Genomic DNA, 50,056 nt, shown 5'->3' with positions numbered 1-50,056 from the left:
GCGTTCAGGCGATCCACATGCGCAGGATCAGGGCGACGGTGCCGACCGCCGCGACACCGGCCAGCCACAGCAGGCCGAACCAGCCCAGCCGGCGGAGCCAGGTCTTGGGCCGCTTCGCCATCAGTGATAGCCGGTGTCGGCGTCGATCTTGCCGCGGAACACCCAATAGGCATAGGCGGTGTAGGCCAGGATGATCGGGATCAGGATCGAGGCGCCGATCAGCATGAAGACCTGTGCGTTGCGGGGGGCCGCGGCCTCCCAGATCGTGACCTCGACGGGGACGATATAGGGGAACATCGACACGCCCAGGCCCACGAAGCACAGCGCGAACATCGCCAGCGCCAGGAAGAATGGCCAGTAATCGTGGCGGTGGACATGCAGCGCGCGGAACATCAACAGCGCCAGCGCGATGACCGACAGCCCGACCAGCCCCGCCAGCGGGATGCCCCAGCCCGAGAACCAGCGCGCGTAATATCCTTCCTGCAGGAACGGCGTCCACAGGCTGACCACGATGATGAACCCGACCGTGGCGATGCCATAGAACCAGGCGCGCGTGCGCATCCGGTCCTGCAACTCTCCCCCGGTCTTCATCACCAGCCACGTCGCGCCAAGCAGCATATAGCCCACCACGACGCCGAGACCGACGGTGATCGAGAACGGCGTCAGCCAGTCCCACCAGCCGCCGGCATAGGCGCGGCCGGTCTGGTCGATCTCGATCCCCTGCAGCAGCGCACCAAGCGCCACGCCCTGCGCGAAGGACGCCATCGTCGAGCCGCCGATGAACGCGATGTCCCAGACCCCGCGCCAGCGCGTCGTGCGCCAGCGGAACTCGAACGCGACACCGCGGAAGATCAGCGCCAGCAGCATCGCGATCAGCGGCGCGTAGAGTGCGGGCAGGATCAGCGCATAGGCCAGCGGAAAGGCGGCCAGCAAGCCGCCGCCGCCCAGGACCAGCCAGGTCTCGTTGCCGTCCCAGACCGGCGCCACCGTGTTCATGATGATGTCGCGGTCGCCCCGCTCGCGTTCCGTCGCGAAGAGGATCCCGAGCCCGAGGTCGAAACCGTCGAGGATGACGTAGACCAGCACCGCGAAGGCGATCAGGAACGCCCAGATGAAGGTCAGGTCGAACGAGATGTTGTCCACGATCGGCATGTCACTCTCCGGGCTGAACGTGTTCGGGATGCTGGCGGGCGTGCTGCGGGGCGGGCGTGATCCCCGCCGCGCGGGTCGGCCCGCCGGTCGCGTCCTTCAGCCGCGGCTCCTGCGAGGATGGCGCGCGCGACATCAGCCGCATGATGTAGAAGGTGCCGGCCCCGAAGACCGCGAAATAGATCACGATGAACGCGATGAGCGAGGCCGCGACTGCCGGTGCGGCCAGCGGTGCCGCGCTGTCGATCGTGCGCAGGTGGCCATAGACCGTGAAGGGCTGGCGTCCGACCTCTGTCGTGATCCAGCCGGCCAGCACCGCGATCAGGCCGGACGGGCCCATCACGACGGCCGCGCGATGCAGCGCAGGCCAGTCGTAAAGCCTGCCGCGCCAGCGCGCCCACAGCGACCAGGCGCCCAGGCCCAGCATGGCGAAGCCGATCGCGACCATCACCCGGAACGCCCAGAAGACGATGAAGACCGGCGGCTGATCCTCGTCCGGGATCGTGTCGAGCCCGGCAAGCGGCGCGTTCAGATCGTGCTTGAGGATCAGCGAGGACAGTTTCGGAATGCCGACGGCATAATCCAGCCGCTGTTCGGCATCGTTGGGGATGCCGAACAGATACAGCGGCGCACCGTCTTCGTGGCTTTCGTAATGGCCTTCCATCGCCATGACCTTGGCCGGCTGGTGTTCCAGCGTGTTCAGCCCGTGAAGATCGCCCAGATAGATCTGGACCGGCGCCACGCAGACCGCCATCCACATCGCCATGGAAAACATCGTGCGGGTCGCGGGCGTGATCTCGTCGCCGCGATGGCGCTGGCGCAGCAGGTGCCAGGCCCCGACGCCGCCGACGATGAAGGCGGTGGTGAGGTAGGCCGCGGTGACGGTGTGCATCAGCCGGTAGGGGAAGGACGGGTTGAAGATGACCTGCCAGAAATCCTCGGGCAGGAACTGACCGGTCTCGGGGTCGATGGAAAAGCCCGCGGGCGTGTGCATCCAGCTGTTCACGCTGAGAATCCAGAAGGCCGACAGGCACGTTCCCCCGGCCACGGCGGCGCAGGCGATCATGTGCAGCGTCGGGCCGACGCGGTCGCGCCCGAACAACATCACGCCGAGGAAGCCGGCTTCCAGGAAGAAGGCCGACAGCACCTCGTAGGCCATCGGCGCGCCGATCACGGGACCGGCCTTGTCGGAAAAGACCGACCAGTTGGTGCCGAACTGGTAGGACATGACGATGCCGGAAACGACGCCCATGGCAAAGGCCAGCGCGAAGATCTTGACCCAGTAGCGGAAGAGATCGAGGTAGCGATGCTCTTTCGTCCAGAGCCACAGCGCGTTCAGGACCGCCAGATAGCTCGCCAAACCGATGGTGAAGGCCGGAAACAGGAAGTGGAAGCTGACCGTGAAGGCAAACTGGATCCGCGCCAGCAGCACCGCGTCAAAGGATTCCAGCATGGGTCAACTCCCGGGGAAGGTTGCGGAACAGGCGACACAGCCGTCTGTCCGGTTTGGCTCGGAAGAACAAAATGTGCGATCTGCGTTCAACGGTGCGCCAGCAATGGATCATCGATGTGAGTTATCCGCCGATAGGGGCAATGCATTGCCAGACTCCTCGAGAGCAAGTTTTTCGGCGTGTCGTCGTCGATCGGGGCGGCATGATGACCTCATCGCTGGGTCGCTACTCTGCAGGCAGGGCCAATTTGGTGGCTATCCCACGCTGAAGTGCATTCAGCGGAAATCGGCCAGAGGGCCGTGTCGGCGGTGAAGTCCAGAACGATGTCACCAAAGAGCGAAGGCATGATGTTTCCTTTCAGCGGCTTGATCGCCGGCTACTGCGTCGCGGTGAGCGCTTCAGTGACATTGTCACTCAGCTTGTGAAAAAGATATATCGCGACTAGAACTTTAACCGGGAGGCATCGATGAAGCTCACGGCATACTCGAACTACGCGCTCCGATCGCTGCAGCTTGCCGCGCTCAGGTCTCCCGAGCTTGTCCGGGTGGATGACGTAGTCAGGGTGCATGGGCTTGCCCGGCCACATATCGTGAAGATCGTGCACGAACTGGGACAGGCAGGGCTGTTGGAAACAAGGCGGGGAAGAGGCGGCGGATTTAAGCTGGCACGTCCTGCCGATGAAATCGTCGTGGGACACGTCATCCGGCTGACCGAGGGGTCGCTTGAGGTCGTCGAGTGCTTCAATCCTGAAAAGAACACTTGTCCGCTGATTGGCATTTGCAAGCTATCGCGTGCGTTACAGCAGGCGACCAAAGCATTCATGGCGGTCTTAGATGACCTGACGCTGGCCGATATTGCCTCAAACAAGGGCGATCTTTTGGCGCGCATCACGCCGATCGAAGAAAGTATCGCTTCCTCCCTGGGGAGGGAAGGATGAATATCGGCGACTGGACGGAACAATTTCAGGGGACCAGAGCCTTGCCGCGCGCCGTGAGAGATCGGCTGCTCAAGGTCGCGCAGATCCGCACATACCGCAAAGGCCAAGAGGTTTTCGGCCCGAGCAACATCCCGGACAGCTTGCTGTTCCTCCTTGAAGGCACGATTCGCGTTTCGCAGTCATCAGAGAACGGCCGGGACATCGTTCTTTACCGCGTTGATGCTGGAGAAAGCTGTGTTCTGACGACGGCCTGCATGCTGGCGGAAGAGGCCTATAATGCCGAAGGTCTGGCAGAAACCGACATCAGCGTCGTCGTTCTTCCAAGGCCGGCATTCGACGCCCTGGTCGCCGACGAGGCGGCTTTTCGTAACTTCGTCTTCGCGGCTTATTCGCGGCGGTTGATCGACCTTCTGCGCGTGGTTGACGATGTCGCGTTCGGCCGGATCGATGTCCGGCTTGCCGAGCGTCTTCTGAGCCTGGTGGGTGGCGACAGGGAGATCGCCGCGACCCATGCGCAGATCGCGAGCGAATTAGGAACGGCGCGCGAAGTCATCTCGCGCGTGCTGCACGATTTCCAGAAGCGCGGCTACATCGCACAGTCGCGCGGACGGATCGAGATCATAGACAAACCGGCGTTGCGGGCGCTTGCCGACAGCGACTAGCGACACCCGGAAAAAACGCAGTTGGGTGACAATATCACTGAACCTGCGTCGCCGAAGCGATACGCCATGGTCAGGTTTCAAGTCCGGAGGACGCCATGACGACCAATGTTGGAACTCTCGATCGTATCCTGCGCGCGGCGCTTGGGCTTATCCTGCTCTCCCTTGCGCTTTTCAGCGCATCGCCGCTTTTCGCCGGGCCGCTGTTCAAGTATGGCGCCGCCGCGATCGGCGTCGTGATGCTGGCGACCTCGGTCCTGAGGATGTGCCCGCTTTATGCCATCCTCGGGATCAAGACCTGCCGCGAGTGCTGACATGGAGACCGCGTTCACACCTTTTTCATCCTTCGGCGGCGGTCTGCTGATCGGTCTTGGTGCGGTCCTTCTGATGCTTGCCCTTGGCCGGATCTTTGGCGCGACCGGCATCCTGTCGGGCGCGATCTTTCCGGAAAGCCGCGAGGAGTTGAGCTGGCGGCTCGCGCTGATCGCCGGCATGGTCCTTTCGCCGATCGCGATCTTCGCGGTCATCGGCACGATGCCCGCGCTGACGGTGCCGGTGAGCCCGGCGTCTATCGCCGTGGGCGGCGTCATCGTGGGTCTTGGCGCCAGTCTCGGCTCAGGCTGCACGTCGGGACATGGGGTTTGCGGGCTGTCGCGCCTGTCAGTCCGGTCGCTGGTCGCTGTGCCCACCTTCATGGCCACCGCCGCGATCACGGTCTTCCTGATCCGACACGTCTTCGGAGGCTGATCCATGAAGCTTCTCTTCGCCCTTCTGACCGGCCTCGTCTTTGGCACGGGGATCGCCCTGTCGGGCATGATGGACCCGGCAAAGGTTCTGAACTTCTTCGACCTCGCGGGCAGTTGGGACCCGAGCCTGGCCTTCGTCATGAGCGGCGCGCTGGTCGCGGCCTCCGTCGGTTATCGCCTTGTCTGGAAGCGCAAGGCCCCACTGTTCGAAGGGCGCTTCCAGGTTCCGACCGGCACCCAGATCGACATGAAGCTGGTCGGTGGATCGGCGCTGTTCGGGATCGGCTGGGGCATCGCGGGCTTCTGCCCAGGCGCGGCGATCCCGGCCCTTGGCACCGGACGCTGGGAAGTCGCCCTGTTCCTCGGCGCCGTGATCCTCGGCTTCTGGCTGCGCCGCATCGTGGCGCCGCTGCATCAGCCGCGCGCTGCCGCCTGAACCACCGCATTCCTTCAGGAGATCACCCGATGACCTATCCCGTCGACATGACGATCAAACCAGACGTCCAGGCCTTCTTCGACGAGGCCACGAACACGATCAGCTACATCGTGAAGGATCCGTCTTCGGACGCCTGCGCCATCATCGACAGCGTGATGGACATCGACTACGCGGCGGGTCGCATCACCTACGACCATGCCGATGAATTGATCCGTCAGGTGCAGTCCCAGGCGCTAAAGCTGGAGTGGATCATCGAGACCCACGTCCACGCCGATCACCTGTCGGCCGCGCCCTACATTCAGCAGAAGCTGGGCGGAAAGATCGGCATCGGTAGCAAGATCATGGTCGTGCAGGAGACCTTCGGCAAGGTCTTCAACGAGGGCACCGAATTCCAGCGTGATGGCAGCCAGTTCGACCGGCTGTTCGAGGACGGCGACACCTACATGATCGGCGCCATGCGCGCCTTCGCGATCTACACGCCGGGCCACACCCCGGCCTGCATGGTCCATGTGATCGGCGATGCGGCCTTTGTCGGCGACACGCTGTTCATGCCCGACGGTGGCTCGGCGCGGGCCGATTTCCCCGGTGGCGATGCCGCGACGCTTTACGATTCGATCCAGAAGGTGCTGTCCCTGCCAGACGAGATGCGACTGTTCATGTGCCACGATTACGGGCCGAACGGGCGCAACATCCAGTGGGAAACCACGGTAGGCGAGGAGAAGGCGCAAAACATCCATGTCGGCGGCGGCAAGTCCAAGGCGGACTTCGTCAAGTTCCGGACCGAACGCGACGCCACCCTCGCGATGCCCCGGCTCATCATCCCCTCTTTGCAGGTGAACATGCGCGCAGGCGAGGTGCCGACCGACAAGGACGGCAAGCCTATGCTGAAGGTGCCGCTGAACGGTCTTTAAGCACGATCAAAGGGAGGAATCAGTCATGGAACTGAGCAGAATGTCACCGCAAGTCACGGTATCCCCGCAGATTGCAGTCACCGATATGGCCGCGATCAGGGCGGCCGGTCACCGCGCGATCATCTGCAATCGCCCCGACGGGGAAGGTGCGGATCAGCCGAGCTTCCAAGAGATCGAAGCCGCTGCCAAGGCCGAGGGGATCGAGGCGCGCTACGTCCCGGTTCAGTCTGGCATGGTGACGGACTCGGATGTGACGGCCTTTGGCGAGGCGATAGCCTCGATGCAGCGCCCGGTTCTGGCCTATTGCCGTAGCGGTATGCGCTCGGCGACACTCTGGTCGCTGAATGAGGCGAAGACGCGGCCCCTTCCCGAAATCCTCGCGATGGCGAAGGAGGCCGGCTATGACATGAACGGCGTCGCGCGCCGTGTCGCCAACGGCGGCAAGACCCCGACCGACAACGCTGATGTCCATTACAAGCTGGTGATTGTCGGGGCGGGTGCCGGTGGCATCGCGGTCGCGGCTAGCCTGAAGGCGCGCGAGCCGGGCCTTGAGATCGCGATCATCGACCCTGCCGACATTCACTATTATCAGCCCGGCTGGACGATGGTCGGCGCCGGCATCTTCGAGCCGCAGGACACCGCCAAGACGATGGGCAGCGTGATCCCGAAAGGGGTCAAGTGGATCAAGGGCGCGGTCGCGGCGTTCGAGCCGCAGAACAACGCCGTCATTCTAGATGGCTGTCGCGTGGTGACCTACGACAGGCTCGTCGTTTGTCCCGGACTCAAACTCGACTGGGGCAGGGTCGAAGGTCTTGTTGAGACGCTGGGCCGAAATGGCGTGACCTCGAATTATCGCTACGACCTCGCGCCTTACACCTGGCAGCTTGTGCAGCAGATGCGCGGTGGGACAGCGCTGTTCACGCAGCCTCCGATGCCGATCAAATGCGCCGGCGCGCCGCAGAAGGCGATGTATCTTTCGGCCGATCACTGGCACCGCTCCGGTCGGCTGAAGGATATCGACATCCACTTCTGCAATGCGGGAGGCGTGCTTTTCGGCGTGAAGGATTACGTGCCCGCGCTGATGGAATACGTTGAGAAGTACGATGCGACGCTCGATTTCTTCCACAATCTTGTGGCGGTGGACGGACCGGGGAAAATTGCAACCTTCGAGGTTAAGGAGCCCGAGCAGGAACCGCGGCGCATCGAAATGGCATTTGACATGCTGCATGTGTGCCCGCCGCAGACCGCGCCTGACTTCATCCGCGTCTCTCCGCTGGCTGACCAGGCGGGCTGGGTCGACGTGGATCAGGCGACCCTGCGCCATAAGAGCTTTGATAATATCTGGGCACTTGGCGACGTGATGAACGCGCCCAACGCCAAGACGGCGGCTGCGGCGCGCAAGCAGGCGCCCACGGTGGCCGAGAACCTCGTTGCTGACATCGCCGGACGCTCCGCGGTTGCACAATATGACGGCTACGGCTCGTGCCCACTGACGGTCGAGCGCGGCAAGATCGTGCTGGCAGAGTTCGGCTATGGCGGCGTGGTGAAACCCAGCTTTCCCTCGTTCCTGATCGACGGCACGAAGCCAAGCCGCGCTGCCTGGTTTCTGAAAGAAAAGTTACTACCGCCGATCTACTGGCAGGCGATGCTGAAGGGTCGTGAGTGGATGGCGAAGCCCGATAGGCTAGAATTCGTACCTGAATAACCGAACAGCGCGCCGGCATCCCTCCCGCTGGCTGCGCCACGGCGAGCGGGGCGCACGATTGGCGCCCCGTTCGTCCAGTTCCCGAGAGCATGTGATGAAGCCAAGACTTGCCCGTTATCTGCCGATTCTCACGTGGGGCCGGCATTATGATCGATCTGCACTGACGAATGACCTTGTCGCGGCGGTAATCGTGACGATCATGCTGATCCCGCAGTCGCTGGCCTATGCACTTCTTGCGGGATTGCCAGCAGAGGCCGGCATCTACGCTTCTATCGCACCGATTCTTCTTTATGCCATTTTTGGCACCTCACGCGCTCTCGCAGTAGGACCCGTCGCGGTGGTCTCGCTTCTGACCGCGACTGCGGTGGGGCAGGTGGCCGAACAGGGCACAGCGGGATACGCCATCGCCGCACTGACGCTCGCAGGACTTTCAGGCAGCTTCCTGCTGCTGCTTGGCGTCTTCAGACTTGGGTTCTTGGCCAACTTCCTCAGCCATCCCGTGATTGCTGGGTTCATCACCGCGTCCGGCATCCTGATCGCCACAAGCCAGCTTGGGCACATCTTCGGGATCGAAGCGGGCGGTCATACGCTGATCGAGATGATCGTGGCGCTGCTGTCGCATCTTGGGGAGACCAACCCGATCACGCTTGTCATCGGCATCGCGGCGACGGCATTTCTCTTCTGGGTTAGAAAGGGGCTGAAACCTCTTTTGCGCAGTTTCGGCGCGGGGCCTCTTCTGGCTGACATCGTCACCAAGGCCGGGCCTGTGGCGGCGGTCTTGGTCACCACGCTCGCGGTCTGGGCCTTCGGTCTTCAAGCCCGCGGCGTCTCTGTCGTCGGCGAAGTGCCGCAGGCACTGCCGCCGCTGACCCTACCGAGCGTCGCGCCAGACCTGCTTCGCCAACTCGTGATACCGGCAATCCTGATTTCCATCATCGGCTTCGTGGAGTCAATTTCCGTCGCGCAGACATTGGCCGCAAAGAAGCGGCAGCGCATCGACCCGAATCAGGAATTGATCGGCCTCGGCGCCGCAAATCTCGGCGCAGCCTTCACCGGCGGCTATCCTGTCACAGGCGGCTTCGCCCGGTCGGTGGTAAACTTCGATGCCGGGGCCGAGACGCCTGCAGCGGGTGCCTTCACGGCGATCGGTCTTGCGATCGCCGCGCTGGTCCTGACACCGCTTATCTATTATCTGCCAATCGCGACGCTGGCTGCGACCATCGTCGTCGCCGTCCTCAGCCTCGTCGACTTTTCCATCCTGAAAAAGACGTGGTCCTATTCGCACACCGACTTCGCGGCGGTCGCCGTAACAATCCTTCTAACGCTGGGCCTAGGGGTGGAGATCGGCGTCGCTTGCGGTGTCATCCTTTCCGTCGCGCTGCATCTCTACAAGACGTCAAAGCCGCACGTCGCCGAGGTTGGTCTCGTTCCAGGAACGAACCACTTCCGCAATATCAGCCGCCACGCGGTGCAGACCGATCCCCATGTCCTGACGTTACGTGTGGACGAGAGCCTCTACTTCGTGAACGCCCGCTTTCTCGAGGATCTGATTCAGGATCGTGTGACTGAAAAGGGGGCCCTCCGCCACGTGGTGCTCATGTGTTCGGCGGTGAACGAGATCGATTATTCGGCGCTCGAGAGTCTGGAGGCAATCAATCACAGGCTCAGGGATATGGGTGTCGGGCTGCATCTCTCGGAGGTGAAGGGCCCGGTGATGGACCGTCTCAAGACCACTCACCTGCTGCACGAGCTCAACGGCCAGATCTTCCTGTCACAATACGACGCATGGAAGGCGCTCACCGAGCCGGGCAAGATTGTGGCTTAGGTAACCACAAGTATCAAAGAACGCTTTGGATCCGGGTTTATATCAGACAGCGCCGGCGCGAGTTTAGCTTTGAGCCTTGAACGGCGCTGGTGGTTGTTGCCTTGATCTCGGCTTGCACTAGATCTTTCGGAGAACTCTCATGGCGACGCGGCGAGAGCTTATGATCATTGGCGGAGCTACTGCGCTCTGGCTCGGCGGGATCAGAGCGCTCCCTCATCTTCGCGATCGACTGGCCGGCTTTACATTCGTTGACCTCGTCCAGCCTGAAGGTTTCCGGGCACTATCGTCCGGCCGCGGTACGCCGGCTACGGGAGGTTACTTCGACATCACGACGGGTCTTGACCCTGCAGATCCCTTTCCCCCCGGCCTGCTTGAAAGCATCGAATCCGAGCCAGCGACCTTTCTTTTTAATGATTTGTCAGCCAAAGCGACTCCGGTCGCCTATTTTTTTGATTATTATTGCCCCTACTGCCGGATTGTCTCGGACCATCTCGACAATCTTGTCTCGACCTCCGAGATATCCCTTACCCACCATCATTGGCCCATTTTCGGAGAGGCCTCGGTATTGGCTGCCCGTGCTGTCCTTGCTGCAGGGATTTGGGGCGACGCTGAGCCTCTCCACAATCGTTTGAAGGAAGCGAGGGTTCGCGTGACCCTGCCTTATCTCGAGACGTTAGCCGACAGTCTTGAGTTGCCTTGGCCGGATATTGCTCGATCCATGCACACACCGGCCGTCACGGCCGTTCTTGATCGAACACGCGCACTTGCTCGACTTTTCGGAATCGTTGGAACACCGGCGCTTGTGGTCGGCCGAACACTCGTCGAAGGCCAAATAGCTGAAGCGCGCCTCAAGGCATTGGTGAGGCTTGAAAAACGCGAGACATAGTCTCACTCGGCAGTAAGCTTGTTCCAAGATCGTGACGCTATCGGAGAACTGTCGGTCGGCGAACCATCAGTCTTGCTCGAGCACACTGCGTCGAGCCTCGTCTGTAGCAATTCTTGTAGCAGAATTTGTAGCGTTATGCGAACGCTGCGCGCCTAACGATCATCTAAGTTTCTGAAACTTAGATAAAAATAAGCGATCGAATAAAGTTGAACTGGTGGAGCCAAGGGGAGTCGAACCCCTGACCTCTTGAATGCCATTCAAGCGCTCTACCAACTGAGCTATGGCCCCACCGGAGGTCGCGCATCGGGCCTGACCGGCCGTCGCGTCGGGGTCGTATAGGGGGCGTCGCTGCAAGGCGCAAGCGGAAAACTTGGCGCGGACGCGACGACGGTCCCAGACGAGAAATCGCAGCGGCGAAACGCAAAACGGGGCCTGAATGGCCCCGCTTTCCGGATCAGTCACGACAGGGCGACCAGATCAGTCCTCGTCGTCGTCGGACACATCCGCGATGTCGTCCAGCGACACGTCGCCGTCATCGTCATCCTCTTCAAGCAGATCGTCGTCCAGATCGCCGCTGTCGTCGTCGTCCAGATCATCGCTGTCGTCGTCGCTGTCGTTCTGGTCGTCACGCCGATTGGTCGTCTTCTCGGCCGCCAGAACCTTGCCGCGTCCGCTGACGAGGCTTTCGACGGTCATCTGCGCCCCGCAGGCCGGGCAGGTCATCGGGTCATTCTGCAGATCGTAGAATCGCGTCCCGCATTGCGGGCACAGGCGCTTGGTGCCCCATTCCTCTTTGGGCATGGCAATCTCCTTCAGCCGCGGTTAGGAAAATCGCGTCCCCGTGCCACAGGGGAGGGCGATAGTCAAAGGCTTTCCGCTTGCCCGATCAGATCACGCTTCGCAACGGGATTCCGGTTTCTCTGCGTCGCTCGGCGCGGGCGCGCAGGATGGTGTTGCGGGTGGCGCGCACCGATGGCGCGGTGATGCTGACGCTTCCGGGCCGGGCTTCGCTGGCCGAAGCGCAGGCTTTCGTCGAAACGAAGGCCGGCTGGGTCGAACGGGTCCGCGCGAACCTTCCGGCTGCGCAGGTCGTGGCCCCCGGCGCGGTCCTGCCGGTCGAGGGGCGGGACCTGATCCTGACCCCGGCCTCGGTCCGAAGCGCGGCGATCGACGGCCCGAATCTTCTCATTCCCCACGGACGGCCTGCCGGACCCGTCGTGGCGGCGTTTCTGAAGCATCTGGCGCAGGCGCGGCTCGCCCCGGCCTGTGACCGCCACGCGGAGGCGCTGGGACGTGGTTTCAGCGCGATTGCGTTGCGCGACACGCGGTCTCGCTGGGGCTCTTGCACCAGCGCCGGGCGGTTGATGTTTTCCTGGCGGCTGGCAATGGCACCGCACCCGGTGCTGGACTACGTCGCAGCGCACGAAGTTGCGCATCTGGCCCATATGGACCATTCGCCCCGCTTCTGGGCGACCGTCGCGCGGCTTTGCCCGGATCACGCCCGTCAGCGGGGCTGGCTGCGTCAGCACGGCCCGTCGGTGCAGGCGTGGCGATTCCGGGATTGACCGACGCGCATCCTGTGATCACAAACCGACCATGACGCCACCCCGCCCAACCGAGATCGCAGCCCATGAGCGGCTTTACCGCACGTTGCGATCGCGCATCATGCTGGGCGAGATCCCGCCCGGCCGTGCGATGACGCTGCGCGGATTGGCGGCTGAATATCACGTCTCGATGACGCCTGCGCGTGATGCAGTCCGGCGGCTGGTGGCCGAAGGCGCGCTGTCGCTGTCTGGTTCTGGCCGTGTTTCGACCACTGCGCTTTCCGAAGAGCGGATCGAGGAACTGGCCGCGATGCGCGCACTGATCGAGCCGGAACTGGCCGCTCGTGCGCTGCCGCGCGCCCACCACGCGCTGATCGACCGGCTGTCGGTGATGAACGGCCAGATCGCCGATGCGGTCGAGCGTCATGACGCCACCGGCTATATCCGCTGCAACCTCGATTTCCACCGCACGCTTTACCTGCGCGCGCAGGCGCCGCTGATGCTGGCCATGCTGGAAACGGTCTGGCTGCAACTTGGCCCGACGATGCACGCGGTCTATCTGCGCCTGCGGGGCCAGCAGGAACCGCCGCGCCATCACCGCATGATCCTGTCGGCGCTGCGAGCCGGCGACGAGCCTGCGCTGCGCCTTGCCGTTCGTGCCGATGTGACCCACGGGCTTCGCCACATCGCGCAGGCGTGATCTTATCGTTGGGCCGTAGTTTGCCTGGCGCATGCTACACCGGGTGCGCGATGAGCAAGGGGGATGCCATGACCGACCGACGTGACCTGTTGCGGATGCTCGCTGCTGCCGCGCCTGCCACGCTGGGTTCTGGCTTCTGGCCTGCCATCGCGCTGGCGCAGGCGCGGGGCGCAGGATTGATCGCGGCGAATGTGTGCCGTCTGACGCCAGCATCGACTGAAGGTCCCTATTACCTCGACCCGGTGCTGAACCGCGCGGATATCCGCGAAGACCGCGAAGGCGCGGCAATGGATCTCGCGCTTCAGGTCGTGACTGAGGATTGCCGCCCGATCAGCGGCGCACGGGTCGATGTCTGGCACTGTGACGCGCAGGGTCGCTATTCCGGCGTTGCGGGGGTCGGCGGGCAATTCCTGCGCGGTAGCCAGTTCAGCGATCGGACCGGCGCGGTCCGGTTCCGCACGATCTTTCCGGGCTGGTATCCCGGTCGAACGACGCATGTCCACTTCAAGGTCTGGCTCGGACAGCGCGAGGCGCTGACCGGACAGGCATTCTTCGCCGACGATGTCGCGGATGCCATCGAACGCGCTGATCCGGCCTACCGCCGTGACACCAATGCGGGACGGATCGGCAATGCCGCAGACGGCATTGCGCGGCGGGCGGGCGAGGGGGCCTACGCGCGCGTCAGGCAACTGCCCGACGGGATCGATGCGGCGATGGTGATCGGTGTCGCGCTCTAGGCGCCGTTGCCGAACCACGGCAGCCGGAAGCCACCGGGACTGCCCCCGACCGTCACGCCGGTTCCTGCGCCCCCGAACGATGGTGCGGTGATCGCGGACGGCACGATACGCGAATATTTCGTGCCCTCGATGGTGGCACCTGCCATCAGGCCGGTCTGACCGAAGATCATCGCGACAACCGGATGCTGCGCGGTGATCGTGTCCGCACCGATCGCGGCGCCGCCCATGGTCGGAACCGCATAATAGGCATCCGCACCTGCGACCCAGCCCGGTGCAGCACGGAACGCGGCCAGGGCAGCCTCGGACTGGAACACCAGGACATGCGCGTATTGCTGCGCACCGGCCTGAAAGCCGACGCTGGCCTGCGTGGCCGAATAGTAATCGACCGTCGCCCCGCCGATGCGCAGCGCGCCCTGACCATAGGCGCCACCGACACCCAGACCCGCTTCGGTCATCAGCGGCATGTAGAGCACGCCGCGCGCGTTCTGCAAAAGCGCCGCCGAGGACGGATAGGACTGGATCAGATACTGATGGGTCGCATCGACCCGCGCATCCAGCTGCGCGCTGGCATTCGATCCGATCGCATTGGTGCATCCCGACAGCGCAAAGGCCGCCGCCGCACCGCCGCCGGCCAGCATCATGCCGCGCCGGGTCATCCCGCCTGTTCTGCTCATGTCCCTCGCCTCTCGTCAGTCCGGGCGACTGTCGGCCCGGTTCGGTGCTGATTCTAGGGGAAAGTCAGGGGCATGTCATCCACTGTGCGCATGATCCGGGCGCGGGTCGGCGGCACTCAGCCGGCAAGCGCCTCGGCGACTTGGGGCGCGAAATAGCTCAACACCCCGTCGCAGCCCGCGCGGCGGAATGACAGCAGGCTTTCGATCACCACGTCGCGCGACAGCCAACCATTGCGAATCGCGCCCTCGAGCATCGCGTATTCACCGCTGACCTGATAGGCGAAGGTCGGTGCGCCGAACTGGTCCTTCACCGCGCGGCAGATGTCGAGATAGGGCATCCCCGGCTTGACCATCACCATGTCCGCGCCCTCGGCCAGATCGCGGGCGACGCAGCGGATCGCCTCGCCGCGGTTGGCCGGGTTGATCTGGTAGGTCTTCTTATCGCCGACCAGCCGCCCCGACGCGCCGACCGCGTCGCGGAACGGTCCGTAGAATCCGCTGGCGAACTTCGCCGCGTAGGACAGGATCGCCACGTCCTTGTGGCCCGCCTGTTCCAGCGCGCCGCGCAAGGCCCCGATGCGCCCGTCCATCATGTCGCTGGGGCCAAGGATGTCCGCGCCGGCCTCGGCCTGCGCCAGCGCCATCTTGACCAGCGCTTCGACCGTCTCGTCGTTCAGGATCTTGCCATCCACGACGAAGCCGTCATGGCCGTTGATGTTGTAGGGGTCGAGCGCGATGTCGGTCATCACCGCCAGATCGGGCGCCGTCTCCTTGATCGCGCGGATCGCGCGGTTGCCGATATTCTCGGGGTCCCATGCCCGTTCGCAGCTCTCGTCCTTCAGATCGGGGTCGGAATGCGGAAAGATGCAGATTGCGGGGATGCCCAGTTCCATCGCGCGCTCGGCCGCACGCCGGGCGCCGTCCAGCGTCAGCCGGTCCACACCGGGCATCGAGGGAATGGGACCCTCGCCCCCCGCGATCTCGGTCACGAAGATCGGCCAGATCAGGTTCGCGGCGGTTAGGTTCACCTCTGACACCATGTCGCGCAGGGCGGACGTGCGGCGCAGGCGGCGCAACCGACCGGCGGGGAAGGGGGCGATGATAGGGCTTGCCATTTCGGGGCCTTTCCTTGGCTTGGGCCCCGTTCTAAGGTCGCGCGCGACCGACGACAAGGAAGGCGACTTGCCACAATTCAACGGATTCCTGTCGTTGCTCGACAGCGCCAGTTTCATGACGATCTGGTATTGGGTCGTCCTGATCGGCCTCTGGTCGGTGCTGGGCCGCTCGACCCTGGGCGTGCCGGGGGACGTCATCGCGCGCGCCCGCCGCGATCCGACGGGCGAGGCCGGGCTGATCCTGCTCGACTGGCTTTCGCTCTGCCTGCCGCGCTGGCAGCTTGGACCGCGGGAGGGCGCCGTGGTGCTCGGACTGTCGCTCTTTGCAGTCACCTCGCTCGGCATCCTCGGCTTTGGCTATGGGCTTGAGATGGCGCAGGCGGCGGTGCTGCTGATCGTGCCGCTATGCGTCCTGTTCGCGATGCGCGTCCGTCTTGCGCGCAAGCTGTGGCCGCTGGTCGAGGCCGCGCGCAGGGGCGACGCGACCCCGGCGGACACGGTGACGGCCGCGCTGCGTCGGATCGTGCTGCACCGTCGGCTGTTCACGGTGCTCTCGATCCTGTCGGTCACGATCACCGCCATGTGGGGCACGCTGTGGGGCTTGATGCACCCCAACGGGCTATGAGCCGCCCCGACCGACTTGACTCCGCCCGCGCGCGGGTTACCTGACCGCGCATGGCCGAACGCATTACCCTTTCCGGCGCCCCCGAGGGCTATGACGCCGCGCTGATCGCGCGTGAACTGGAACGCGGACAGCCGGTGATTCACATCGCCCGCGACGATCGCCGGATGGAATCGATGCGCGCGGCCCTGGCCTTCTTCGCACCGGGCACGGCGGTGCTGGATTTCCCGGCCTGGGACACCACGCCCTACGACCGCGTCTCGCCGTCGGGCGCGGTCCAGGCGGCGCGGATGGCGACGCTTGCGGCGCTGGCGCAAGGTGCGGTCAAGGGGCCGTTCGTTCTGCTGACCACGCTCAACGCGGCAATGCAGCGCCTGCCTGCGCGTGAGGTTCTGAAGGACGCAAGCTTCGCGGCCAAGGTCGGGCAGCGTCTGGATGAAAAGGCGTTGCGGGCCTTTCTGGTGCGCATGGGCTTTTCGCAAAGCCCCACGGTCGCCGAACCGGGCGACTATGCCATTCGCGGCGGCATCATCGACATCTATCCGCCGGGCGAGGGCGGTCCGATCCGTCTCGATCTGTTCGGGGACGTGCTCGATGGTGCGCGCCGTTTCGATGCCGCGACGCAACGCAGCACCGAGACGCTGGACCGCGTCGAGATCGCGCCCATGTCCGAGGTGATCCTGGACGAAGACGCGATCAGCCGCTTCCGCACCACCTATCGTCAGGAATTCGGCGGCGGCACCGGCGATCCGCTGTACGAGGCGATCAGCGCCGGCCAGAAGGTCGCGGGCATGGAACACTGGCTGCCGTGGTTTCATGAACGGCTGGAAAGCCTGTTCGATTACCTTCCCGACGCGACGGTCGCGCTGGACGACCGCGTCGGACAGGTCCGTGACGCCCGCTGGGGCACGATCACAGAGCAATATGACGCAAGGCGAGAGGCGCTGGGCCGCAAGGGCGCCGACAGCCCCTACCGACCGGTCGCGCCCGCGCAGATGTTCCCCGAAGCGGATGAATGGGCCGAATGGCTTGGCAGCCACCGCACCATCCAGCTTGTCGCGCTGCCGCAGCCGACCGGGCCGGGCGTGCTCGACGCCGGCGGTCGCGTCGGCCGCAACTTCGCGCCCGAGCGTCAGGCCGAGAAGGCGAACCTTTTCGGCGCGCTGGCGGCGCATGTGAAGGCGCTGCGCAAGGACGCCCGCGTCGTCATCGCAAGCTTTTCCGAAGGTGCGCGCGACCGTCTGTCGGGTCTGATCGCGGACGAAGGTCTGGCCGACGCCAAACCCATCGACGACATCCGTGACCTGCCGGACCGTTCGGGCGCGGTCGGTCTGGCGATCTGGCCGCTGGAGGAGGGCTTCACCGCCAAGGGCCTTGCCGTCATTTCCGAACAGGACGTGCTGGGCGATCGGCTGATCCGTGGTGCCAAGAAGCGCCGCCGGGCCGAGAATTTCCTGCAGGACACCCAGACCCTCAGCCCCGGCGATCTGGTGGTTCACGTCGAACACGGGATCGGGCGCTATACCGGGCTGGAGACGATCACCGCCGCCGGTGTGCCACACGACTGCGTAGCGCTGGAATATGCGGGCGGGGACCGGCTGTACTTGCCGGTCGAGAATATCGAGCTTCTCAGCCGCTACGGGCACGAGGAAGGGCTGCTCGACAAGCTGGGCGGCGGCGCATGGCAGGCGCGCAAGGCGCGTCTGAAGGAACGCATCAAGCTGGTCGCCGACAAGCTGATGCGCGTCGCGGCCGAACGCGCACTGCGCAATGCCCCGGTGATGGAGCCCGAGGATCACGACTGGCAGGCTTTCGCCGCCCGCTTCCCCTATACCGAGACCGACGATCAGGCGGCGGCGATCGAGGATGTGCTGGAAGACCTGTCCGCGGGCCGACCCATGGACCGTCTGATCGTCGGTGACGTGGGCTTCGGCAAGACCGAAGTGGCGATGCGCGCGGCCTTCGTCGCCGCCGCCTCGGGCCGGCAGGTGGCGGTGGTGGCGCCGACGACGCTGCTTGCGCGCCAGCATTACCGCACCTTCGCCGACCGCTTCCGCGGCACCGCGATCACCGTGCGGCCGCTGTCGCGCTTCGTCTCGACCAAGGAGGCTGCAGAGACCCGCAAGGGGCTGGCCGACGGCAGCGTCGATATCGTCGTCGGCACCCATGCGGTGCTGGCCAAGTCGGTGCGCTTCAAGCGTCTCGGCCTGCTGGTCGTCGATGAGGAGCAGCATTTCGGCGTCGGCCACAAGGAACGGCTGAAAGCGCTGCGCAGCGACATCCACGTGCTGACGCTGACCGCGACGCCGATCCCGCGCACGCTGCAATTGTCGCTGACCGGCGTGCGCGACCTGTCGGTCATCGGCACGCCGCCGGTGGACCGACTGGCGATCCGCACCTATGTCAGCGAATTCGACACGGTCACGATCCGCGAGGCCTTGCTGCGCGAGAAATACCGCGGTGGGCAAAGCTTCTTCGTCGTCCCGCGCCTGTCGGACCTGCCCGACGTGGAACACTGGCTGGCCGAGAACTGCCCCGAGCTGAAGGCGATCACCGCCCATGGCCAGCTGGCCGCGGGCGATTTGGACCAGCGCATGAACGCCTTCTACGACGGCAGCCATGACGTGCTGCTGGCGACCTCGATCGTGGAAAGCGGCCTCGACATCCCGACCGCGAACACGATGGTCGTCTGGCGCGCGGACATGTTCGGTCTGGCGCAGCTTTACCAGATCCGGGGCCGCGTCGGCCGCTCCAAGACCCGCGCCTATTGCTACCTGACCACCAAGCCCCGCGTGCCGCTGACCCCGCAGGCGGTCCGGCGGCTGAAATTCCTCGGCTCGCTCGACAGCCTGGGTGCCGGCTTTAACCTGGCCAGCCAAGACCTCGACCTGCGCGGCGCGGGCAACCTGCTGGGCGAGGAACAGTCCGGCCACATCAACGAGGTCGGGTTCGAACTGTACCAGCAGATGCTGGAAGAAACGATCGCGAAGCTGAAATCCGGCGATATCGAGGGCGCGCCCGAAGACGAATGGGCGCCGGTCCTGAACCTCGGCGTACCGGTCACCATTCCCGAAAGCTTCATTCCCGATCTGGACGTGCGCCTCGGCCTCTATCGCCGCCTGGCCGAGCTGACCACCAAGGTCGAGCTGGAGGGCTTCGCGGCCGAGCTGATCGACCGGTTCGGCAAGCTCCCGCGCGAGGTGAACACGCTCTTGCTGGTGATCCGCATCAAGGCGATGGCGCGGCGCGCCAACATCGCGCGTCTGGATGCGGGGCCGAAGGGCGCGACGATCCAGTTCCACAACGACAAGTTTCCGAACCCAGCAGGCCTGGTCGAATTCCTCAACGACCAGCGCGGTCAGGCCAAGGTCGACGGCAACAAGATCGTCATCAAGCGCGAATGGAAGGCCGATGCCGACCGCATCAAGGGCGCCTTCGGCCTGGCCCGCGATCTGGCCGCGAAGATCCGCGAGGCGAAGGCCGCCTGATGCGGGGAAGCGTTCGGTTCGACACGGGACCGCTGGGGCGGGGGCCGGACGGTTGCGGGACTTTGTTCGCCGATCCGGTGGCGGTGATCCGGGCCGATACGCCTGATCAGGTTTCGGACGCCTTCGCCGCGATCGAGGCGGCGCGCCGCGATGGTCTCTGGCTGGCTGGCTGTTTCAGTTACGAACTGGGCTATGCGCTGACCCCGAAGCTCGCGCCGCTGATGCCGGCCCGCCGCGACATGCCGCTGATCCTGATGGGCATCTACGATGCACCCCGGCCTGCGCCGCCACTGCCTGCGCCCGGACGGGCACGGATCGGCACGCCCGATCCACTTTGGGATCGCGCCACCTACGACGCGGCCATTGCGCGGGTTCACGCCTATATCGAGGCGGGCGATTGCTACCAGATCAACCTGACCTTCCCGATGGAGGCGACGTGCGACGGCACGCCCGAGCAGATCTATGCCGCACTCGCCGCCCGTCAGCCGGTGGGCGAAGGTGCACTGGTCATGCTTGGCGACACGCCGATCCTGTCGCGAAGCCCGGAACTGTTCTTCACCGTCGATGCGGACCGCATGATCGCGACGCGACCGATGAAGGGCACGCGCGCCCGACATGTCGCCAGCCTCGAAGACGAGGCGGCGGTCGAGGCGCTGAAGACATCCGAAAAGGACCTGGCCGAGAACCTGATGATCGTGGACCTGCTGCGCAACGACATCAGCCGCGTCTGCCGCGCAGGTTCGGTTCATGTCCCGCAGCTTTTTGCCGTCGAAACCTACACGACCGTGCATCAGATGGTCTCGACCGTTCGCGGCGAACTGGCCGAAGATGCCGGGCTGACAGAGATCGTTCGCGCCTTGTTTCCCTGCGGCTCGATCACGGGCGCGCCCAAGGTGCGCGCGATGGAAATAATTTCCGAACTGGAATCCGGCCCACGCGACATCTATTGCGGCGCGATCGGCTGGGCCGATCCGGACGGTCCGATGCGCTTCAACGTCGCCATCCGTTCGCCGGTCATGACCGCGCCCGGGCGGTTGCGGCTGAACGTGGGTGGCGGCATTGTCAATGACAGCCGGGCCGAGGGCGAGTGGGACGAGGCATTGTGGAAAGCCAGATTCGCGAACCTGTCCCCGACGGGCTGACCGTTATCGAGACGATGCGGCAAGAGCCGGATGGCTCGATCGCCCTCTGGCCGATGCACCTGTCCCGCCTGCGTCGCGACTGCGCGGCCGTGGGCTTCCCCCTGGACGAGGATGCGGTGGCCGCGGTCCTGGCGCATCGACCCGAGGCGACCACCCGTCTTCGTCTGACCGTCGATTCGGCCGGCCGGGTCGGCGCGACCCGCGCCCCGCTGCCGCCGAACCCGCCCTTCTGGCGCATCGAGATCGCCTCTGTCCGCTTGCGCAGTGGCGATCCGTGGCTGCGCATCAAGACCTCGCACCGTCCCGCCTATGACGCCGCGCGCGCCGCGTTGATCGCCGGCATTGATGAAGCCTTGCTGCTGAACGAAGCCGGCGAGGTCTGCGAAGGCACGATCACCAACCTGTTTCTCAGCCGGGATGGACAGCTTCTGACCCCGCGGCTTGCGGCGGGCCTGCTGCCGGGTGTCCTGCGCGAAAGCCTGATTTCGGGTGGCGAGGCAGTCGAAGCCGCGCTTTATCCCGACGATCTGGATGACGGCGCGCTTTATATGGGCAATGCGCTGCGCGGGCTGATCCCGGCGACGCTCGATCCCGCCACCTAGCGCAGACCCGGCTCCCGGCGGGATGGTCGCGCGTGGCTGCGGCGACGGAACAGCACGCCGACCAGCCCCCAGATCACCCAGCCGATCAGAAACCCGATCCCTGCCGCGATCAGCCCCGCCGAGGTGACCGGGATCGCCGGCCGGAAATCGCCCCAGGTCGCGGCCAGCGTCTCGGTGTCGCGTAGCCGATGCGGCAGCAGCATCCGTTCCAGCGGCCCGGCGATGCGCAGCATCTGCAGGTCGTTCGCGGCCCGCGACAGGCGGGTGAAGACCTGCCGCATGTCGCCCTGATGCATCTCGCGAAACTCGCTGCCCGACAGGTCGGCCAGCGCCGCCTCGCGGCTCAGTCCGGCACGGTCCGCGCTGGCGTCGAACTCGGCCGCGACGCGGGTCAGCGCATCGACCTGTCCGCCCAGGCGTTGAACATATTGATCCGAGAACGCCGGAAACTGCGACAGGGCGGCGCCGATCAGCGCCGCGAAGACCAGTCGCAGCAGCGAGATCACCGCGCCACGCCCGCGCCCGTGTCGAGCCCGGCATCCCGAACGGGGCGATAGATCTTCTCAAGGCGCGCGATGGCTTCCTTGGGCGACATCTCCTCGGATTCTCCGGTGCGGCGGCTGGTCAGTTCGACCTTGTTGTTGGCCAGACCACGCGGCCCGACGGTGATCCGCCACGGCAGGCCGATCAGGTCCATCGTCGCGAATTTCGCCCCTGCGCGTTCGTCGCGGTCGTCGTATAGCGGGTCCATGCCGCGCGCCTTCAGCTCGGCATAGATCGCCTCGCAGGAACTGTCGGTGCTGCCGTCTCCCTGCTTGAGGTTGACGATGCCGACATGGAACGGCGTCACGCCCTCGGGCCAGATGATGCCCTTGTCGTCATGGCTGGCCTCGATGATCGCGCCGACCAGACGACTGACGCCGATCCCGTGGCTACCCATGTGGACCGGCACCTTCTTGCCGTCGGGGCCGACGACCGTCGCGCCCATCGGCTCGGAGTACTTGGTGCCGAAATAGAAGATCTGCCCGACCTCGATGCCGCGCGCTGACCGACGACGATCCTCGGGGATCTCGGCGAAGACCGCCTCGTCGTGGGTCTCATCGGTGCGGGCATAGCGGCTGGTGAACTCGTTCATCACCGCCTGACACTGTTCCACATCGTCATAATCGATCTCGCGGTCGCCGAAAGTCAGATCGGTGATCGCGCTGTCGTAGAAGACCTCGGATTCGCCGGTCTCGGCCAGGACGAGGAATTCATGCGTGTCCTCGCCGCCGATGGGACCGCTGTCGGCGCGCATCGGGATCGCCTGCAGGCCCATGCGCTCGTAGGTGCGCAGGTAGCTGACCAGGTGGCGGTTATAGGCATGCAGCGCGTCTTCGCGCGTCAGGTCGAAGTTGTAGCCGTCCTTCATCAGGAATTCGCGCCCGCGCATCACGCCGAAACGCGGCCGCACCTCGTCGCGGAACTTCCACTGGATGTGGTACAGCGTCATCGGCAGGTCACGGTAGCTGGTCACGCCGGACCGGAAGATGTCGGTGATCATCTCCTCGTTCGTGGGACCGTAGAGCAGGTCGCGCTTGTGGCGGTCGGTGATGCGCAGCATCTCTTCGCCATACGCCTCGTAGCGGCCGCTTTCGCGCCAAAGATCGGCCGATTGCAGCGTCGGCATCAGCAACGGGATATGGCCCGCGCGTTGCTGTTCCTGATGGACGATATCCTCGATGCGCTTCAGCACCTTGAAGCCCAGGGGCAGCCAGGAATAGATCCCCGCCGCCTGCTGCTTGACCATCCCGGCACGCAGCATCAGCCGGTGGCTGACGATCTGCGCCTCCTTCGGGTCTTCCTTGAGGACGGGCAGGAAATAGCGGGACAGACGCATGAGATGACCCTTTGAAACTGGCTGTCGCACCTCTAGGGCACGGGGGGCGGTCGGGCAAGGTGGCGCGGGCTTAACGCGACGCTTCGGGCCTGCTAGGATCGCCGGCTGCAGGTTGCGTCGAAACGGGGGCGGCGGGTGGACCTGCACACGATTCTGACCTGTGCGGGCTTTGTGCTGGGCACGGCCCTGCTGACCTTCGCGGTGTATTTCGGCAGCCGCTTGATCCTTGGCCGCGAATTCGACAGCCATACGCGCGATCTGGCCGGTTCCGTCATCGCCCGCGTCGCCGCGCTGCACGGGCTGATCCTCGCCCTGGTCTTCGCGCAGGAGATCGACGATTACCACGCGCTGCGTGACGCGATGGGGCGCGAGGCGACGGCCGTCGCCGACATCTTCAACGACATCGACCGCTACGGCACGCCCGCAAGCGGCGCCGTGCAGGGCCAGCTGGCCCGGTACGTGGACACCGTCATCCATCCCGAATGGGAAAGCCTGGCCCAGACGGAACGGCTTGCCGACGAAGGCTGGGCCCTGCGCGAGACGGTCTACCAGACGCTTCTGGATCTGGTGCCCGAAACGCCGCGCCAGGTTTCGCTGCGCGATCACATGATCGACCGCGCCCAGGACATCGCGAGCCTGCGCCAGCAGCGCGAGGATGCAGCCATGTCGCGGATGAGCGGGGTGTTCTGGCTGGTCGCGCTGTCCGGCGTGGTCTTCGTGACCGTGCCCTATTTCGTGTTCCCGCCGACGCGGCTGAACATGTCGCTTCTGATCGCCTATTCGGCCTATACCGGTCTCATCATGTTCACGATCTACGCCTTTTCGAACCCGTTCGCGAATCCCGGCCGTCTCGACCCTGGCGCGTTCGAGCGGCTTCTGGAAACCGACATCGGCGCCGCCGCCACCGCGTCCGGTTAGGTCCGTCACTCTTGCATCCGGGCCCCCCTGCGGTCACATACCATCGCGCGGGACAGGACAAGGGGCCGACGATGCGGATGCCGGTGCAGAAACAGCTACGCTGGTGGGGAATCGCCGCTGTCGTCCTGCTGGTGACGATGTGGCTTCTGGGTCAGGCGATCCTGCCTTTCATCCTTGGCGCGGGCGTGGCCTACATCCTCGACCCCGTGGCCGACCGGCTGGAGCGGATGGGTCTGACGCGCACGCTGTCCGTCGTCGTGATCACCGCCGCCGCCGCGCTGCTGCTGCTGGCGGCGCTGGCCTTCGTGGTGCCGCTGCTGATCAAGCAGGCGACCGCCCTGACCGCCGCGGCACCCGAGATGATCGAGAAGCTTCAGCTTTTCTTCGCCACGCGCTTCCCCGGCCTTCTGCCCGAGGAAAGCGCCGTCCGCTCTGCCCTCAACGACATGGGCAGCACCATCGCCGAACAGGGCAGCAACGTGCTTGCGACGGTGATGGGTTCGCTGCGGGGCGTGGTGGGCGTCATCGCGCTGGTCGTCATCGTGCCGGTCGTGGCGTTCTACCTGCTGCTGGACTGGGACGGGATGATCCGCCGCATCGACACGCTGCTGCCGCGGGAACACGCGCCGACGATCCGTCACATCGCGCGCGACATCGATCACGCGCTGTCCGGCTTCCTGCGCGGGCAGGGGCTGGTGATCCTGATCCTGGGCACCTGGTACTCGATCGCGCTGGCTGTGGTCGGATTGCCGTTCGGCTTCTTCATCGGGATTATGGCGGCGGTCCTGTCCTTCATCCCCTATGTCGGCAGCGTCATCGGCGGCGCCACCGCGATCGGCGTCGCGCTGTTCTCGTTTTGGGGTGATCCGCTGTGGATCGGCGCCGTCGCCGGCATCTTCATCCTGGGCCAGATCGTCGAAGGCAACTATCTGCAGCCCAAGATCGTCGGCGACCATGTCGGGCTGCATCCGGTCTGGCTTCTTCTGGCATTGTCGGTCTTCGGCGCGCTCTTCGGTTTTGCCGGGCTGGTGATGGCGGTGCCGCTGGCTGCGGCCTTGGGCGTGATCGTCCGCTTCCTGGTCGAGCGTTACCGCGAAAGCGGCCTCTATACCGGCCGCGACACCCCGCCCGAGCCGACCTCGCCCATGCTGGTGGAACTGGTCCCGCGCGGCACCGTCAGGGCCGAGCGCCTGCAGGGCCGGCTTGCCGCCGACCGCGCCTTTGCCGAACTGCAGATCCAGCACATGTACGAGGATCGCCGTCGCGAGGACAGGGCAGAGGACTAGGAACGCGTGTCGCGCCAGCTTGTCCTCGACCTCGACATTCCGCCAGCACAATCGCGTGCAGACTGGCTTGTCGCCGGATCTAACCGTGATGCGCTGGCGATGCTGGATGCGCCTGAAAGCTGGCCGCAGGGTCGGCTTCTGCTGATCGGGCCCGAAGGGGCCGGCAAGTCGCACGTCGCCGCCTTCTGGGCGGCAGAGCGTGACGCATCGACGATCGCCGCCACCGACCTGAACGCCGATGACGCGGATCGGCTTGCAAGGACACGCGGTGCGCTGGTGGTCGAGGACGCCGACCGCATCGGTGGTCAGGATGAGGCCGAGCGTGCGCTGTTTCATCTGTGGAACCTTGCGCCCACACGCGACTGTCTGCTGCTTCTGACCGCACGCACGCCGCCCCGGGACTGGGGGCTCCTCCTTCCCGACCTGCGTTCGCGCGTGGACGCGCTGACGCAGGCGCGGCTCGGACCGCCCGATCAGGCCTTGCTTGCGGCGGTGCTGGTCAAGCTGTTCGCGGATCGGCAACTCGACGTCGGGCCGGGCCTGATCGACTGGCTGGCGCTGCGCATGGACCGCGACCTGGGGCTGGCGCGGCATCTGGTCCACGCCCTTGATCGCACCGCATTGTCGGAAGGTCGCCGCGTGACGCGGCCGATGGCGGCGGAATTGCTGGACCGCCTGACCCCTGATGATGAAACCGAACTGCCGAGTCGACGTTGACGCCCCGGCGGGACGGACCGCCGATTGACCCCGGCGCCCGAAAGATTCCATAAACCCGTCAATGACCTGACCATCGCGAGGCGGCATGAACAGCGTCCGAACGACCTCCGGCCGGCAGATCGAGGCCTTCCACGAATCCCCCTTCGAACGAAAATCCGGACGCGAATTGCAGCGTGTCGGCGTCGTCGATGTTGGCTCGAACTCGATCCGCTTGGTCGTGTTCGACGGGGCGGCGCGTTCGCCCGCCTATTTCTACAATGAAAAGGTGATGGCCGGCCTGGGGCAGGACATGGCCGAAACCGGCCGCCTGAATCCCCGCGGCGTCGAGCGCGGTTTCGCCGCCCTGCAACGTTTCGCCGCCCTGGCCGAGGGGATGGAGATCCGGCCGCTGACCTGCGTGGCGACGGCGGCCGTCCGCGAAGCCGAGGATGGCCCCGCCTTTCGCAAGCGGGTCGAGAAGGAGACCGGCCTGAAACTGTGGGTGATCGACGGCGAGGAAGAGGCGCGGCTGTCGGCGCAGGGCGTGCTTCTGGGGTGGCCCGACGCCAAGGGTCTTGTCTGCGACATCGGCGGCAACTCAATGGAGCTGGCCGAAGTAGATGGCGGAGAGGTCGGCGCACGCGCGACGTCGCAGTTAGGGCCATTCCGGTTGCAGCAGGTCAAGGGCGGCAAGGAGGGCTTGGCGGACCATATCGCCTCGACCGTCAAGGGTCTGGTCAAGCAGTTCGGCAAGGACCGTGAGCGGATCTACCTCGTCGGGGGATCCTGGCGTGCGATCGCGCGGCTGGACATGGAACGCCGCGACTATCCGATGACCGTGCTGCACGAATACCGCATGTCGGTCGACGACGTGATGAAGACGGTGAGGTGGATCGCAGGAAACGACACCGACGAGTTGCGCAAGCGCGTCGGAATCTCATCCGGCCGGATGGAGCTTGTGCCGCTGGCCAGTCAGGTGCTGGCGGAACTGGTCCGGGGCTTCAATCCGGGCGAACTGGCCGTCAGCAGCTACGGGATCCGTGAAGGACTGCTTTACGAACAGATGTCGGACCGTCTGCGCAAGCGCGATCCGTTGATCGAAGCCGCGCGCTTCACCGAACGCCAGATGGCGCGGATGCCGGGTTTCGGCAAGCGGCTGTTCCAGTTTCTGCTGCCGATCTTTCCGGGCATCACGCCCGAACGCTCGCGCCTGATGCGCGCGGCCTGCCTGCTGCACGACACGACATGGCGCGCGCACCCCGACTACCGTGCGCAGGCCTGCTTCGACAACGTCACCCGCGCCAACATGGCGGCGCTCAGCCATCCAGAGCGTGTGTTCCTGGGCCTGTCGCTGCTGCACCGCTACAAGAACAGTCGCGACGGCAATCCGATGGAGCCGCTGTTCGCGCTGCTACCCGAAGACGGGATCCGCGACGCCGAGATCCTTGGGAAGGCGATGCGCTTCGGGGCGATGTTCTCGATCAAGGACCCGTCCGACGCGGCAGAGCTTGTGCTCGACAGCAAGACCGGACGGCTGGAACTGCGGCTGTCGCCTGCGGGCCGCATCCTGATGGGCGAAGTGGCGCAGTCCCGTTTCGAATCGCTTTGCAAATCGATGGGGGTGGAGCCTGTCGTCCGCGATGCGTGACCGCCCGGCGATCCCATTCGCCGGGTCCGCAGGGCCCGCAATAACCACAATTAAAACTAATATGTCTGCAATTAGTTTTTTCTTGCTCAACCTTTCGCAACCTCCTTCCACTCTGACCTGTGTACCGCACCGCGCCGTGCATCCTTTGCGCGAGTGACGTTAAGGTTAACTTCGTAAATCGCTTGGCTTATGGCCCCACCTCCGGCACCCTGATCGGGTAGCGAGTGGGTTGGGTTTTACGAATGAAGTTGTCTGCCTGGGCAGCGGTCGCTGTCGTTGCCAGCCTCAGTGCAACGACAGCGAATTCCGCGACTTTTGACGTGACGCTCGGCGCCTTTGGCTGGCTTCGCTTCGACGCCCATGACAGCGACGCCGACGGCCGGATCACCGATCAGGAAGTCTCCGCCTTCGAAGCCTATCTGAGCTTCGGCACGCCCTTTTCATCCTCCTGGCAACAATTCGGCAGCACGGCGCTTGGCTGGCTGGACATCGGCCTGTCCGGCACGGTCCTTGGCAACGCGCTCGACCGGGTTGCCTTCGACATTCCGGGCAGCGCGCATCGCTGCTTCAACATGCAGGGCGTTCAGCGCGACTTCCTGACGCCTGCGGGCCGGGTCGAGATCGGCGGGGGTGCGATCCACGGGACGTACAGCCAGCCCAGCTATCAGGAACTGAACGATCCCGCCTATTGCGACGGCACCAGCCTCGGTGCGATCTCGCGTCAGAATTTCGGCGACAGCTTCGGAAGCGCCACGATGACGGCGACCGGACTCGCCGCGCCCTCGCCGACCCCCGTGCCGCTGCCCGGCACCCTTGCGCTCATGTCAGGCGCGATCCTGGGCGTTGGCGCGATCGGCCGCAGGCGCCGCCGGGGCTGACCCTTCACCACACCAGCCGGCCAAAGGAAAAGGGGCGCCCCGCAGGACGCCCCTTTCCGTTTCCGCCACGAAGGGCAGGGGGGATGATTACATCATCCCGCCCATGCCGCCCATGCCGCCCATGTCGGGCATGCCGCCGCCCTGGCCCTTCGGCTCGGGCTTCTCGGCAACCATGGCTTCCGTGGTGATCAGCAGGCCCGCAACCGAGGCCGCGTCTTCCAGCGCCGTGCGCACGACTTTCGCCGGGTCGATCACGCCGAACTTGAACATGTCGCCATATTCTTCGGTCTGCGCGTTGAACCCGAACGCCTTGTCGGTCGATTCGCGGACCTTGCCGGCCACGACGGCACCGTCGACGCCCGCGTTTTCCGCGATCTGGCGCATCGGCGCTTCCAGCGCGCGACGCACGATCGAGATACCGGCATCCTGGTCCGAGTTCGCGCCCGAGACGCCTTCCAGCGCCTTGCCGCCCTGGACCAGCGAAACGCCACCACCGACGACAACGCCTTCCTGAACCGCAGCGCGGGTCGCGTTCAGCGCGTCATCGACGCGGTCCTTGCGCTCTTTCACTTCGATTTCGGTCATGCCGCCGACGCGGATCACCGCAACACCGCCGGCGAGCTTCGCCACGCGTTCCTGCAGCTTCTCCTTGTCGTAGTCCGAGGTGGTTTCCTCGATCTGCTGACGGATCTGACCGACGCGAGCCTCGATCTCGGACTTTTCGCCAGCGCCATCGACGATGGTGGTGTTATCCTTGTTGATCGTGACCTTCTTCGCGGTGCCCAGCATGTCGATGCCGACATTCTCCAGCTTCATGCCCAGGTCTTCGCTGATGACCTGACCGCCGGTCAGGATCGCGATGTCCTGCAGCATCGCCTTGCGGCGATCGCCGAAGCCCGGTGCCTTCACGGCCGCGATCTTCAGACCGCCGCGCAGCTTGTTGACGACCAGCGTGGCCAGAGCCTCGCCTTCGACGTCTTCCGAGATGATGACCAGCGGCTTGCCCGACTGGATGACGGCTTCCAGCAGCGGAACCATCGGCTGCAGCGACGACAGCTTCTTCTCGTGCAGCAGGATGTAGGCGTCTTCCAGTTCGGCGACCATCTTGTCGGGGTTGGTCACGAAATAGGGCGACAGGTAGCCGCGGTCGAACTGCATGCCTTCGACGACTTCGACCTCGGTCTCCATCCCCTTGTTCTCTTCGACGGTGATGACACCCTCGTTGCCGACCTTCTGCATCGCGTCGGCGATGAAGCGGCCGATCTGAGATTCGCCGTTGGCCGAGATGGTGCCGACCTGCGCGACTTCGTCGCTGTCGTTGACCGGACGGGCGGCGGCCTTGATGGCCTCGACGACCTTCTGGGTCGCGGTGTCGATGCCGCGCTTCAGGTCCATCGGGTTCATGCCGGCGGCGACCGCCTTCATGCCTTCCTTGACGATGGCCTGGGCCAGAACCGTCGCGGTGGTGGTGCCGTCACCGGCCTCGTCGTTGGTGCGCGAAGCGACTTCGCGGACCATCTGCGCACCCATGTTCTCGAACTTGTCCGAAAGCTCGATTTCCTTCGCGACGGTCACGCCGTCCTTGGTGATGCGCGGGGCGCCGAAGGATTTGTCGATGACCACGTTGCGGCCTTTCGGGCCCAGCGTCACCTTGACCGCATCGGCCAGGATGTTCACGCCTTTCAGCATGCGGTCGCGGGCATCGGTGTTGAACTTGACGTCCTTGCCAGCCATGTGTGTTCTCCTAAAAAATCGTGTGATGGGAAGCGGTTGTCAGGTGATCGCGGCGTTTCAGCCGATGATCCCCATGATGTCGCTTTCCTTCATGATCAGCAGTTCCTGGCCGTCCAGCGTGACCTCGGTGCCCGACCATTTGCCGAACAGGACGCGGTCGCCTTCCTTGACCGAGGGTGCGATCAGTTCGCCCGAATCCTTGCGAGCGCCTTCGCCAACCGATACGACTTCGCCTTCGGCGGGCTTTTCCTTGGCGCTGTCGGGGATGATCAGGCCGCCCTTGGTCTTCTCGTCGGATTCGACGCGCTTGACCAGAACGCGGTCGTGCAGCGGTTTGAATGCCATGTGGAACACTCCGGTGTTGCAGGTTGCAGTGTCTCGTCTGTTGGCACTCACACAGGGTGAGTGCCAATGCCGGTGATCTAGTCGCGGGGCAGGGGGCTGTCAACGGGTCCGGTCGGTCCTTTTGCTGTCCGGCGCGCCTTCGCTTGAACCCCTTGCATTGACCTTCGCCGACCCGCATGGCTAGCTCGCCGGATTGCCGAAGACCGGGATCGGATCATGACCAAACCCTTGCGCGCGCTGGTGATTGCCGAGGCGGCGAATCCTGACTGGGTTTCCGTTCCGCTTGTCGGCTGGTCGATCGCGCACGCTCTGCGGGATGTGGCACAGGTCCACCTCGTCACCCAGATCCGCAACCGTGATGCGATCCTTGGGGCCGGGCTGGTCGAGGGGCAGGATTTCACCGCCATCGACAGCGAAAAGCTGGCTGCGCCGATGTGGCGGTTGGCCGACAGGCTGCGAATGGGCAAGGGTGTCGGCTGGACCATGACGACCGCCATCGCCTCTCTCAGCTACGGCTATTTCGAGCGTCTGATCTGGCGGGAATTCGGACCCGCGATCCGCCGGGGCGACTACGACATCGTTCACCGCGTCACCCCGCTGACACCGACCGCCAATTCCGCGCTCGCGACGAAATGCGCGGCAGCCGGCGTCCCCTTCGTCTTGGGTCCGTTGAACGGCGGCGTGCCCTGGCCCAAGGGTTTCGACAGCGAGCGGCGGCGCGAAAAGGAATGGCTGTCCTACATTCGTGGCGTCTACAAGCTGCGGCCCGGCCGCACGGCGATGCTGAAGGCAGCAAGCGCGATCCTTTGCGGCTCTCGCCACACACAGTCCGAAATCCCTGCCCGATTCCAATCCAAGACCGTCTGGCTGCCCGAAAACGCCATCGACCCGAACCGCTTCAACCTGACCGCCGATCAGCCGGGCACCCTGCCGCTGCGTGCCTGCTTCATCGGTCGTCTCGTGCCCTACAAGGGCGCGGATATGGCGATCGCCGCCGCCGCCGATCTGCTGCGCGACGGCCGCCTGCAGCTCGACATCATCGGCGACGGCCCGCAGCGCGCGGAACTCGATCAGCTGGTCGCGCGCGAGGGGTTGGGCGATGCGGTCCGCTTCCACGGCTGGCGCGATCACCGTGAGGTGCAGCAGGTCGCGGCGAACTGTCACCTTCTGACCTTCCCCTCGGTGCGCGAATTCGGGGGTGGCGTCGTGCTGGAAGCGATGGCCCTGGGCGTTGTTCCGGTGATCGTCGATTATGCGGGTCCGGGCGAACTGGTCGACGAGACGACGGGGTTCAAGGTGCCTATCGGCTCACGCGAGGCGATCGTTGCGGGCTTGCGCGAAACGCTGACGGCCATCGCCGCCGATCCGGCGCGGCTGCCCGCGATGGCGCAGGCCGCCCAGCAGCGGGTCATGCGCGATTTCACATGGGCCGCCAAGGCCGGCCAGATCGAGCAGGTCTGGCAGGCGGTCGTCACCGGCGCGAGCCCGCTGCCGCAGGTCCTTCCAGTGGTGCCTCCCGCCGCCTGACCGCAGAACGCCCTCGCGGCCCGCGCAACACCCGCCGCCCCAGCCGACGCGCCTCAACCCCCTTCTTCTTCACGAAAATATCCCCGCCGGAGGCTTCCGGCGCAGCCGGAAATCCTTAACCAAGTCCGAACCGCACGTTCGCAGCCTGTGTACAGGTTGTGTACAGCCTGTGTACGCGCGGTGTACGGGCTGTGACCCGTCGGACCCAGCAAATGCTGGCCAAAGCGTAGCCCAGGGTGTTGCGCTGTTGCGCCCCACCATTCGCTGCCGTTGCCGTTCAGGTTGGTTAACGCGCGGCCAGTCCCAGATGCGTCAGAACCCGGTCCAGTTCGGCGCCCATCGCCGCACGATTGGCAAACAGAACCGCCTGGCTGCGCAGGATCGGATTGTCGTGCTCTATGATCTTTAGCGCGTTCGCGCGCAGCGTCTCGCCGCTTGACGTGATGTCGGCAATCGCCTCGGCTGTCTGGTTCGCCACCGTGCCTTCGGTCGCGCCCTGGCTGTCCACCAGCTGATAATCAGCGACTTCGGCCTCGGCCAGCCAGGCGCGAACAAGCCGATGATATTTCGTCGCAATCCGCAGGCGGAACCCATGCGCCGCGCGAAAGTCGCGGGCAATACTGGCAAAATCGTCCAGCGTTTCGCAATCGCGCCAGCATTCGGGCACGGCCAGGATCAGGTCGGCGTGACCGAAGCCCAGCGGCGCGATCTCGGCCAGATCGCTGCGCCAGCCAACCAGTCTTTCGCGCACCAGATCCTGCCCGGTCACACCCAGTTCGATCCGCCCTACCGCCAGTTCGCGCGGGATCTCGCCCGCCGACAGAAGGACAAGCTGCAGCCCGTCGATCCCCTCGACCCGGCCCCCGTAATCACGATCCGAGCCGCTGCGCGACAGCGTGACACCGCGCGCAGCGAACCAGTCGAAGGTCAGCTCCATCAGCCGCCCTTTCGAGGGAACCCCTAGCCGGATCATACGCCCTCCAGTTCGGCCAGCAATCCCGGCCGAACGATCCCGCCAACGGCAGGAATTCTTTGGCCTTTTCCCAGAACTGCAGTCAGCGCGTCATAGCGTCCGCCGGATGCGACCGGGGGCCAGCCGGCATGGTCGCGGGCCACGAAGGTGAAGGTGAATCCGTCGTAATATTCCATCGTCGTCCGGCCGTGGCTGGCGTCGAAATGGACGCTTGCAGGCTCGATTCCGCGGGCCGCGATGGCGGAAAGCCGCGCCTCGATCCGCGCCACCGCGGGCGCGATTGCCGGCAATTCGCCTTGCAGCGCCTGAAGGTTGCGCAGCGCTTCGTCGGCGGGACCGTTCAGGGCGAACAGCCGCTGAAGCCGCGTCGTCCAGACAGGATCGAGCGGCGGCGTCCCGGCGTCGGCCGCGATCCGCGCGATCCTCGCTTCCATCTCGTCCTCGCCGCGAAGGCCCGCCCAAGACCCTGATGCTGAGGGAAAATCCCGTTGCGCCGTCGGACTGGAAAAACGTTCCAGCAGTCGCGCAAAGCGGCGCGGCCGCCAGACGTGATGGATCAGCGCATCGCGCCGCGGGGCGGGCAGGGGCAGCCCTGCCACCGCATCAAGCATCAGCGCCATGTCGCCCATCACCGCCCGCAGGCCATAGGGCGCCAGCAACCGGTGAAACAGCGCAAAGACCTCTGCGTCTGCGCCCGGCTCTCGGCTGAACAGTTCGAACCCGGCCTGCAGATACTCGTTGTCGCGCTGGTGGTCGGGGCGGGTCTCGCCGGTATCCTGCTTGCGGAAGATCTCGCCCAGATAGCAGTAGCGCGCAGGCTCGGCCCCGCCGTCCATGTGCATCTGCACGACCGGCACGGTGAAATCGGGACGCAGCATCACCTCGCCCCGGATCGGATCGCTGGTGACATAGGCGCGGGCGCGGATGTCCTCGCCATAGAGGTCCAGCAGAGTCTCGGCCGGCAACAGGATGTCGGGCGCGACCTCGACCGCGCCTGCCTCTCGGAACGCCGCCAGCAGACGGTGGCCAACGGCCTGCTTGTCGCGCTTGGCGATCATCCCAGGATGCGCCGCACTTCGGCAAGCAGATCGCCGCGTGCGACCTCGGTCTGCGCGGGCTGGGACTTCCATTCGTCAAGGCTAGCCTCGGCCGCGATCTTCGCGCCAAGGATCAGGTCCTTGACCTGCACGACACCGCGCGCCGCCTCGTCCGCGCCCTGGATGATCGCTATGGGGGCAGCGCGCTTGTCGGCGTATTTCAACTGGTTGCCGAAATTCTTCGGATTGCCCAGATAGACTTCGGCACGGATGCCCGCCGCGCGCAGTTCCGCAGCCATCGCCTGATAGTCACCCATCCGGTCGCGATCCATCACCGTCACCACGACTGGACCCGATGCCTCTGCCCCTGTCAGCCCCTTGGCCCGCAGCGCCGCCAGCAGGCGGTCCACGCCGATGCTGACGCCCGTCGCCGGGACCTTCTGCCCGGTGAAGCGTTCGACCAGCCCGTCATAGCGCCCTCCGCCCGCGACGCTGCCGAACTGCCGCTTGCGCCCCTTCTCGTCGAGGATCTCGAAGGTCAGTTCGGCCTCGAACACCGGGCCGGTGTAATAGCCGAGGCCGCGGACCACGGCGGGGTCGATCACGATCCGGTCCTCGTTCATCCCCATCGCGGCCAGCATCGCGGCGATCTGCGACAATTCGTCCACGCCCTCGGCGCCGATGGTCGAGCCACCGACCGCCGCACGCAGATTGTCCAGCGTGGCGCCGTTCTCGCCACCCTTCGCCGTCAGGAAGTCCAGCACCGGCTTGGCCTGCGCCTCGCTCAACCCCACGCCTTCGATCTCGGCGCCGCTGTCGTCGCGGCGTCCGGTGGTCAGCAGCGACAGCACGCCCTCGCGGCCGACCTTGTCGAACTTGTCTATCTGGCGAAGCACGTCATCGGCCTGATCCTCGCGGACCTCGGCGGCTTCCAGAACGCCGTTCAGTACCTTGCGATTGTTGATCCGCACGACGTAATCGCCGCGCGCGATGCCCACCGCTTCCAACGCATCGGCCAGCATCGCGCAGATTTCCGCGTCCGCCGCGACGGACGCACTGCCGACCGTATCGGCATCGCATTGATAGAATTGCCGGAACCGCCCGGGCCCCGGCTTCTCGTTGCGCCAGACCGGACCCATCGCGTAACGGCGATAGGGGCTCGGCAGATCGTTGCGGAACTGCGCCGCGACGCGCGCCAGGGGCGCCGTCAGGTCATAGCGCAGCGCCAGCCAGTCGCCCGAACCGCCACCTGGAACGGCCTCCTCCTGCCAGGCGAAGACGCCGGCGTTCGGGCGGTCCACATCGGGCAGGAACTTTCCCAGGGCCTCGACCGTCTCGACGGCGCTGGTTTCCAACGGATCGAAGCCGTGCAGCGCATAGACGCGGGCGATCGCGTCCAGCATCGCCTTGCGTTCGGTGACATCCGCGCCAAAATAGTCGCGAAAGCCCTTCGGCGTTTCCGCCTTGGGGCGGGGTTGTTTCTTGTCTTTCGCCATGATGGTCGCCTTCGGCCGGTCCGTGGCTGCTTTAACGGAGGGCGCCTTCATGGACAAGCGGACCGAGACGCTGGAAGAGGCGGTGGCCCACCTGACCCGCACGGTTGAGGACCTGTCCGAGGTCGTGGCCCGTCAGGATGCCGAAATCGCGCAACTGACCCGCCGGGTCGAGCAGTTGCGTCGGGCGGAGGCGGAGCGCGAGCTTGACGCCGGCGGCTCGGTCCCGCTGGCCGACCAGCGCCCGCCGCATTGGTGAGACTTTATTGACCGCGTATCGGGCAAACGAACTCGGCGGCCACTTTCGCTGAAACGCTTCAGCCCTTGCCGCGCCCGAAGTCCGGTGCGTCGGTGTCCTGACCCGCCTCGATGATGCCGCGCCGGATCGCGCGCGTGCGTGTGAAGTAATCGTGCAATTGCTGGCCGTCGCCCATACGGATCGCGCGCTGCAGGACGAACAGCTCTTCGGTGAAGCGGCCGAGGATATCCAGCGTCGCCTCGCGATTGTGCAGGAACACGTCGCGCCACATCGTCGGATCGCTGGCGGCGATCCGGGTGAAGTCGCGGAAACCGGCGGCGGAATACTTGATGACCTCTTCGTCGGTCACGCGGCGCAGATGATCGGCGACGCCGACCATCGTGTAGGCGATCAGGTGCGGCGTGTGGCTGGTCACGGCCAGCACCAGATCGTGGTGACCGGGGTCCATCCGCTCGACATTCGCGCCGATGCCACGAACCAGATCCTCGAGCCGAGCGACCTGCGCCTCGTCCGCATCGGGCAGCGGCGTCAGCAGCCACCAGCGATTGCGGAAGAGGCTGGCAAAGCCCGCGCGCGGCCCGGAATGTTCGGTCCCGGCCAGCGGATGGCCCGGGATGAAGTGGATGCCTTCAGGCAGATGCGGGGCGACCGCGTCGATGACCGATTGCTTGACGGAACCGACATCCGTGACCACCGCGCCGGGCTTCAGATGCGGCGCGATTTCGGCCGCGACATCGCCCATGGCGCCGACCGGGACCGCCAGCACGACCAGATCGGCATCCTTCACTGCGACGGAAACATCGTTGTGGATCGCGTCGCACAAGCCGATCTCGCGCGCCACATCGCGCGTCTCGGCGCTGCGGGCATAGCCGTGGACCTGACCGGCCAGACCCTTCTCGCGCATCGCGAGCGCCATCGAGCCGGCGATCAACCCCAGCCCGATCAGGGCCACGCGGTCGTAGATCACGCTCATCGCGCAGCCCTTTCACCAGCCATGAATTCGCTGATCGCCGCGATGACCCGGCGACAGCCAGCCTCATCGCCTACGGTGATGCGCAGTGCCTCGGGCAAGTGGTAGCTGGCGACGTTGCGCACGATGATCCCGGCATCGCGCAACGCCACATCGCAGGCGCGCGCGCGCTCGGCATCGGGAAGGCGGGCAAGTACGAAATTCGCGTGGCTTTCGTCGCAGGCAACGCCCATCTGCACCAGTTGGTTGCGCAGCCAGCGCCGCAGCCGAGCGTTTTCGGCGGCGCAGTGCGCGGTGAACTCGGTATCGCGCATCGCGGCTTCTGCCGCGGCCATCTGCGCGTTCGACAGGTTGAACGGTTGCCGAAGGCGCGCCAGCACATCGATGATCGGACGCTGCGCATAGCCCCAGCCGATCCGCAACCCGCCGAGCCCGTGGATCTTCGAGAAGGTGCGCGTCATCACCACGTTCGGATAGGCATCGACCAGATCGGCGTCGCGGTAATCGGGCTGGGCGAATTCCATGTAGGCGCCGTCATGGACCAGGACGCAGTCGCCCGGCAGTCCTGCGATCAGCCGACGCAGGTCTTCCCCGGACAGCATCGTCCCGGTCGGATTGGCGGGATTGGCAAGGAACACGATCCGCGTCCGCTCGGTCACCGCGCGCAGGATAGCATCCACATCGATCCGCCGATCGGCCTCGTCCACGGTCACCGGGGTCGCGCCAACCGCATGGGCCAGGATCGGATACATCGCGAAACCGTGGCGCGTGGTGATGACCTCATCGCCGGGCCCTGCGTAGGCCTGTGCCACGAACTGCAGAACCTCGTCCGAGCCGACACCGCAGATGATCCGGTCGGGGTCGAGGCCATGGATATCCCCGATGGCGCGACGCAGCGGGCCGTGATCGGTCGCGGGATAGCGGTTCAGGTCTTTTGCGGCTGCCTGAAACGCCGCCGTCGCGGCCGGGCTGCAGCCGTAGGGATTTTCGTTGGCCGAAAGCTTCAGCGCCTCGCCGCCGCCCGCAAGCTTGCTTTCGCCGCTGACATACAGGGCGATTTCCATGATGCCGGGTTGCGGCTGGGGCTGGGTGCGGTCGGACATGGTCGGCTCCGGGACGGTCGGGCCGTCATACCGGGGCGGGGGGGAGTTCGGCAAGGCGGCTAAAGCGGTCGGTTGTACCGGATGAATCCGCTTTGTCTTCCGACGCGATCATAGAGCATCCGACCCGCATAATTCGTTTCCTGCGTCAGCCAGTAGACGGCGGGCGTGCCCGACCTGTCGGCCGCGGTATAGACCGCCTCGATCAGCGCGCGGGCGACACCGCGCCCACGGGCATCAGGCGCGGTATAGAGATCTTGCAGATAGCAGGTGCCTTCTGGCCGCCACAGATGCGGATGAAACACGTAATGGGTCAGGCCCAGCAGAATGCCGTCCGCCTCGGCGACCAGCCCATGAAAATCCGAAGGATCATCCGCGATCAGCCGCGTGAAAGCCTGGTCGAAGAACGCGTCGGGCAAATCGGGACGGTCATAGAAACGGTGATAATCGTCGTAGAGCGCTTGCCACTGCGGGCGATCCTCGGATCTCAGCGCGCGGATTTCCATCACCGGCCCTGCCGCCGCGCCATGAAGGCAAGCTTTTCGAACAGTGCCACGTCCTGTTCGTTTTTTAGCAGCGCGCCATGAAGCTTGGGCAGCATCTCGCCCGGCTCGCGCTTCAAATCCTCGGGCGACAGATCCTCGGCCAGGATCAACTTCAGCCAGTCCAGCAGCTCGCTGGTCGAGGGCTTCTTCTTCAGACCCGGCGCCTCGCGCAGTTCCAGAAACTGGCTCAAGGCGGCTTCCAGCAGACGTGGCTTCAGTCCGGGATAATGAACCTCGACGATCCGCTTCAGCGTCTCGGCATCCGGGAAGCGGATATAGTGGAAGAAACAGCGGCGCAGGAAGGCGTCGGGCAGTTCCTTTTCGTTGTTCGACGTGATGATGACGATCGGGCGATGGATCGCGGCGACCGTCTCGCCGGTCTCGTAGACGTGGAACTCCATCCGGTCGAGTTCCTGCAGCAGATCGTTCGGGAACTCGATGTCGGCCTTGTCGATCTCGTCGATCAGGAGCACTACCTTTTCTGGTGCCTCGAAAGCCTGCCACAGCTTGCCGCGCCGGATATAGTGCCCAACCTCGTTCACCCGCGCATCGCCCAGTTGGCTATCGCGAAGGCGGCTCACAGCGTCGTACTCGTAAAGACCCTGTTGCGCCTTGGTGGTCGACTTGATCGACCATTCGATGATCGGCAGCCCCAACGATGCCGCGACCTGCCGGGCCAGCTCGGTCTTGCCGGTGCCCGGCTCGCCCTTGACCAGCAGCGGCCGTTCCAGCGTCACGGCGGCGTTGACGGCGATGGCAAGATCGGGGGGCGCGACATAGGTGTCGGAACCGGCAAAGCGCATGTCATCATCCTTCAGGGCAGGGCGCCGGCACCCTATCCGCCGTCCGGAAAGGCCGCAAGGATGCCGCAATTGTCAACGCGATTGACCCGTGACAAGAGGGTGCTCATACTTTAATGGGGCGGCCAAGGTGCCGGTTTTCACCGCGACCGGCCTGCCGGAGGTCCAATGAAAGCCCAGACGTTTCTGCCGCAGGATTATCGCCCCGCCGAGGACGAGCCTTTCATGAACGACCGGCAGCTTGAGTATTTCCGTCGCAAGCTGAACGCGTGGAAGCAGGAACTTCTGGATCAGTCGGCCGAGACCCTGGAAGGCCTGCAGGACAGCGGCCGCAACGTCCCCGACATCGCCGACCGCGCCAGCGAGGAAACCGACCGCGCGCTGGAACTGCGCACACGCGACCGCCAGCGCAAACTGGTCAGCAAGATCGACAGCGCGCTGCGCCGGATCGAGACCGGCGAATACGGCTATTGCGAAATGACCGGCGAGCCGATCAGCCTCAAGCGCCTCGACGCGCGCCCGATCGCCACGATGACGCTGGAAGCGCAGGAAAAGCACGAGCGGCGTGAGCGGGTTCACCGCGACGATTGATCCGGGTGCGACAATCGCACAACGCCGACTTCCCGCAGCGATGCGGCCTACTTCAAGCTAAGACATGATGCCCGCTGCGACGATCGTGGGGGCGGGGATCGCCGGCCTGACAGCGGCCCTGGCGCTGACTCAGCGCGGATCAGTTGTGACCGTTCTGGAGAGGGCGCCAGAACTGGCGGAAGTGGGCGCGGGTATCCAGATCTCTCCCAATGCCGGTCGCGTCTTGGACGCGCTGGGGCTGGGACCAGGGCTCGACGCAGTGTCGCTGCGCAGCCGCGGGGTTCGGTTGTGGAACAGCGCCGGGAAGCCCGTCGCGACGCTCGATTTCCTGCGGCATCGGCCCGACGCACCCTTTCGCCTGATCCACCGCGCGCGCCTGATCGAGGTTTTGGCCGAGGCCATCAGCAAGGCGGGCGTGATCCTGCGGCTGGGGGAGAGGGTGGAGACCTTGCCTGACGTCGGTCTGCTCGTCGGCGCGGACGGATTGCAAAGCCGTGTCCGTCGTGAACTGAACGGCACCGAGGCGCCGTTCTTTACCGGCCAGACCGCTTGGCGCGCAGTCATCGACGATCCCGATCCGCAGCCGGAGGTCTGGGTCGACGCCTTCTTGGGCCCCGGCCGGCATCTTGTCAGCTACCCGCTTGCGAACAACCTGCGCAACATCGTGGCGGTGGAGGAACGCGCCGAGTGGCAGGAGGAGGGGTGGTCGCAGCCGGGCGATCCTGCCCAACTCCGCAGCGCCTTCGCATCGTTCCGCGGTCCGGTGCCCGGTTGGCTGGATGCTGTCCACGACGCGCATCTCTGGGGGCTGTTCCGGCACCGCGTCGCGCCGCGCTGGCATGACGACAATCGTGTGCTGATCGGCGATGCCGCGCATCCGACACTGCCCTTCATGGCGCAGGGGGCGGCGATGGCGATCGAGGATGCCTGGGCGCTCGCCGCCTGTCTTGGGACAGACCCGGATCAAGCGAAGGCTCTCGCACGCTACCAAGTGCTGCGGCAGGACCGGTGCACCCGTATCGTTGCGATGGGTGATGCAAATGCGCGCCATTACCATCTTGGCGGTCTGCGACAGCGGGTCGCACATGCGGCACTGCGGTCGGCGTCGACCTTCAGACCGTCATTCCTGCTGTCGCGCTTCGACTGGATCTACGACCACGACCCTATCGCCGGGGTCTGACCGTCGCATTGACGGATGGAGCCTTGAGATCGGGGCAGTCGGCCCCCTCTTCGCGCGATTAACCGGGCTCAGGCCGCCTTTTCGACCGCAGCGACGATGCCGTCCACGACCTCGCGCAACATGCGTTCGTCCTCGGCCTCGGCCATGACCCGGATCAGCGGCTCGGTTCCCGACTTGCGGATCAGCACGCGGCCATGACCTTCCAGCCGTGCCTCTGCCTCGGCGATGACCGCCTTGACCTCGGCCGCCGACAACGGATCGGCCCCCGCCGCGTAACGGACGTTTTTCAGCATCTGCGGCACCGGCTCGAACTGCGCAACCAGATCGCTCGCACGCTGGCCGCTATCGGCCATCGCGGCCAGAAACTGCAGACCCGCGATCAGCCCGTCGCCGGTGGTCGCGTAATCGGTCATCACGATATGACCCGACTGCTCGCCGCCCAGGTTGAAGCCCGCGCCGCGCATCTTCTCGACCACGTAGCGGTCGCCGACGCGGGTGCGTTCCAGCCGCAGGCCGCGCCCGGTCAGGAACCGTTCGAGGCCCAGGTTCGACATCACGGTGGCCACCAGCGCGCCCCCCTTCAGCCGACCCTGTTCTGCCCAGCGACCGGCCAGAAGCGCCATGATCTGATCGCCATCGGCCAGTCGTCCGGTCTCGTCGATGATCGCAACCCGATCGGCGTCACCGTCCAACGAGATGCCCAGATCGGCCCCATGCTCGCGCACGGCCGCGGCGCAGGCTTCGGGATGGGTGCTGCCGACACCATCGTTGATGTTGAACCCATCGGGCTTCACGCCGACCGGGATCACCTCGGCGCCCAGTTCCCACAGCACGTCGGGGGCCGCGCGGTAGGCTGCGCCGTTGGCGCAATCGACGACGACTTTCAGCCCGTCCAGCCGCTGGCCGGTCGGAAACGTGGTCTTGGCGTATTCGACATAGCGTCCGCGCCCGTCGTCGATGCGCTTGGCCCGGCCGATGTTGTCAGGCTGCGCCGGGACGATTTCCTGCTCGACGATGGCCTCGATCTCGGTCTCGGCCTCGTCCGACAGTTTGAAGCCATCGGGGCCGAAGAACTTGATGCCGTTGTCATGCGCCGGGTTGTGGCTGGCCGAGATCATGATCCCCAGATCCGCCCGCATCGAGCGGGTCAGAAAGCCCACCGCCGGCGTCGGCACCGGACCCAGCAGCAGGACATTCATCCCGGTGCTGGTCAGGCCGGCGGTCAGCGCGTTTTCAAGCATGTAGCCCGACAACCGCGTGTCCTTGCCGATCACGACACGGTGGCGGTTGCGCCCGTCGCGACGGAAATAGCGCCCCGCCGCCGCACCGATCCGCAAAGCCATCTCGGCTGTCATCGGCGGCGTATTGGCCCGCCCGCGCACCCCGTCGGTTCCAAACAGCTTTCTGCTCATCTGTCCTTGCCCCTTGTCGTCATGCCTGCCCGTATCCGTCCTCGCCCGCGGCCGCACGCCACAGGGCCAGGGCCTGTCGCACCTCTGCCACGTCGTGGACGCGGTGGACCTGCACACCCTGCGCCACCGCTGCCAGCGTCACGGCAAGCGTCCCCGGCATCCGCTCGGCTGCGTTCTCCGCGCCACCGATCGTGCCGATGAACCGCTTGCGCGAGGCGCCCAGAAGCACCGCGCAGCCAAGCCCATGATACAGCGAAATGCGCCGCAGGATCGCCAGATTATGCGCCATCGTCTTGCCGAAGCCGATGCCGGGGTCGATCACGATCCTGTCGCGTGAAATTCCCGCCGCCTCGGCCCGTTCAACGCGCTGCTCCAACGCGTCGTAGACGTCCAGCAGCACGTCGTCATAGCGTGGATCGTCCTGCATGTGGTCTGGCAGCCCCTGCGCATGCATCAGGCAGACCGGCACACCCGCATCGGCAACGATGCCCGCCAGGGCCGGATCGAAATCGAAACCCGACACGTCGTTGACCATCACCGCACCCTCATCCAGGGCAGCACGCGCGACCGCAGCCTTCCGAGTATCGATCGACACAGGCGCGGCGTATCGCATCGAGGCGATCACCGGACGCACGCGCGCTATCTCTTCCTCCACCGGCAGTTCCGTGGCGCCGGGCCGCGTCGATTCACCGCCGATATCGAGGATCTCGGTCCCGTCTGCGGTCAGGCGCCGTGCCTGTTCTAACGGCTCGTAGGCGCCCCCGTCCGAAAAGCTGTCGGGGGTAGCGTTGACGATCCCCATCAGTCGGGGCCGGTCGAGCGATAAGCCGACCAGCGGCGCGCGCGGTGCGGTCAGTGCCTCAATCACTGCGTCGGGGGCGTCATCGACGATCACGGGCGAACATCCCCGCTCCAGCCGTTCGAAACGCGAGGCGCGTGTCCAGCCGCCCGCGATGATGAGGCTGCCGGTTTCCGGTTCGGGGATGGGGCGATAGTAGACTCTGCTCATGGTGCGACGCTGACCGGAACGCTAAATCCTTCGGGTAAAGCGGGCAGGTCCCGGCCTGCGGGCAGCGCGAACTCCAACCGCCGCGCCTGAAGCCGATCGGCCAGCCAAAGTGTCAGCGCCATCGGATCGGCTGCCAATCCTGCGACATCGGCCGCCATCCGCGCCGGCGCCCAGATGACAGAACGGCCGGTCGCCGCCGCCCAGTCGAGTTCGGTGCGCGAGGCGACGACATCGAGGCCGAGACGCGCCCCAAGCCGCCAGGCCGCCTGATCCAGCGCCAGCAGCGCGATCATCCGGTCGGTCGCGGACGCCTGGGGGTCGCCTTGGCCGTCCGCGACCACGATACGCCCGGCCGGGATCGGGACGTCGTTCGCGAAAAACAAGATCGCCGCGCCATCGGCCGAAGGACCGGTCGCCACGCGGCCTGCCTGACGTGCGATGGTGACGCCAAGCGCGCCGGGGCCGCGATCCAGCTTTTCGACGGTGACCTCGATGCGCACAGCGCGCGGATGGGCCAGAACCTCGGCAGCGATCCGTTCTGCCAGTGTTTCCACCAGATTGTAGCGCTGATCGCCAAGCGCCGAGGTGACCGCGCCTGTCAGCACGTCGTAGGACAGGATCGCATCGACTTCATCATCCGTACCCTCGACAGGCTCTGCCAGGTCGACGGTCAGGTTGAAGCGCAGGCGTTGGTCCTGCCCACGTTCCGACTGGAAGGCGCCGATATCGGCGGAGACGACGTGGTCGCGAAGGTGAATGCGATCGGGCTGGTCCATCCGCGGGATGTTGCAGCTATGCCTGAGCGACGCAAGCCAAAGCAAAAGGCCCGGCGCATGACCGGGCCTGTTGGGACAGACAGTCTCGGGATCAGTTCGACGCGAGACGCTGGCCCGACCGATAGAAGATGTGACGACCGATCTGCACCGTACGCTGAAAACGGTGCGACCATGCCGGGCGGACCGAAGGCGTGTGGAAATAGGTTGCGCCGTTGGTCAGGGTGCGCGGCGCGCCGGACAGCGCGGCCTCGGCGATGTTGCGAACGCGCAGATAGGCAGCCTTGTTGCCGATCCGCTTCTTCCCGCCGATCGTATAGCTGAACTGTGATTGCTGGTTCACGACGCCACAGACGCTGGACGGGAACGCGCGGCTGTCGACGCGGTTGAGGATGACTTCGGCAACAGCGGCCTGGCCTTGCTTGCCCTCGCCGCGCGCCTCGAAATACAGCGCCTCGGTCAGGCAGGCCAGATCGGCCTCGCTGAAGCGTTGCGTGGCGCGGGCGAGATAGACCTGTTCGGGACCGTTACGGACCTGTGCGGGCTTGGCATCGGCGAACCGCAGGGGGTGGACGCGGGGGGTGTCCCGGTCCGGGAAATCGCCGTCGGCAAGCTCGATCCCGTGCAGCGCGGCGCTGTGGGCAAAATGGCCGGCCATCATCGAACGGTCGGATTCGGCGGCAGCGGGGGAAAAACTGAACACAAAGAGTGACTGGGCGAGCGCTAAACACAAACAGGCGCGCATCAGCCGAGGCGGCAGCTTTGGCATGATTGTTCCTATGTCGTGGGCCCTGCTCTGGGCCGTTCGGGTTCATTGCAACGCGACGGCGAATGTGAAGCAGAGATGACCGCCGCAAAGATCAGCGCGGTGGATAGGCAAACCGGATGGCAAGATGCCAGTTGCCCAAACGGTTAATGACCCAATTTGCTGCGCTTCGACGCGGAACCGGCGAAACCTTGCCGACCGCTAACGCAAAAATTGGCGAAAAACAGCGATTTGCGGGGAAAGAAAGGACCGCTTCGGGCTCATCCTAAGGCTGAATCACCACTTTACGGCTGCGATTCGCGCCGTCCACGGATCGAGGCCTGCGCGGCGGCAAGGCGTGCGACGGGTACACGGAAGGGTGAACATGACACGTAATCGAACCCGGCGCGATGGCAGAAATCGATCGATTCCGGATTGCCGCCGTGTTCGCCGCAGATCGAGATCGTGATCCCAGGATGTGCCTGCCTCGCGCGCTCTGCGCCCAGCAGCAGCAACTCACCGACGCCTTCCTGGTCGAGGATGTGGAACGGGTCTTCTTCGTAGACGCCTTGATTGACGTAGCTGCCCATGAAACGGCCCGCATCGTCGCGCGAAAGGCCGTAGGTCATCTGCGTCAGATCGTTGGTTCCGAAAGACAGGAACGCCGAATGGGGCGCGATGTCGCCTGCACGAAGCGCCGCGCGCGGCGTTTCGACCATGACCCCCAACCGGTATGAGAATTCCTTGCCCATGGCGTTTCGTACGCTCGCAGCGACGGAATCGACCTGGGTCTTGACCAGTTCGACCTCGCGCATGGCCGAGACCAGCGGGATCATGATCTCGGGCACCACCGCGTCGCCTTTTGAGCCTGCGATGACCGTCGCCTCGAAGATCGCGCGGGCCTGCATCTCGTAGATCTCGGGCATGGTGATGCCCAATCGGACACCGCGAAGGCCCAGCATCGGGTTGAACTCCGCCATCGCCTCGACGCGCCGGGTCACGTCGGACAGCGGCAGGTCCAGCGAGAAGGCCAGTTCACGCAGCGCCTCGCGATCGGTCGGCAGGAATTCGTGCAGCGGCGGATCGAAAAGCCGGATGGTGACCGGCCGTCCCGCCATGAGCTTGAACAGTGACACGAAATCGTCGCGTTGCATCGGCAGCAGACGCTGAAGCGCCATGCGGCGATCTTCCGCGGTGTCGGCAAAGATCATCTCGCGCATCGCGGGCAGGCGCGCTTCGTTGAAGAACATGTGCTCGGTCCGGCACAGGCCGATCCCCTGCGCCTTGAACCGCAGGGCCGTCTCGGCCTCTTCGGCGGTGTCGGCATTGGCGCGGACGCTCAGCGTCTGCGCGGCATCGGCCCAGTCGAGCAGCTGGTTGAAAGCGTCGTCCAGCGCCGGTTCCAGCATTTCCGCCGCACCCGCCAGCACCTCGCCCGAGCTGCCGTCGATGGTGATCTGGTCGCCCTCGGAAAAAATGCGGCCCTTGGCGCGCAGCACCCGGTTGCGACCGTCGATGGAGATACCGGTCGCACCCACAATGCAGGGCAGCCCCATGCCGCGCGCGATCACGGCGGCGTGGCTTGTGGTGCCGCCGCGTTCGGTCAGCACCGCGACGGACGCGTGCATGCCCCGAATATCCTCGGGCAGGGTTTCGCGACGGACCAGCACGCAGGGCTCGCCCCGCGACGCCTGCGCCTGCGCGGCGGCGGCCGAGAAGACCAGCCGCCCCGTGGCCGCGCCGGGTGAGGCATTGATGCCGCGGCCGATGATGTCGCGCGGCGCACGCGGGTCCACCTGATAATGCAGCAACTCGGACAGCGCGCGGGGCTCGACCCGCATCACGGCTTCGTCCTCGGGGATGATCCCGTCCCGCGCCAGTGCGACGGCGATCTGGACCGATGCGCGCGATGACCTTTGCAGCCTGATCGCATCGATGATCGCAAGTTGGCCGTCGGTCAGCACGAATTCGATCACCATCTCTTCGCGCAACCGCTCACGGGCGGCGACGCCGAAGCGCACCAGATCGGCAAAGACCTCGGGTGCTGCGTCTTCCAGCGAGGGGCCACGCTCGTCGCGGGTCAGGTACAACGTCTCGGCCTCGGCACCCTTGGTGTTCTGGTGCTGTTGCCCACGGAACCGCCCGGTGATGCGGTGGACGCCGGTCACCGGATCGACGAACTGGATCGTGCCAGACCCCGTCAGTCCGGGCCCAAGCGCCAGCGCCATCTTCTGCACCACCAGACCCAGCGGTGCGACGGGCGGTGCGCCGTTGGCCTGACGCAGCAGACGGGCGGACGGCCCGTCCCACGCTCGGGCCATCGACCGCATCACCTCGGCCAATTGCCGTGCGGGATCTTGCGGAAACGGCTCGTCCATTTCGTCACGGTAGAGGCGCAGCGCGTCGTCCAGCGCGCCGGGACCGTCCTGCGTGAACATGTCTGGATCAAGCCGCGCCACCTGAACGGCGTAGGTCTGCACCAGACCCAGATACAGCGCGTCTGCGGCATCCTTGCCCAGTTTCTTGGAAAGCGCGCCATGGCATTCATCGTTGATGCCCACGTTCAGCACAGTGCCAGGGCCGCCCCATTCGGGGTTCAGCGCCGACGGACGGATACTGACCAGACCGTCGCCTTCGGCGATGATCGTGCGCAACATGTCCTGATCGGGCAGATGACCATTGGCGATCGCGCTGACCGAGCCGCTGTCGAAGGCCCAGCTTGGCGGAACCGGCAAATCCATCCGCACCAGCCTTTGCAAGCATTTCGCGCGCCAGCCGTGGCGTGCGATCGCGATCTGCGCCGACGGCGCGATCCGGGTCATGCTGATGGTGGCGGCGGCACTCATGGCGGCGCGAGGATAGGCGCGGGTCTGCCGATGCCGCAAGCGCGAATTCGGGCGGCGCGAAACCTCCGCGCCGCCCGTCAGGGGGTTATTCGGCGATCGTGACCGTGGCCATGTAGTCGGGCGCTTCCACCGATCCGTTGGCGGCGGGATCGCCCTTCTTGATCGAATTCAGGACGTCCCACCCTTCGACCAGCTGGCCGACGACGGTATATTGCCCGTCAAGGAACGGCGCCGGCGCCAGATCGATGAAGAACTGGCTGTTGGCGCTGTCAGGGCTTGCGCTGCGCGCCATGCCGACGGTGCCTGGCTGGAACGAGACATCGTTGAATTCGGCAGCGAGATCCGGAAGATCCGAACCGCCCATGCCGGCCATTGCGGTATCACCGCTTTGCTTGCCGTGCTGGACGTCGCCGGTCTGGGCCATGAAGCCGTCGATCACGCGGTGGAACACCACCCCGTCATAGGCGCCGTCGCGCGCGAGCGTCACCAGACGCTCGACATGGTTCGGGGCCTTGTCGGCATACAAGTCGATGACGATCTGGCCCTTGGCGGTGCCGTCTGCGCCCGCGACCTCGATCACCATATTGGGGCCGGGGCCGTCGGTGACGCCCGGCAGCTCCTGCGCGAGGGCCGGTGCAGCCATCAGCAGGGCCGGGATCAACGCAAGCTTACGCATCGGCAGCCACCTTGACGCTGATCATCCGGTCAGGCGACGCAGGCGGCTCGCCGCGCGCGATCTTGTCCACGTTCTCCATCCCGTCGATCACCCGGCCATAGACGGTGTACTGGCCGTTCAGGAAATCGTTGTCCTTGAAGTTGATGAAGAACTGGCTGTTGGCGCTGTTCGGGTTCGACGACCGCGCCGCCCCAAGCGTGCCGCGGGCGTGCGGAAGCTTGGAAAATTCGGCGGGCAGGTCGGGTTTGTCCGAACCGCCGGTCCCGGCGCGGCCGGGGTTGTAGTCCTTTTCCATGTTGGCGTGCTGCACGTCGCCGGTCTGGGCCATGAACCCGTCGATGACGCGGTGGAAGGCCACGTTGTCATAGGCACCGGCGCGCGCCAGTTCCTTCATCCGTTCGACATGCTTCGGTGCCACATCCTTCAGAAGCTCGACGACGACCGGGCCGTCCTTCAGCTCGATGATGATCGTGTTCTCGGGATCCTTGATCTCGGCCACCGGACTCTCCTTCTCCTATGGGCTGGAACCGACATAGGTTGTGGTCCGACCAAGCGCAACGCGCCCGGCGATCCGCCGCCGAGCACATTGTTGACGAAGGCGTCATCATGCGGGACAAGCCGCGGCAGGGCAGGGGCGCGAACCCGGCAGCAGGCTGAAAGGATATGCGTGATGGCTGATTTCAAGACGATCGACGATCTGGATCTGGACGGCAAGGTGGTGCTGACGCGGGTGGACATCAACGTCCCGGTCGAGGACGGGCGCGTGACCGACACGACCCGGATCGACAAGATCGTCCCGACCGTAAAGGACATCCAGGACGCGGGCGGCATCCCGGTCCTGCTGGCGCATTTCGGCCGTCCCAAGGGGCAGGTCGTGGAGTCGATGAGCCTGCGCCAGGTCGTGCCCGCGCTGGAACAGGCTCTGGGTCAGCCGGTCACCTTCATCGAAACCCTGACCGGGGGCGCCGCCAAGCGCGCGGTCGCCGCGCTGAAACCGGGCGATGTCGCGCTGATGGAAAACCTGCGCTTCCATGAGGGCGAGGAAGGCAACGACCAGACTTTCGCCGCCTCTCTCGCCGCAATGGGTCAGGTTTATATCAACGACGCCTTTTCCGCCTCGCATCGCGCGCACGCCTCGACCGAACAGCTGGCCCATATCATGACTGCCGGCGCCGGACGGCTGATGGAAGCAGAGCTGAAGGCGCTCGATGCCGCGTTGGGCAACCCGGAACGGCCCGTGGCTGCGGTCGTGGGCGGTGCAAAGGTCTCGACCAAGCTGGAGCTTCTCGACAACCTGACGCGCAAGGTCGATCACCTCGTCATCGGGGGCGGGATGGCCAATACCTTCCTGGTGGCGCAGGGGGTCGAGGTCGGCAAATCGCTGGCCGAACGCGACATGGCCGACAC

General features: G+C 65.3%; 49 protein-coding genes, 1 tRNA gene and 1 pseudogene (1 of these 51 running past the window's edge). 26 read left to right on the top strand and 25 right to left on the bottom strand.

Annotation, left to right across the window (positions count from 1 at the left end; translation table 11 throughout):
* Positions 1-4 precede the first annotated feature (4 nt).
* Genes MLD63_RS15300 through MLD63_RS15290 form a run of 3 tightly spaced genes read right to left on the bottom strand, consistent with a single transcriptional unit; the run spans position 5 to position 2,602 of the window.
* The gene (locus MLD63_RS15300) at positions 5-121 is read right to left on the bottom strand and encodes a DUF2474 family protein (protein WP_255330777.1); all 117 of its coding nucleotides are present in this window, start codon (positions 119-121) and stop codon (positions 5-7) included.
* Positions 121-1,152: a cytochrome d ubiquinol oxidase subunit II gene (gene cydB, locus MLD63_RS15295; RefSeq protein ID WP_304364002.1), complete on the bottom strand. Its 1,032-nt coding sequence runs from the start codon at positions 1,150-1,152 to the stop codon at positions 121-123. The genes MLD63_RS15300 and cydB overlap by 1 nt, the downstream gene beginning before the upstream one ends.
* Position 1,153: 1 nt before the next feature.
* Positions 1,154-2,602: a cytochrome ubiquinol oxidase subunit I gene (locus MLD63_RS15290; RefSeq protein WP_255330776.1), complete on the bottom strand. Its 1,449-nt coding sequence runs from the start codon at positions 2,600-2,602 to the stop codon at positions 1,154-1,156.
* Positions 2,603-3,066: 464 nt separating this feature from the next.
* Here MLD63_RS15290 and MLD63_RS15285 point away from each other — a divergent pair, with 464 nt between their 5' ends.
* From MLD63_RS15285 to MLD63_RS15245, 9 genes are all read left to right on the top strand, one after another.
* Positions 3,067-3,537 carry an RrF2 family transcriptional regulator gene (locus tag MLD63_RS15285; RefSeq protein ID WP_255330775.1) on the top strand — a complete coding sequence of 157 codons (471 nt, stop codon included), beginning with the start codon at positions 3,067-3,069 and terminating at the stop codon, positions 3,535-3,537.
* A complete protein-coding gene (locus MLD63_RS15280; RefSeq protein WP_255330774.1) occupies positions 3,534-4,199 on the top strand; it encodes a Crp/Fnr family transcriptional regulator in 666 nt (221 codons plus the stop codon). The genes MLD63_RS15285 and MLD63_RS15280 overlap by 4 nt, the downstream gene beginning before the upstream one ends.
* Positions 4,200-4,294: 95 nt before the next feature.
* Entirely contained in the window at positions 4,295-4,510 is a 216-nt protein-coding gene (locus MLD63_RS15275) for a YgaP family membrane protein (RefSeq protein ID WP_255330773.1), read from the top strand.
* A 1-nt stretch (position 4,511) separates the two neighbouring features.
* Positions 4,512-4,943 (top strand): YeeE/YedE family protein, encoded by a 432-nt coding sequence (locus MLD63_RS15270; protein ID WP_255330772.1) that lies wholly within the window; start codon positions 4,512-4,514, stop codon positions 4,941-4,943.
* A 3-nt stretch (positions 4,944-4,946) separates the two neighbouring features.
* Positions 4,947-5,378, top strand: a complete 432-nt coding sequence (locus tag MLD63_RS15265) for a DUF6691 family protein (protein WP_255330771.1) — start codon at positions 4,947-4,949, stop codon at positions 5,376-5,378.
* 29 nt (positions 5,379-5,407) lie between these two features.
* A complete protein-coding gene (locus MLD63_RS15260) occupies positions 5,408-6,289 on the top strand; it encodes an MBL fold metallo-hydrolase (RefSeq protein WP_255330770.1) in 882 nt (293 codons plus the stop codon).
* 25 nt (positions 6,290-6,314) lie between these two features.
* A complete protein-coding gene (locus tag MLD63_RS15255) occupies positions 6,315-7,994 on the top strand; it encodes a bifunctional protein tyrosine phosphatase family protein/NAD(P)/FAD-dependent oxidoreductase (RefSeq protein ID WP_255330769.1) in 1,680 nt (559 codons plus the stop codon).
* 94 nt (positions 7,995-8,088) lie between these two features.
* Positions 8,089-9,819, top strand: a complete 1,731-nt coding sequence (locus MLD63_RS15250) for a SulP family inorganic anion transporter (protein WP_255330768.1) — start codon at positions 8,089-8,091, stop codon at positions 9,817-9,819.
* A 139-nt stretch (positions 9,820-9,958) separates the two neighbouring features.
* On the top strand, positions 9,959-10,705 hold the full coding sequence (locus MLD63_RS15245; RefSeq protein WP_255330767.1) for a DsbA family protein: 747 nt from the start codon (positions 9,959-9,961) through the stop codon (positions 10,703-10,705).
* 212 nt (positions 10,706-10,917) lie between these two features.
* Here MLD63_RS15245 and MLD63_RS15240 read toward each other — a convergent pair.
* A tRNA-Ala gene (locus MLD63_RS15240) sits at positions 10,918-10,993 on the bottom strand.
* Between the two features lie 189 nt (positions 10,994-11,182).
* On the bottom strand, positions 11,183-11,506 hold the full coding sequence (locus MLD63_RS15235; protein ID WP_255330766.1) for an FYDLN acid domain-containing protein: 324 nt from the start codon (positions 11,504-11,506) through the stop codon (positions 11,183-11,185).
* A gap of 77 nt (positions 11,507-11,583) precedes the next feature.
* Between MLD63_RS15235 and MLD63_RS15230 the strand changes: the two genes are divergently transcribed.
* From MLD63_RS15230 to MLD63_RS15220, 3 genes are all read left to right on the top strand, one after another.
* Positions 11,584-12,270 (top strand): M48 family metallopeptidase, encoded by a 687-nt coding sequence (locus tag MLD63_RS15230; RefSeq protein WP_255330765.1) that lies wholly within the window; start codon positions 11,584-11,586, stop codon positions 12,268-12,270.
* Positions 12,271-12,301: 31 nt separating this feature from the next.
* Positions 12,302-12,949, top strand: coding sequence for a GntR family transcriptional regulator (locus tag MLD63_RS15225; protein WP_255330764.1), 648 nt, complete (start codon positions 12,302-12,304; stop codon positions 12,947-12,949).
* 68 nt (positions 12,950-13,017) lie between these two features.
* Positions 13,018-13,686 carry an intradiol ring-cleavage dioxygenase gene (locus MLD63_RS15220; protein WP_255330763.1) on the top strand — a complete coding sequence of 223 codons (669 nt, stop codon included), beginning with the start codon at positions 13,018-13,020 and terminating at the stop codon, positions 13,684-13,686.
* A 98-nt stretch (positions 13,687-13,784) separates the two neighbouring features.
* Here MLD63_RS15220 and MLD63_RS15215 read toward each other — a convergent pair.
* Both MLD63_RS15215 and hemB read right to left on the bottom strand, forming a co-directional pair.
* Positions 13,785-14,342 (bottom strand): annotated as a pseudogene (locus MLD63_RS15215) (lipid-binding SYLF domain-containing protein); the annotation flags it as partial.
* A gap of 134 nt (positions 14,343-14,476) precedes the next feature.
* A complete protein-coding gene (hemB, locus tag MLD63_RS15210) occupies positions 14,477-15,475 on the bottom strand; it encodes a porphobilinogen synthase (protein ID WP_255330762.1) in 999 nt (332 codons plus the stop codon).
* Positions 15,476-15,542: 67 nt separating this feature from the next.
* On the opposite strand from hemB, the gene MLD63_RS15205 reads away from it, so the two are divergent.
* Genes MLD63_RS15205 through MLD63_RS15190 form a run of 4 tightly spaced genes read left to right on the top strand, consistent with a single transcriptional unit; the run spans position 15,543 to position 21,329 of the window.
* A complete protein-coding gene (locus MLD63_RS15205) occupies positions 15,543-16,100 on the top strand; it encodes a hypothetical protein (RefSeq protein WP_255330761.1) in 558 nt (185 codons plus the stop codon).
* Positions 16,101-16,150: 50 nt separating this feature from the next.
* Positions 16,151-19,585, top strand: a complete 3,435-nt coding sequence (mfd, locus tag MLD63_RS15200) for a transcription-repair coupling factor (RefSeq protein WP_255330760.1) — start codon at positions 16,151-16,153, stop codon at positions 19,583-19,585.
* Positions 19,585-20,727: an aminodeoxychorismate synthase component I gene (locus tag MLD63_RS15195; protein ID WP_255330759.1), complete on the top strand. Its 1,143-nt coding sequence runs from the start codon at positions 19,585-19,587 to the stop codon at positions 20,725-20,727. The genes mfd and MLD63_RS15195 overlap by 1 nt, the downstream gene beginning before the upstream one ends.
* A complete protein-coding gene (locus MLD63_RS15190) occupies positions 20,688-21,329 on the top strand; it encodes an aminotransferase class IV family protein (RefSeq protein ID WP_255330758.1) in 642 nt (213 codons plus the stop codon). Before MLD63_RS15195 ends, MLD63_RS15190 begins: the two co-directional genes overlap by 40 nt.
* Here the strand turns inward: MLD63_RS15190 and MLD63_RS15185 are convergent.
* Together MLD63_RS15185 and proS are read right to left on the bottom strand one after the other, a co-directional pair.
* Positions 21,326-21,835 (bottom strand): DUF2937 family protein, encoded by a 510-nt coding sequence (locus MLD63_RS15185; protein WP_255330757.1) that lies wholly within the window; start codon positions 21,833-21,835, stop codon positions 21,326-21,328. The two genes, MLD63_RS15190 and MLD63_RS15185, sit on opposite strands and share 4 nt — an antisense overlap.
* Positions 21,832-23,208 carry a proline--tRNA ligase gene (proS, locus tag MLD63_RS15180; RefSeq protein WP_255330755.1) on the bottom strand — a complete coding sequence of 459 codons (1,377 nt, stop codon included), beginning with the start codon at positions 23,206-23,208 and terminating at the stop codon, positions 21,832-21,834. The genes MLD63_RS15185 and proS overlap by 4 nt, the downstream gene beginning before the upstream one ends.
* Positions 23,209-23,343: 135 nt before the next feature.
* Here proS and MLD63_RS15175 point away from each other — a divergent pair, with 135 nt between their 5' ends.
* The 5 genes from MLD63_RS15175 to MLD63_RS15155 all read left to right on the top strand — a co-directional run bounded on the left by MLD63_RS15175 (position 23,344) and on the right by MLD63_RS15155 (position 28,634).
* The gene (locus MLD63_RS15175; RefSeq protein ID WP_255330754.1) at positions 23,344-24,126 is read left to right on the top strand and encodes a bestrophin-like domain; all 783 of its coding nucleotides are present in this window, start codon (positions 23,344-23,346) and stop codon (positions 24,124-24,126) included.
* Positions 24,127-24,197: 71 nt separating this feature from the next.
* Positions 24,198-25,412 carry an AI-2E family transporter gene (locus MLD63_RS15170; protein ID WP_255330753.1) on the top strand — a complete coding sequence of 405 codons (1,215 nt, stop codon included), beginning with the start codon at positions 24,198-24,200 and terminating at the stop codon, positions 25,410-25,412.
* Between the two features lie 6 nt (positions 25,413-25,418).
* A complete protein-coding gene (locus tag MLD63_RS15165; RefSeq protein WP_255330752.1) occupies positions 25,419-26,129 on the top strand; it encodes a P-loop NTPase family protein in 711 nt (236 codons plus the stop codon).
* Between the two features lie 85 nt (positions 26,130-26,214).
* On the top strand, positions 26,215-27,756 hold the full coding sequence (locus MLD63_RS15160) for a Ppx/GppA family phosphatase (protein WP_255330751.1): 1,542 nt from the start codon (positions 26,215-26,217) through the stop codon (positions 27,754-27,756).
* 242 nt (positions 27,757-27,998) lie between these two features.
* Positions 27,999-28,634 carry a hypothetical protein gene (locus MLD63_RS15155; RefSeq protein ID WP_255330750.1) on the top strand — a complete coding sequence of 212 codons (636 nt, stop codon included), beginning with the start codon at positions 27,999-28,001 and terminating at the stop codon, positions 28,632-28,634.
* 87 nt (positions 28,635-28,721) lie between these two features.
* Here the strand turns inward: MLD63_RS15155 and groL are convergent, their stop codons facing one another.
* Both groL and groES read right to left on the bottom strand, forming a co-directional pair.
* The gene (gene groL, locus MLD63_RS15150; RefSeq protein WP_255330749.1) at positions 28,722-30,368 is read right to left on the bottom strand and encodes a chaperonin GroEL; all 1,647 of its coding nucleotides are present in this window, start codon (positions 30,366-30,368) and stop codon (positions 28,722-28,724) included.
* Between the two features lie 57 nt (positions 30,369-30,425).
* Positions 30,426-30,713: a co-chaperone GroES gene (gene groES / locus MLD63_RS15145; RefSeq protein WP_255330748.1), complete on the bottom strand. Its 288-nt coding sequence runs from the start codon at positions 30,711-30,713 to the stop codon at positions 30,426-30,428.
* 216 nt (positions 30,714-30,929) lie between these two features.
* Between groES and MLD63_RS15140 the strand changes: the two genes are divergently transcribed.
* Positions 30,930-32,240: a glycosyltransferase family 4 protein gene (locus MLD63_RS15140; protein ID WP_255330747.1), complete on the top strand. Its 1,311-nt coding sequence runs from the start codon at positions 30,930-30,932 to the stop codon at positions 32,238-32,240.
* Positions 32,241-32,526: 286 nt separating this feature from the next.
* Here MLD63_RS15140 and hisG read toward each other — a convergent pair whose 3' ends face one another.
* Genes hisG through hisS form a run of 3 tightly spaced genes read right to left on the bottom strand, consistent with a single transcriptional unit; the run spans position 32,527 to position 35,746 of the window.
* Complete coding sequence (gene hisG / locus MLD63_RS15135; RefSeq protein WP_255330746.1) at positions 32,527-33,213, bottom strand: ATP phosphoribosyltransferase; 687 nt, start codon at positions 33,211-33,213, stop codon at positions 32,527-32,529.
* The gene (locus MLD63_RS15130) at positions 33,210-34,268 is read right to left on the bottom strand and encodes an ATP phosphoribosyltransferase regulatory subunit (RefSeq protein ID WP_439957675.1); all 1,059 of its coding nucleotides are present in this window, start codon (positions 34,266-34,268) and stop codon (positions 33,210-33,212) included. Before MLD63_RS15130 ends, hisG begins: the two co-directional genes overlap by 4 nt.
* On the bottom strand, positions 34,268-35,746 hold the full coding sequence (gene hisS, locus MLD63_RS15125) for a histidine--tRNA ligase (protein WP_255330744.1): 1,479 nt from the start codon (positions 35,744-35,746) through the stop codon (positions 34,268-34,270). Before hisS ends, MLD63_RS15130 begins: the two co-directional genes overlap by 1 nt.
* Positions 35,747-35,795: 49 nt before the next feature.
* Here hisS and MLD63_RS15120 point away from each other — a divergent pair, with 49 nt between their 5' ends.
* Entirely contained in the window at positions 35,796-36,002 is a 207-nt protein-coding gene (locus MLD63_RS15120) for a SlyX family protein (protein WP_255330743.1), read from the top strand.
* Between the two features lie 58 nt (positions 36,003-36,060).
* Here MLD63_RS15120 and MLD63_RS15115 read toward each other — a convergent pair whose 3' ends face one another.
* From MLD63_RS15115 to MLD63_RS15100, 4 genes are read right to left on the bottom strand one after another with little or no spacing between them, the layout of a single operon-like run.
* Entirely contained in the window at positions 36,061-36,975 is a 915-nt protein-coding gene (locus MLD63_RS15115) for a prephenate/arogenate dehydrogenase family protein (RefSeq protein ID WP_255330742.1), read from the bottom strand.
* Positions 36,972-38,075, bottom strand: coding sequence for a histidinol-phosphate transaminase (gene hisC / locus MLD63_RS15110; RefSeq protein ID WP_255330741.1), 1,104 nt, complete (start codon positions 38,073-38,075; stop codon positions 36,972-36,974). The genes MLD63_RS15115 and hisC overlap by 4 nt, the downstream gene beginning before the upstream one ends.
* Positions 38,076-38,134: 59 nt before the next feature.
* The gene (locus MLD63_RS15105; protein WP_255330740.1) at positions 38,135-38,578 is read right to left on the bottom strand and encodes a GNAT family N-acetyltransferase; all 444 of its coding nucleotides are present in this window, start codon (positions 38,576-38,578) and stop codon (positions 38,135-38,137) included.
* A complete protein-coding gene (locus MLD63_RS15100; protein ID WP_255330739.1) occupies positions 38,578-39,420 on the bottom strand; it encodes an AAA family ATPase in 843 nt (280 codons plus the stop codon). Before MLD63_RS15100 ends, MLD63_RS15105 begins: the two co-directional genes overlap by 1 nt.
* A 165-nt stretch (positions 39,421-39,585) precedes the next feature.
* Here MLD63_RS15100 and dksA point away from each other — a divergent pair, with 165 nt between their 5' ends.
* A complete protein-coding gene (gene dksA / locus MLD63_RS15095; protein WP_255330738.1) occupies positions 39,586-40,008 on the top strand; it encodes an RNA polymerase-binding protein DksA in 423 nt (140 codons plus the stop codon).
* Between the two features lie 64 nt (positions 40,009-40,072).
* A complete protein-coding gene (locus MLD63_RS15090) occupies positions 40,073-41,188 on the top strand; it encodes an FAD-dependent oxidoreductase (RefSeq protein WP_255330737.1) in 1,116 nt (371 codons plus the stop codon).
* Positions 41,189-41,256: 68 nt separating this feature from the next.
* On the opposite strand, the gene glmM is transcribed toward MLD63_RS15090, so the two are convergent.
* From glmM to MLD63_RS15055, 7 genes are all read right to left on the bottom strand, one after another.
* Positions 41,257-42,600, bottom strand: coding sequence for a phosphoglucosamine mutase (glmM, locus tag MLD63_RS15085; RefSeq protein ID WP_255330736.1), 1,344 nt, complete (start codon positions 42,598-42,600; stop codon positions 41,257-41,259).
* A gap of 19 nt (positions 42,601-42,619) precedes the next feature.
* Positions 42,620-43,609 carry a dihydropteroate synthase gene (gene folP / locus MLD63_RS15080; RefSeq protein ID WP_255330735.1) on the bottom strand — a complete coding sequence of 330 codons (990 nt, stop codon included), beginning with the start codon at positions 43,607-43,609 and terminating at the stop codon, positions 42,620-42,622.
* Complete coding sequence (locus tag MLD63_RS15075; RefSeq protein WP_255330734.1) at positions 43,606-44,385, bottom strand: dihydroneopterin aldolase; 780 nt, start codon at positions 44,383-44,385, stop codon at positions 43,606-43,608. The genes folP and MLD63_RS15075 overlap by 4 nt, the downstream gene beginning before the upstream one ends.
* Before the next feature lie 91 nt (positions 44,386-44,476).
* On the bottom strand, positions 44,477-45,040 hold the full coding sequence (locus MLD63_RS15070) for a cell wall hydrolase (protein WP_255330733.1): 564 nt from the start codon (positions 45,038-45,040) through the stop codon (positions 44,477-44,479).
* A 392-nt stretch (positions 45,041-45,432) separates the two neighbouring features.
* The gene (locus MLD63_RS15065) at positions 45,433-47,973 is read right to left on the bottom strand and encodes a putative PEP-binding protein (protein WP_255330732.1); all 2,541 of its coding nucleotides are present in this window, start codon (positions 47,971-47,973) and stop codon (positions 45,433-45,435) included.
* Positions 47,974-48,058: 85 nt separating this feature from the next.
* Complete coding sequence (locus MLD63_RS15060; RefSeq protein ID WP_439957674.1) at positions 48,059-48,616, bottom strand: peptidylprolyl isomerase; 558 nt, start codon at positions 48,614-48,616, stop codon at positions 48,059-48,061.
* Positions 48,617-48,641: 25 nt separating this feature from the next.
* On the bottom strand, positions 48,642-49,148 hold the full coding sequence (locus MLD63_RS15055; protein WP_255330730.1) for a peptidylprolyl isomerase: 507 nt from the start codon (positions 49,146-49,148) through the stop codon (positions 48,642-48,644).
* A gap of 171 nt (positions 49,149-49,319) precedes the next feature.
* Between MLD63_RS15055 and MLD63_RS15050 the strand changes: the two genes are divergently transcribed.
* A protein-coding gene (locus MLD63_RS15050; RefSeq protein ID WP_255330729.1) for a phosphoglycerate kinase crosses the window boundary here: on the top strand, positions 49,320-50,056 show its 5' portion. The gene runs 466 nt beyond the window's last position; only the first 737 of its 1,203 coding nucleotides appear in the window; the start codon lies at positions 49,320-49,322; its stop codon lies off the right edge, out of view.

Origin of the sequence: Paracoccus albicereus, from assembly GCF_024359525.1 — a bacterium.
In the GTDB taxonomy this organism is placed as follows: Bacteria; Pseudomonadota; Alphaproteobacteria; order Rhodobacterales; family Rhodobacteraceae; genus Paracoccus; species Paracoccus albicereus.
The sequence above is the reverse complement of the archived record's forward strand: the minus strand, read 5'-3'. Positions and strand labels throughout refer to the sequence as shown.

Excerpts from the sequence above, each read along its gene's own strand:
- MLD63_RS15225 (WP_255330764.1), top strand. The coding sequence starts at position 12,302 with ATGACGCCACCCCGCCCAACCGAGATCGCAGCCCATGAGCGGCTTTAC.
- MLD63_RS15285 (WP_255330775.1), top strand. The coding sequence starts at position 3,067 with ATGAAGCTCACGGCATACTCGAACTACGCGCTCCGATCGCTGCAGCTT.
- MLD63_RS15245 (WP_255330767.1), top strand. The coding sequence starts at position 9,959 with ATGGCGACGCGGCGAGAGCTTATGATCATTGGCGGAGCTACTGCGCTC.
- MLD63_RS15060 (WP_439957674.1), bottom strand. The coding sequence starts at position 48,616 with ATGGCTGCACCGGCCCTCGCGCAGGAGCTGCCGGGCGTCACCGACGGC.
- MLD63_RS15065 (WP_255330732.1), bottom strand. The coding sequence starts at position 47,973 with ATGAGTGCCGCCGCCACCATCAGCATGACCCGGATCGCGCCGTCGGCG.
- groES (WP_255330748.1), bottom strand. The coding sequence starts at position 30,713 with ATGGCATTCAAACCGCTGCACGACCGCGTTCTGGTCAAGCGCGTCGAA.
- MLD63_RS15235 (WP_255330766.1), bottom strand. The coding sequence starts at position 11,506 with ATGCCCAAAGAGGAATGGGGCACCAAGCGCCTGTGCCCGCAATGCGGG.
- cydB (WP_304364002.1), bottom strand. The coding sequence starts at position 1,152 with ATGCCGATCGTGGACAACATCTCGTTCGACCTGACCTTCATCTGGGCG.
- hisG (WP_255330746.1), bottom strand. The coding sequence starts at position 33,213 with ATGATCCGGCTAGGGGTTCCCTCGAAAGGGCGGCTGATGGAGCTGACC.
- proS (WP_255330755.1), bottom strand. The coding sequence starts at position 23,208 with ATGCGTCTGTCCCGCTATTTCCTGCCCGTCCTCAAGGAAGACCCGAAG.
- MLD63_RS15140 (WP_255330747.1), top strand. The coding sequence starts at position 30,930 with ATGACCAAACCCTTGCGCGCGCTGGTGATTGCCGAGGCGGCGAATCCT.
- MLD63_RS15070 (WP_255330733.1), bottom strand. The coding sequence starts at position 45,040 with ATGGCCGGCCATTTTGCCCACAGCGCCGCGCTGCACGGGATCGAGCTT.
- hisS (WP_255330744.1), bottom strand. The coding sequence starts at position 35,746 with ATGGCGAAAGACAAGAAACAACCCCGCCCCAAGGCGGAAACGCCGAAG.
- MLD63_RS15255 (WP_255330769.1), top strand. The coding sequence starts at position 6,315 with ATGGAACTGAGCAGAATGTCACCGCAAGTCACGGTATCCCCGCAGATT.
- MLD63_RS15075 (WP_255330734.1), bottom strand. The coding sequence starts at position 44,385 with ATGGACCAGCCCGATCGCATTCACCTTCGCGACCACGTCGTCTCCGCC.
- MLD63_RS15120 (WP_255330743.1), top strand. The coding sequence starts at position 35,796 with ATGGACAAGCGGACCGAGACGCTGGAAGAGGCGGTGGCCCACCTGACC.
- MLD63_RS15260 (WP_255330770.1), top strand. The coding sequence starts at position 5,408 with ATGACCTATCCCGTCGACATGACGATCAAACCAGACGTCCAGGCCTTC.
- MLD63_RS15115 (WP_255330742.1), bottom strand. The coding sequence starts at position 36,975 with ATGAGCGTGATCTACGACCGCGTGGCCCTGATCGGGCTGGGGTTGATC.
- hisC (WP_255330741.1), bottom strand. The coding sequence starts at position 38,075 with ATGTCCGACCGCACCCAGCCCCAGCCGCAACCCGGCATCATGGAAATC.
- folP (WP_255330735.1), bottom strand. The coding sequence starts at position 43,609 with ATGAGCAGAGTCTACTATCGCCCCATCCCCGAACCGGAAACCGGCAGC.
- MLD63_RS15290 (WP_255330776.1), bottom strand. The coding sequence starts at position 2,602 with ATGCTGGAATCCTTTGACGCGGTGCTGCTGGCGCGGATCCAGTTTGCC.
- MLD63_RS15270 (WP_255330772.1), top strand. The coding sequence starts at position 4,512 with ATGGAGACCGCGTTCACACCTTTTTCATCCTTCGGCGGCGGTCTGCTG.
- dksA (WP_255330738.1), top strand. The coding sequence starts at position 39,586 with ATGAAAGCCCAGACGTTTCTGCCGCAGGATTATCGCCCCGCCGAGGAC.
- hemB (WP_255330762.1), bottom strand. The coding sequence starts at position 15,475 with ATGGCAAGCCCTATCATCGCCCCCTTCCCCGCCGGTCGGTTGCGCCGC.
- MLD63_RS15275 (WP_255330773.1), top strand. The coding sequence starts at position 4,295 with ATGACGACCAATGTTGGAACTCTCGATCGTATCCTGCGCGCGGCGCTT.
- MLD63_RS15100 (WP_255330739.1), bottom strand. The coding sequence starts at position 39,420 with ATGCGCTTTGCCGGTTCCGACACCTATGTCGCGCCCCCCGATCTTGCC.
- MLD63_RS15090 (WP_255330737.1), top strand. The coding sequence starts at position 40,073 with ATGATGCCCGCTGCGACGATCGTGGGGGCGGGGATCGCCGGCCTGACA.
- MLD63_RS15300 (WP_255330777.1), bottom strand. The coding sequence starts at position 121 with ATGGCGAAGCGGCCCAAGACCTGGCTCCGCCGGCTGGGCTGGTTCGGC.
- MLD63_RS15155 (WP_255330750.1), top strand. The coding sequence starts at position 27,999 with ATGAAGTTGTCTGCCTGGGCAGCGGTCGCTGTCGTTGCCAGCCTCAGT.
- MLD63_RS15105 (WP_255330740.1), bottom strand. The coding sequence starts at position 38,578 with ATGGAAATCCGCGCGCTGAGATCCGAGGATCGCCCGCAGTGGCAAGCG.
- MLD63_RS15220 (WP_255330763.1), top strand. The coding sequence starts at position 13,018 with ATGACCGACCGACGTGACCTGTTGCGGATGCTCGCTGCTGCCGCGCCT.
- MLD63_RS15170 (WP_255330753.1), top strand. The coding sequence starts at position 24,198 with ATGCGGATGCCGGTGCAGAAACAGCTACGCTGGTGGGGAATCGCCGCT.
- MLD63_RS15160 (WP_255330751.1), top strand. The coding sequence starts at position 26,215 with ATGAACAGCGTCCGAACGACCTCCGGCCGGCAGATCGAGGCCTTCCAC.
- groL (WP_255330749.1), bottom strand. The coding sequence starts at position 30,368 with ATGGCTGGCAAGGACGTCAAGTTCAACACCGATGCCCGCGACCGCATG.
- glmM (WP_255330736.1), bottom strand. The coding sequence starts at position 42,600 with ATGAGCAGAAAGCTGTTTGGAACCGACGGGGTGCGCGGGCGGGCCAAT.
- MLD63_RS15265 (WP_255330771.1), top strand. The coding sequence starts at position 4,947 with ATGAAGCTTCTCTTCGCCCTTCTGACCGGCCTCGTCTTTGGCACGGGG.
- MLD63_RS15280 (WP_255330774.1), top strand. The coding sequence starts at position 3,534 with ATGAATATCGGCGACTGGACGGAACAATTTCAGGGGACCAGAGCCTTG.
- mfd (WP_255330760.1), top strand. The coding sequence starts at position 16,151 with ATGGCCGAACGCATTACCCTTTCCGGCGCCCCCGAGGGCTATGACGCC.
- MLD63_RS15195 (WP_255330759.1), top strand. The coding sequence starts at position 19,585 with ATGCGGGGAAGCGTTCGGTTCGACACGGGACCGCTGGGGCGGGGGCCG.
- MLD63_RS15250 (WP_255330768.1), top strand. The coding sequence starts at position 8,089 with ATGAAGCCAAGACTTGCCCGTTATCTGCCGATTCTCACGTGGGGCCGG.